The sequence below is a fragment of the Agrobacterium sp. CG674 genome, from assembly GCF_053521645.1.
The window spans coordinates 57,013-111,127 of record NZ_JBNWDZ010000009.1 but is presented as its reverse complement, the minus strand read 5'-3'; the positions used below and the strand labels follow the sequence as shown (position 1 = coordinate 111,127).

Genomic DNA, 54,115 nt, shown 5'->3' with positions numbered 1-54,115 from the left:
GTTTATTGGACACTGTTATGGGTTGCGCTGCGCTCATAATGACTACGGATCTGCAGCATATCCGGCCTCTGGTTCTGTCAGTGTCGTTTATCATATCGAGGAACTTCCATAGTTTTCCAGAGTTCCAATTTTTGTTTTGAACGGAATTGGAGATGAACATGAAGTCACCTGTCGCACTTGTTACAGGAGCAGGCTCTGGTATTGGACGCGCGGCGGCTCTCGCCCTTGCCAGGGATGGCTTCAAGGTTGGCGTATTGGGGCATACTTGGCAAGATATTGCCTCCGTGGCTGATGGGATCGTTGCCGATGGGCACGAGGCAATCCCACTGCTTGCAGACATTTCTGACGAAGATCAGATGGCTAAGGGGGTTGAGCAATTGGTCAAGCAATTCGGTCGGCTCGATGTTGTTGTTGCCAACGCTGGTATCAACGGCGCATGGGCGCCAATCGATGATCTTAGTCTCAGCGAATGGAATGAGACGATTGCAATCAATCTGACCGGCACCTTCCTGACAATTCGTGCCGCAGTGCCGGAACTGAAGAGAGCGGGTGGCGGCTCAATCATCGTTGTGTCCTCCATCAATGGGACAAGAACGTTTACGACACCGGGTGCGACCGCCTATACGGCCACGAAAGCTGGGCAGGTCGCAATGGTCCAACAACTTGCTCTTGAGCTTGCTCGCCACCACATCCGTATCAACGCCGTGTGCCCGGGCGAGGTCGAGACCAATATCGAAGCCAATACGAGCCTGCGGAAAGAGGACGAGACGGCTATCCCCGTCATTTGGCCACAGGGTCAGGTGCCTATCACTGGCGGTCGCCCTAGGCGGAGCGAGGATATTGCGGAGGTCATCAGCTTTCTGGCATCCGACAAGTCTCGCCACATCACAGGATCCCCGACATGGGTGGACGGTGGTCAGGGACTACTCCGTTAGGCCATAATTCAGTCAAAAGCCTCACCAAACCTGTCAAGATCGTGAACGAGCCTCCATTATAGTCGGTGCTCACGCTCGCCCTTAGATCAATGGTGAAGCTCGGCCTCGTGGGCAGCACATAGAAACTTCTCGCGGGCTTCTTCAGGCGTCGTCCTTCCGGCAATGGCGGCGCGGCATGTACTGCGTGCACGGACATAGGCGGGTCCCCGCAAATCAGGCCACTCATCCAGTAGAATAATCAATGCCGCGAACGGGCTTTCGACGGTCTGGTATCCGCTGACTGGCGTATTGATCCTGATGGGCTCTTCCCACTGCGTGATCGGCATTTGGTCTCTCCTCGCAAAGTTCGCATCGAACCATGCGACACCACAGATGTTCCTGTTGCATCGAAAAATTTTCGCGTTGCAAATCAGATGGGTCGCCCACCCACCTGCCGTGACCAGGTCTCAAGCGACAACAGAAATGTACGGTTTCTGACAAACGGGGAACAGTTGGGGGGTGCCAGAGTTGGCACCGTGTCCCGAACAAAGGGCAGAAGCGCGATGAAGACGCCGGGTCCTCAAGTCATAGCTCACGGAGAAGAACATGATTACCGATACCGACAGACAGTTAAGAGCTTACAAATTATGGGAAAGTGAAGGCCGCCCAGAAGGTCGTCATGTTGAACATTGGCAAGCGGCGGGCATGGCGACTGAAGATGCAGCCGGCGAACAATCCGACACAGAAGCAAGCCAAGAACCCGCCGAAGGTTCGCGCCAGGTTGTCGACAAGGAATTGGCCGAGCAGGAACGTCAAACGAAGTGACTACCCAGCCCCTCATCGGGCCTTTTTTCCATAATTTCAAACTTCTAAAACGAGGATAATGCAATGAAAACGATGAACCTCATCACCTTACTGCTGATCATTGTCGGAGGGATCAACTGGTTGCTCGTTGGTCTGGCGGACTTTGATCTTGTCGCTACTGTGTTCGGCGGAAGGGACAGCGCGCTAGCCACGATCGTGTACATCCTCGTTGGTATTTCTGCTTTGTACCAGTTGGTGCCGTTTTCCAAGGCGCTCTCTCGTGGCGAAGTCAACGCGGAAAGCTCACGCAGGTGAGAAAAGCGACGGGAGCCGTGGCTCCCGTTCCTTCGCCTTAAAGCGTAAAGACTGCCGTTCAGAAAAACCGGATTTTAGCGCCGATCAGGCGCTCATATTCGTTTTCCGGCACTCCATAACTTCCCCCCGCGATCTCTTCCAATTTGTTTCTGTCAAGAATGCGCACATTGCCGCGCGTCGATCTGATAGCGCCAATGCCTTCCAGCATATGCAGCTGATCGGTAATCCCCGACCGCCGCACCCCAAGCATGATCGACAGAAATTGATGGGTTAGGCCCAGATCGTCACCCAGACGGTCCTGGCACATCAGCAGCCAGCGGGATAACCGTTCGTAGATGCTGAGCCGGGCATTGGCGAGCGCCGTATATGAAACCTGAATCGTAAACGAATGCAGATATCTCAAAATAAGAGCACGATCTTCCGGTGATGTATCCATCACAGATCTGACTACGTCGGCGGGCATCAGGTAGCCATGTCCCTCGCCTTGCATAAACGTTCTCGTCGGGGACCTGTCGGCATTAAGGACCGTATGTAATCCCGTTGCTCCCTCAAAACCGATATGCCCGACTTCGACCATTTCGTCGTCAGTTGTGATCGCTACGACGGAAGCAAGTCCCTTCTCCAAGAAGCATATCTTGTCAGTTGATTGATCCTGCTCCACAAGCGCAAAGTTCAGAGGCAGTTCAATATGTCGCATATGAGGAGCAAGCAGCGCAAAGGCTGCGGGACTTGCGGCACGAAGTAAAAGATTTCGCACTTTGTCCTGAAGAGGCGGAGTCATATCTCCTCCGAATGAAGAGCGGGGATAGTTGTTTAAGCACATGATCAACGGCTTATGCTGCAACCTTGATCTGATTTCCATATCCTGTTTGAATCTGTACGATATCCGACAATTAGACCATGTTTTGAGCTGGCGGCTGCAGACAGGTCTGCTCTCTGAAACTCAATTGCTGGGGGCACAAGCCGTAAGGATGCAAAAGCATTTGGTATGGGACCTATTGCTTCGCTGCGTGGTTGGGGAGGCCTAGGGCAAAACTCGATTTGAGTGGCCTGACAGGAGATATGATATGTCGAAGACCATCAAAGACAAAGAGAGCGATGCAACGCGCACGGACAGCGAAAATGCTGATGCGGCAAGGGAGAAGCTGAAGGAAGAAGCAAGAAAAGGTCTGCGCCGGGTGAACCGCGATCTCGAGGAGGATGAAAAATGAACCGCAGCGCAGGCAAGAGCAGATGGATGTTTGTCGCCATACTCGTGGTATTGATCGTTACCTCAGTAGCATTTTCCTTGATCTATCTAACACCTGAAACCCGCCAGCAAGGGCAACCCTCGCCCCATGCGTTGCAACAGGACGAGTGACCGCCCCCGATCTATTGATCCAGAAGGTAACGGGCCGTTGCTGCCGCCGCCGGCATGTATGTTGGGCAGTCCGTGCTGCTAAGCTGTGTAGCTGAACCTTCGCGAGGCCTGTCGCCCTACTGCCGGAGACAGAGGCGACGAGAGCGCCTGATATTTCGGTAAAAATCCAAAAAAGCAGCGTAATTTAAATCCGGTTGGCGAGGGGGCACGTATACACAAGACAAACTTGCGGAGTCGACTATTTTGGATAAGCATCTTCAGATATTCAAGGGTAAGAGGATCCTTGTCGTAGAGGATGACACGTTGCTTGATGAGCAGAGCCGCCGGGCGCTTGAAAAGCTCGGCGCAACGATCGCAGGCCGGACAGCCAGTGCTGAGAAGGCACTCCTTCTCCTTGAGGAACACAAGGTCGATGCTGCTATCCTTGATGTCTTTCTGGACGACGCGCTCGTGTTCCCTGTCGTGAAAATGCTGGAGGAGATGGAGATACCCTACGTCTTTGCGACGTCCTATGTTGCCTCCATAGTCCCAGACAAATTCAGCGGATATATCCTTTCCGCAGAAGCAGAAGAGCTTGCCAAAGTCTCCCGGGGACTGTTCAGCGGGCAACGGCATAATTGAACCGAGCGCCCTTTACTTTGTGTTAGCCCGCCCGACTTTATTCTCGTCTATGATCCGCGCGCCTCTCTGCTTGGTAAAATATCTGGAAATCCACTGGATGGATACAAGCAGTCGTTTTTCGAAGTTGATGAGGAGGTAAACATGGACGATGGCCCAAAGAAACCAGGCGGCACGGCCTTTCAGTGTCCACGAGCCGAAGTCGAACACTGCGGAGTTTCTGCCCACTACAGCGGTATTGCCCCTGTTTTTGAAAACAAATGGCTCTAATTGCGCTCCGCTCTCGATATGACGCCGGAGATTTTTACCGAGATGCTCACCTTGCTGTTTAGCAACCTGGGCAAGTGCCGGTAGGGGTTTTCCGTCTCCACCAACAACCAGTGCCGTATCTCCAATAGCAAAGTGATGGGGAAATCCGCTGACTTCAAGGCTTGATGACACCGGCAGACGCCCAATTCTATCTCCTGACAACCCGAACCATGAAGCCGCTGGCGACGCCTTGATGCCCGCCCCCCAAACGATAGTGCCACATTTGATGCGTGTTTCATTTATAACGACGTCATGAGCGCTGATATCTGTCACCCTCGACCCCAGAAGAACGTCGACACCAACGTTTCGCAAATGATTTTCCGCATATTGCGCCAGCTTTTCCGGGAAGGTCGCAAGCAGTCTTGGCCCGGCTTCCACGAGCATCACGTGCATTTCATCAGGGGACAGATTGCGAAAATCCCGTGCAATCATGAAACGACCCAGCTCCGAGATCGCCCCGGCCATTTCTACGCCGGTAGGTCCGCCACCGATCACAACCGTTGTCAAACACGCACGCTTTTCCTCTGGCGATGTTGCGAGTTCAGCCTTCTCAAACGCCATGAGAAGTCTTTGACGTATCTGTCGCGAGTCTCGCAGAGACTTGAGCCCTGGCGCGAATTCCTTCCAGTCATCATGTCCGAAATAATTATATTCGGACCCCGTCGCCAAGATGAGATAATCGTAAGCGTGGATGTGACCATCATCGGTCACAAGCGTTTGACCCTGGGGATCAACGCTTACCACCTCCCCCAATACGACAGATATGTTTTTATGACGCGAAAGAGTTTTACGGATCGGCTCAGCAATATCGGCAGGAGACAAAGCTGCAGTTGCCACCTGATATAGAAGCGGTTGAAAGAGGTGATGATTTCGCCGGTCGATGACAACGATATCGACCGGCGAGGGGCCGAGAGCGCCAGCACATGACAAGCCACCAAAGCCTGCCCCTACGATAATGACTTTGGGCCGATGGCGTTGCCCATTCTTAGGTGATGACTGAACTTTGCTCTCTGGTGTGCTCATGGACCCTTCCTTTTGGCGGCCCAACCACAGGTGCCCGCTTAGGTTCCGAAAAACTCCCTGGAGATTTCGGAACAATGAATGGAAACGAAGGTTCGGCGGCCTCCAACAAAGGAGAGATCGATGTTCTATACAGATGGAAAACTGCAATTCCCGGTACGGGTGGAGACGCCAGACCCCATGTTCGCCAGAGCGCTCCAGCAAGCGATCGGAGGTGTGGAAGGCGAGATCCGCGTCGCGATGCAATACTTCTTTCAGGCTTGCGGCGCCCGAGGCAACCCAAAGTTCCGCGACCTTCTTATGAACACCGCAGCAGAAGAACTGGGGCATATCGAAATGCTGGCGACGGCGGTTGCTCTCAATCTTGAGGGTGCGCCCGTTGAGATCAAGGATGAGATTGCGGCCGACCCAGTTGCAAGTGCGGTGTTGGGTGGTTTGAACATGAAGAACCTGCTGTCGGCAGGACTGTCGGCCATGCCCGTCGATTCCGATGGCGTACCTTTCGATATGTCGCACATCTACGCCAGTGGAAATATCGCTGCGGACATGACCGCCAATGTGGCCGCTGAGTCGACTGGCCGTGTCCTCGCGACCCGGCTTTTCAATCTGACAACCGATCCTGGAATGAAGGAAATGCTGTCATACCTGATCGCGCGTGACACGATGCACCAGAACCAGTGGCTGGCAGCGCTGGAGGAGCTGGGAGGTGAGAAGGGCGTGTTCCCGATACCCAACAGCTTCCCACAGGAGCAGGAAAATCGGGATTTCAGTTACGCCTATCTTGGCTTCCAGCAGGACGGAAGTGCTCCTGCCCCCGGACGGTGGTCCTCTGGTTCATCAATCGACGGGAAAGGCGAATTCATCTCCGCGAATATGATGCCGCTTGGACAAACGCCGGATCTTGGAGCCGCCAAGCCCAATAGCGGCGCGCAGAAAGAGCAGCTTTAATGCTGATTGAGCCCTTGGGTGGCGGGCCTGCAGGTCCGCCTCCCTTATTTGTCCTTATGTACGCTTTCGTACAGCAACATTCCCCAAGAGCACGCATTGTTTAGACAAGCCTAAAATTTCCTGGAGGGGAAAATATGCAGGACGGAAACGACTTCCACAAAAGCCTGACGGATCTGGAGGAGCCGCTACGCCGCTTTGCGAGGCGCTTCGTGAGTGATGACAACGATGTGAATGATCTCGTTCAGGAGACCTTTCTCAAGGCTTTGAAGTATTCCCACCAGTTCAATCCTGGAACATCACTAAAATCCTGGCTTTTCACAATTCTGAGGAACACCTTTTGTACGGCTTACCGCAAGCGAATTCGGGAGCCGGTGATCGCTGAAAGTTTACCCCACCTGGCGATGACCTCAGAAGCCCCACAACTCGCCCATGTCCGCTATGGCGAGCTGCGGCGCGCCTTGGAAACTCTACCGGAAGAGACAAGGACTGCGCTCATCCTGACTGCCTCAGGAACGAGTTACGAGGAAGTGGCGGTAATATGCGGGTGCAAAACCGGTACGGTCAAAAGCCGTATCAATAGGGCGCGCCACGATTTGGCGGTTGCTATGGGAGATAAGGACGCCGCCAGTAGCCGCAACTAGAACTCTCCTGTTTCAACAATGGAATTTGAGAGCAAGCCGTTCCCATAAAGTCGCAAATTTGACGAATGTAAGAAGTTGTGTGTAAAAAATAACCTTTCCCCTGGTTGTTCATGGACCAGTTAAGCGATTGAAATAGATCCATTAAAGTGACTTTTTGCTCGAAACCGTACGTAGAATAGAATTACGTGCTGAGCACGTTAAGGTTGGCAATGTCATTCATGACGCAGCCGCAAGGAGCAAATCGGTCTCCATGCCCGCAGGGAGTGCCACAGCATGTCAGTTTCACATGATGAAGACAGGTACAATGAAACACACATTGGGCTCTTTCTCTTGGATCTCGCCGGACACTTCACTCAACATAAGCACATGAAGCGAAGGATCGCAGATCGTGCCATCGCGTGCTTGATCGACAATCCACCTCTGGAGACAGACGCACTTGAGCGTGAGTTGTTCTCCCTTGTCTTACGGATTGCGCGGGATGAACTCGAACTGCGCTCGAAAAATAGAAAGCTTACGCATGAGAGCCTGCGATCAGACCAGCCTGCCCTGTAGGCACTGCTTAACGGTCGATCGCCGGATGTCGCCTGCACTTTGTGCCCGTGCACCTTCCGGAACCGGATCTCCACTCGTGCGGAACCGTACGGTAAGGAACCCCGCCAGATAGGGGTTGTTAGTGCTGAAGGAGGTGCTTCATGCCAAATTTAATCATTGAAACCAAATTCACTGTAACGTGGAACAGACCAGTTTACGTCAGGATCGGAAACGGTGCCGTAGAGGCCGTTCGCGGCCCGGAGGACGGTCTACATTATCTGTACCATCGTTGGCCTTATACGCAAGACGACCTCGGCGAACTTGCTCAGTGTGATTGTCTCAAGGCCATTCAGAAGGAGTTGCCATGCGACAAGGCGCGCGACGCCTTTGTTAACGCGGCAGTGCGTGCGGGAATGCTGGCGTGAGTATCACGCGCGATCCCTAGCAACGGAAGCGTCAGGCAAGGCGAAGGTCAATAAATCCGGGGTGGCGGCTCAGCTGCGTAGTAGCGCTGGCCACGGGAGCAAAGATAGACTTCTCGCTCCGGATTTTCCTCAATCACAAAGCCGGAGCTACGCAACATGGCCTCCATCGCCGAACTATTGGGTACGAACCAGTTCGTCGGATCGCTGGCAAAGCGTTCCTCAACGAAAAACAGCTTGGGGTAGTCTGGCCGGTCGAATATGGCCCACTCGGAGAAGTCATAATTCTCTTCCAAAACGGGCTTTCTGCCGTCGCCACGTTGCAGGCACTGGAACAAGAGCTTGTCTCTGACGACGTGTTCGTAGAGCAGGTCAAGCGCCAGCAAGGGGTGCCGCAAATGGTATAAAACACCCATGAAGATTACCAGGTCGAATGTCTCATTCAGTTTGGCGACATCGTAGACCGTCATCTGCCTGAACTCGACATCGAGCCCCGATCGCTTGGCAGCGAACTCGGCTTGGCGAAGATAATGCGGATCCGAATCGATCCCGACGACCCTGGCGGCATTGCGGCGTTTCATTTCAAGGCTGTAGAAGCCTGCATTGCAGCCCACGTCCAGCACGGTCTTCCCATCCAGATCCTCCGGAATGATATTCTTGAACCCTTGCCATTTGAAGCTCGGGTAATCGCCCAGAAAGTGGTCCGGTGCGGTTTGAACGCCGTTTATATCGAGGTTGTGAAACCATGGTTCAAGATCGTTGATCTCTTGTCTCAATGCGTCTTTGCTGATCATGACATCTGCATCCATGCTTATGCGCGAACAGGTTCGCAATGAACGCTTGCAACGTTATCCCTCGCGGGCCGTGCAGCTCTGTCGCCTGGTTGTTCGGAAGTGATGGCGGTAAACCAGGCTGCGGTTTGCCGCAGCCCCTCGGATAGTGGAATACGCGGCTGCCAGCCCAGCAACTCCTTCGCACGGGATATGTCAGGGCGTCGTCTCTGTGGATCATCCTCCGGCAGCGGCTGATGGATTATCTTGTTCGCGGAAGGAACCATCGCGATGACCATGGATGCCAACTCGTTGATCGTAAATTCTCCCGGATTGCCCAGATTGACCGGGGCACCTGGGTTCGGGTCTACATTCATGAGAGCCATCAGCCCGGCGACGAGGTCGCTGACGAAGCAGAACGAGCGCGTTTGCTCACCGGTGCCGTAGATCGTCAAAGCATCTCCCTTCAACGCCTGAACGAGCAGGTTTGAGATGATGCGGCCATCATTGGGCTGCATGCGCGGACCATAGGTATTGAATATACGTGCGACCCGCGCGTCCACTTTTCCCGTGCGCAGCACATCAAAGCACAGCGCCTCGGCAGCCCGCTTTCCTTCGTCGTAGCAGGCGCGGGGTCCTATACAGTTCACATTGCCACGGTATTCCTCTCGTTGAGGATGTTCGGCTGGATCGCCGTAAACTTCGCTGGTCGAGGCTTGAAGAAAACTTGCATCGTGTTGCTCTGCAAGCTTGAGCAAATTGCCTGTACCCGCAACGCACGTCATCATCGTATGGACGGGATCGGCCTGATAGTGTGGCGGTGATGCTGGGCAGGCAAGATTGTAAATCTGTTCGACCGGCTCATCCAGCCGATACAAGTCGCAAATATCTTTTTCGATCAGCCGAAAATTCGGGTGGTTCGCCAGTGGTCGGACATTGTCTTTCGAGCCCGTGATGTAACTATCGACGCAGATGACCCTTTCGCCATGAGCAAGAAGCGCATCACACAGATGCGAGCCCACAAAGCCTGCCCCGCCTGCGACAAGAACGGTCTTACCTTTGCCATTGGACGTTTTCTGCAGCATCTCAGTTCTCCTCATGGTGAAACTTGGTGGCGAACCCGCGCTCGGATAATGTTTCCGGCTCAGGTCCGCGATTGCCCTCACAAATTCGCGGGCCCGCGCTACCCCGATGTGGCTTTCCATGACGATCGCACGTGCGCGCTCAGCCATCTTGCTTCGATGCACATCATCCATTCCGGTCAGGGCATCGATGATATCTTGAGTGGCCTGCGCGATGGTGATCGAGCTGTCGTTGGCAAACAGCTCCTCAAGCCCGCGCCATTCATCGCTGATAATGGGGGTTCCGCAGGCCGCAGCTTCAAACAGCCGCACACTCGGCGACCAGCCCGCAGCGATCATGTCAGCACGGGTTACATTCAGGGTGAAGCGTTGGCGGCTGTAAAAGGACGAATGGTCGCGCGGTGCAAGGTGCTCTATCCGTTCGACATTGGCTGGCCAATCGATACTCTCGGGATATTGCGGTCCCGCGACCACAAAGCGCAGATGCGGCAACCGGCGTGCAGGTTCGATCAGCAGCCTTTCCAGAGTGGGCTGACGGTCCGGGCTGTAGGTTCCGAGATAACCGAGATCCCAGACATGCGACTCACCGGTGGGGCTATATCGGCGCTCGTCGACAGAACAATAGAGAGCGATCGCACGGCCCACCCCGTAACGCCTCTCCAGACGATCAAGAACCTCACCTCCTGAAAAAGAGAAGTAGGCGTCGAAGATCGGCATTTGACGCTTCGCGAGGTAGTCCTCTTCTCCGCTGTCGAGCTTGGCGAGTGTGACCGGGGTGTCGATGTCGTAAAAGCAGAAGTTGGAGATGCCGATTTCGGTCAGGCGGTCGATCACTTCGACACCATCGGGCACATATGACCCCACGATAGTGGCGTCAGCCTGCTCAAGGCGAGGCCGATATGTCTCGATCAGGCCGTCAACATCGGAGTAATAGGCAAGTTCGCAAAAATCGGGATCGGCGAGATCGCGGTTGCTGGCGTACCATGGCACATCCCTCTCCAGAAAAAGGACGCGGTGGCCTTCTGCGTCGAGCCCCCGGATCAGGGAACGGAACGTCGTTGCGTGACCGTTTCCCCAAGAGGAAGACAATGAAAGACCTATAAAGACGATGTTCATTCGTTGGGTCACTGGGCTGCCTCCGTTTACTGCGGAATGCGGGTGCGAAACACGGCGTCAACATCCGCAGCCCTGCTCGTGTAAGTGTGCTCGGCTATAACGCGGCGGAGAGCATTTCTTCCCGTCAACATGGCGGTCTCGGCAGTCAGCCCGGCCATGATCTCAATGACATCCTGTCCATCGCGGGCCACGAGAACTTCCTCACCCGGCTTCAGGAAGAGGTCTATTCCCTCCCAATAGTCGGTAATCAGGCATGCCCCCGCCCCAGCGGCCTCGAACACCCGAGTGGCAGGCGAGAAGCCGGTTTCAGCCATGCTTGAGCGGGAGATGTTGAGAACGGCTTTCGGTGTCACGTTAAAAGCATTGTGATCACGCGTGGAAATGTGGCCGAGATAGGAGACGTTCCCAGACATGGGCTTGTCATTCCATCCAGACCCACCGAGAAGAAAGCTCGCGGTAGGTAGCTTTGCTGCCGGCTCCAGAAAGAAACGCTCCATCCGCGCTTCCCGGTCCGGAAGCCGATTGCCCAGAAAACCCAGATCCGCCTCGAAACGAGCGTCTCGTTGGACGGGATGATGGGTCTCGGGATCCAGCGCGTTATAGATCGGTATGCAATCCCGCGCGCCGAGGGCACGATAGGCCTTCACCACCGGGTCCCCACCGCCATAAGTCAGCACAAGGTCAAGCATACCAAGGGCTTTCCGGAATGGATGATCAGGCGCCGCATGCAATTCAGCCAGTGTCGCAGGCGCATCGACGTCCCAGAAAATCTTGAGTGCATCGGGCCGGGCGGCAGAGAGTATCTCATTGAGCAGAAGGTCGTCCTCAAAGCCGACGCCGCTTGCCTTGATGACGATATCCGCCTTGCCTGCCTCTGCGGCGACCGACCTGGCGGCACTGACGGTGCCGTCATAGACAACAACCTTGCACCAGTCCGGTGGCTCCATGTCACGGTTCTTTTGACGGTCGTACACATCAGGTTCATAAAAGGTGATGGCATAGCCTCTCTGCGCAAGCGCACGGATGAGGCCGCGATAATAGGTGGCCGCTCCGTTCCAATAGGCAGAGACAAGGCTTGATCCATAAAACGCGATCTTCATGCTACAGCCTCCTGCGTTGCGATTTGGCGTGTCACCCGGTCGGTGCCGCAGCTTGAAAGAATGGAAAACAGCTCATTAACGCGGTGTCGGCACGTGTGCCGGGCGGCGATGGTTTCAAGGCCTGAACGGGAAAGCGACGAGGCTAATTCCGGGTCGGACAGGATGTCGTGAAGCAGCGCCTTCATTTCATCGCCATCACGGGCAGTGAGATAGTCCTCACCGCGACGAAACAAATGTTCGGCATCGTCCCAGGGTGCGCAAATCAGAGGAATGCCGCATGCCATTGCCTCGAACGGACGGATCGTGGGTATGCCCGACAGATGCTCAACATAGGGACGACGCGGAATATGAACCGTTGCCCTGTAGCGGGCAAAGGCGGCCGGCACCATGGCATTGGCAATCCAGCCGCCGAATGAGATTCCGGCTTTGCTCAGTGCATCAAGGGCATGGTCAGGATATCGAACCCCGTGCACCCACGTTTTCAGCTCCAGTTCCTTGGAAGGCTCCACAAGGAATTCGATGATTTCTGCCGATCTTTCGTCGTCGCCCCAGTTACCCACCCAGATCAGGTCGCCGATTTTTTCGACATCCGGCATGGGTTTGAACAGGCTGTCATCTGCCGCTTCGTGCCATGTAAACACCGTGCGGCCCCAACCGGCTGCAAAGTAGCGTTGCCGTAAGGTTTCTCCAAAGGCGAGAATCCCGTCGTATTCCTGCAGCATCATCGCAGCGATATCTGCGTGCGCGGAGACTGCGCGGTGGTGGGTATCATGAAAAAGCAAGGTGAAGGCGCCACCCCGGCCACGAATACGGCCTATTTCGGCGATGATAGCAGGGTCGGTCCATTCGTGAACCACCACCACATCCGCGTCAGAAACGGCTGCTTCGTGATCAAATCCAGTGTCATAGCTAACGCTTCGGAGCTCTGGAAATGTTGTGGCGAAATCAGCCAACGGCGCATCACCCTGATCTTGCAGAAGGTTGAGGCGGCTCCAGGAATCCACAGGCTCCAGCGCAACCGCATCATGACCGCGCCGGATCAGGTCCCGCATGATGCCGCGCAGGAAATGCGCGTTGCCATGGTTCCAGTCGGACATCAGGGAGTGGGTGTAAAAGATGAATTTCATGATAGCTCCATGTGACGAAAGGAGGAGCTGCGGCGCAGCAGCCTGTTGTAAAGATCGGCGATGGCCACCGCCTGTCGTTCGATCTCGAAATTTTGGGATCGTTGCGCTGCCTTCTCAGCCAGCCGCCGTCGCAAAGGTTCATCGTCCCACAGACGGTTGATTGCAGAGGCAAAGGCGGTCGCGTTATGTGGATCCGCAAACAAGGCCGCATCGTGCCAGAGTTCGCGGTAGGTCGGTATGTCCGCCAGAACCATTGCATTGCCGGCGCGTGCCGCTTCCAAAACCGCCAGTCCGAAGGGTTCATAAACAGATGGCGATACGAAGATGGAGGAATGCCGCATCAGTGCCGCAACCTCATCATGCTTCAGCTCTCCCCGGTGGTCGGCGTGGCGGATCGGCAGATACTGCCCCTGTGGCCCTCTGTTTGCGCCCGCCATAATGATCGTGCCGTGAACAGATTTTGCGGCTTCGTCGAGGATATGGCCATTCTTCCCCTCGTCCCACCACCGTCCCGCCGCAACGATCAAGGCATCTTTTTCGGCAGCACCCGGCTCTGCTCGGGTGGCGTTATAAACCACCGTCAGATTGCGGATTGCGCCATAGGCATGTTTTAACATCGTCGCATGGCTGCGGCTTGGGGCAAATACGGCGTCGGCACGGTCAAAGCCTTGACGGTTCAATCGTCTGTGCCATTGCCAGTCTAGCGGCACATCCTGTCCCCGCACCCCTGCAAACCACGTGACCACACATGAATGCGACATTGCGACGACTGGAAGGTCAGTGGCGAGCATGGCCGCCTGCGACGGCAGATTCAGGTGCAGGAGATGGACATCTTCGGATCTAGCGACTTCTTCAAGAGCAGGGCCAACCTGCGCCAGCGCCTCTTCTTCCTGCACCATCCAGTCGAGCGGAGCGTCGAGCCAGCACAGCGTTCCCAATGTCTCAGCCTCCGCTCGCTGCGCGTCAGAAGGTTGCGGTCCCAGACCGACAAACACCACATCGACATCAAGCAGTCGAAGACCTGCGGCAAGGTCCATCGCATACCGCCAGACACCGCCAACGGCATCCACTGTCATCAACACGCGCGTTGTTTCGCTCTGGCCGGGCCTCATCATGCCAAAGCCTCACGCTTGTCAGCATTGGACGGCAAGCGCCCGCCGAAGCGATTTTCAACCAGCCATTCCGTCAGATGCCTGAGGCCGTCACGCCATGAAACGGTCGGTTTCCATGACAGCGCTGAATCCAGCTTGTGTGTGTCGGCAACAAAATAATACTGGTCACCCGCGCGCCAGTCTGCGAACTCGACCTGCAATTGCTGTCCTGCCAGATCTTCGATGGCGTTGAGAACGCTGAGAATACTGACTGCATTGCCCGGCCCACCGCCCAGATTGAAGGCCTGACCTTTCACCTGGTCAATCGATCGAAGCAGGGCGCGATATGCTGTGACAGCATCATCAACGTGCAGGATATCGCGGACCTGCTTGCCATCGCCATAAATGGATATCTTCCGACCTGAGAGGGCCTGGATCAGGAAATGTGCCACCCAGCCCTGATCTTCCGTGCCGAACTGACGGGGACCGTAAATGCAGCTCATGCGCAGCACGGCTGTCGGAATATCGAACGATTTCGCGTAATCAAGCACATATTGATCCGCTACGCCCTTCGAGCATCCGTACGGTGTGCAGAAATCAAGCGGACGTTCCTCCCCAATGCCTCGCGAGCGGATTGTTTCGTCTGCCGGGACGTAGCGATCATCCGTTTGAAGCATCTCTATATCTTCGAGTGCGCCATACACCTTGTTCGTGCTGGCAAAGATCACAGGTGCCCGCTTGCATGCCTTGCGGACGGCTTCCAGCACATTGATTGTTCCGCGAGCATTGGCTTCGAAATCATCCAATGGATGTGCCAGACTTGTTGTAACGGCGGTCTGTGCTGCAAGATGGTAGACGGCTTTTGCATCCGTAAACGCGGCCTCTATGCTGCGCATATCGCGCACATCTGCAAGAACTGGGTGAACACGTTCGCCATAGCGTGCCGTTAGCCATGCAAGATTTTGATCAACCCCCGGACGCCCCAGATTGTCGAGAATGATGACATCGTCACCATCTTCCAACAGGCTGGCCGCCAGATTGGATCCTATGAAACCACTTCCTCCGGTGACCACGGTAGGGGCCGCCCCGGTGGCGAGATTTGGAGTGGCAAGCCGCGTGACCTCCTCCAGCCTTGCCACGCCGCCTTCCAGCAAAAGGCGCGCCAATAATTTGGGCTGGTGATCATGTGTCACAGCGCCGAGATGATAATGGCGCGGATCAAACCACAGCCCCTCCTGAACGGGAACATCGGGTGAGACATCCTGCCAGGAATACCAATACATGCGGTCTGCAGGAACGTGCAGCGCCTTCATGAAGCGGCGCGCCTGCTCCATCTCGTCACTGCGCCATGTGGAATAACCGGTTTCGGTAATCCATATTTGAGCCTGCGGATTGAAGCGGTTCAGGATTTTGCGCATCTCCCCCAGATGCATATCCCATCCGCCCCACGCACCTTCTTCACTGTCCCAGGTTCCAGGAAAGCCGTGGAAACCGACCGCGTCCACAACGCCTAAAACACCGCGCTCACCCATCAGATTGAGCCAATAGGGGTCGAAAGGGCAGGGCCCTCCCAGAACGGGCTTGAAACCGCGCTCTTTTGCCCAGAAGGCGGCACCGCCGACCATCTCGCAAAACAGCTGGAAATCGCTGTCTTCGCGCCAATCCCAGTCGAGCAGATTGTTAGGTTCATTCCATAGCTCGATATGGCGGAAATATTTGCCGTATCGTGTCAGAACGTGGTCGACGAAGTCAGCATAGGATTTGAGGTCGTGAGGTGCGCCCGATGCGCGGCCTGTACGCGACATGGAAGGCGGTGTGTAGTGCACGCAGGGAAGAAGGTCGATGCCTCCACCCAACCGGGGAATGAGCCAGTCGAACCAGGCCTCGCCGCCAGGCGCCAGATATTCTGCCCATGAAAGATGAGTTCGGAGATAGCTGGCACCGCTGGCGAGGATTTGAGGAAGAAGTCGTTCCGTGCGCTCATATTCGCCGGGGCGGAACCACTCGACAAACCCGTATGTATCCTTGGGAGACGGGCCTTTTGGATCAGAGGACGTCATGAGACCAGCCCTCTTTGTTCCAGGTGCCGCTTCATCTCGGCACTGCGATCCACCGCTCCCGTGCTACGGACCCACTCGGCAAACGGCCCGAGTGAGTTTTCCAGCCAATGCTTCGGTTCAAAGCCAAGGACAGCGCGCGCCCTCGAAATGTCCGCAAAGCAGTTGCGGATATCTCCAGAGCGGGATTTGTTCATGATGTCGGGCGTAATCTCCGGAACACCCATGGCATCGGCGAGAAGGGCAGCGACCTGTTCGATCGTATAGGCTTGCCCGCTGCCAATGTTGATGACTTGACCCCGCGCCTCAGGTGTTTGCAATGCGAGGCGAAACGCACGGGCAACGTCTCTGACGTGAACAAAGTCCCGCTTTTGTTGTCCGTCTTCAAAAATCATCGGTGGTTGTCGGTTGGCGAGCCGCGATGCGAAGTTTGCCAGAACGCCCGTATAGGGATTGGAAAGCGCCTGCCCGGCACCAAACACATTGAAAAGACGCAGCGCGACCGCGTCCACTCCATAGGCTTCTCCGAAAATCAGGACCTGCTTTTCCTGCGCATATTTCGTGAGGGCATAAATGGAAGCGAGATCGACTGGTTTCCCTTCATCGGTTGCCACAGGAACCAGAGATCGACCTTCGGGGGAAAGCGGGTTCCACTCAGCCTTCCTGATGTTTTCCGCACTGCGACGCGCCACATCAAGCGATTGTCCCTCGGTCGTGGTATATCGCCCTTCACCATAGACGCTCATGGAAGATGCGACGACGATCTTCTTGATGGGTTTGCCGATCATCGCTTCGAGAAGGACGGCCGTTCCCAGATCATTGCCCCCAACATAGCGGGCGATTTCATACATCGACTGGCCGACCCCGACCTCGGCTGCCAGATGAATGACACCCTCAACGCCCTCCAGCGCTGCCTCGACCACGGCCTTGTCTCTGACATCGCCACGAACGACCTCTGCGCCTTGCGGCATCACGGCCTGTGCGTCCGCGTGAACCTGATCTATAAGCGCATCGAGGATGCGCACCTCGTATTTGTTGTTCAGAAGTTCTTCGGCGACGTGACGACCAATAAAACCGCACCCACCGGTGACCAAAATCCTTGTCATGGATACCCCATAAATTGCTTTTCAGGCGTTTTGACGAGCGCCGAACAACAGCGGGTTGGAAAAGTTCCTTCTTCTTTGATATCTTTGACAACATCATTGACTTCATCAATGACAGCGGTGATCCAGATGCAAAATCCGCCTCATCGACAGAGATAGCTCATTGAAAAATATTGATAAATTGAGCCTTTGCTATTTTGGTCTGCCTTGTCTTCATTGATGATTTCTGTGAAAATTGTTCGGAACTCTGCCGATTTTTGTAAGTTCGGTCGGCCCGAATGCCAATGGCGTTTGGAAAGCGCCAATTGTGAGAGCAGCAACATGCCTGCCGTTCAACGCCAGCGTTTCAACAGTCTTCACAGGAAATTTTGGATCAGCACATGGATATGGAAAACTCAAACTCATTGCAACGCACGCAGCTGACGGCGGCCATCATTCCAGCCGCTGGGCAGGTGACGATTTCAAATTCTGTCTTGCGCCAGCCTTCACCGGGAGAGGTACGAATCCAACTGGAAGGCTGCGGCGTTTGCGCTTCAAACCTCACGCCCTGGGCTGGCCCGGAGTGGATGGAGTTTCCCACCGAACCAGGCGACCTCGGCCACGAGGGGTGGGGCAGGATCGACGCTGTCGGAGAAGGTATCGATGATTTTAAAGTGGGAGACAGGGTCGCCGCACTGTCTTACAATGCCTATGCCAGTCACGATTTTGCAACGACCGACCGAGTCGTAAGGCTCCCGTCGGCTCTGGATGGAAAGCCCTTTCCGGGCGAGCCGCTCGGTTGCGCCATGAATATTTTCAAACGTGCAGAGATCCGAGAAGGCCAGACGGTGGCCATTATCGGCATTGGTTTCCTTGGTGCCCTCCTGACGCAGCTTGCGGTCAGCGTTGGGGCCAGGGTCATCGCGATTTCCCGCCGTTCCGAACCGCTGGAGATGGCAAAGCGTCTTGGCGCATCGCATGTGATCACCATGGATGACCATTGGCGGATCATCGAAGAGGTAAAAGCGCTAACAGGCGAGAGACGGTGTGATTGTGTCATTGAAGCGGTGGGCAAGCAATGGCCGCTCGATCTGGCCGCCGAACTGACCATGGAGCGCGGCCGTCTGGTAGTCGCAGGCTATCATCAGGATGGACCCAGACAGGTCAACATGCAGATGTGGAACTGGCGGGGATTAGACGTCATCAATGCCCATGAGCGTGACCCCGCTGTTTACATCCAAGGCATTCGGGACGCGGTGGAGGCGGTGTGCGATGGCCGACTTGATCCGTCGTCTCTCTATACACACACCTATCCTCTCCATCATCTGGACCAAGCTCTCAACGACGCACGGGATCGTCCAGGGAATTTCGTCAAGGCATTGGTGGTCAACCCATGAACAGCATAATCAAACTGGAAGATGTCCGCCGTGCCACGAAGCCAGCCCGACTGGGATTTCTGGGCGTCGGCTGGATCGGGAAAAGCCGCATGGAGACCATGCTGGCGACAGGGCTGGTAACTGCGCAAGCTATTGCCGATCCCTGCGCGCAAACGCTGGAAGCAGCATTGACCGCTGCACCGGCAGCCGAGGGCGTTCGGACGTTGGATGAACTTCTAGACCGCGACCTCGACGGTATCGTGATCGCAACGCCCAGCGCACAGCATGCTGATCAAGCCATTCGCGCCCTGAATGCTGGTGTAGCGGTGTTTTGCCAAAAGCCGCTGGGGCGCGATGCGGCCGAAGTGCGCGCTGTCGTCGATGCCGCCCGAACAGCCAATGTTCTTCTCGGCGTAGATCTGTCTTACCGACACACCAAGGGAATGCAGCGCATTAGGGAGTTGCTCGACGCACGGGCGCTCGGCGATGTCATGGCTGTGGATCTGACATTTCACAATGCCTATGGTCCCGACAAACCCTGGTTCTATGACAGGGAACAGTCCGGTGGCGGATGCCTGATTGATCTGGGCGTACATCTTATCGATCTTGCGCTCTGGGCTCTGGATTTTCCCCGGATTGTCAGTGTTTCCAGCCACTTGATGGCACAAGGCAAGCCATTATTGGACCTGTCCGGTCCGGTTGAAGATTTCGCAGTCGCTACCCTCCAACTGGAAGATGGCACGGTGGTTCGCATAGCCTGTTCCTGGCGGCTCAATGCTGGAACTGATTGCGTCATCGACGCCACCTTCTATGGCACAGACGGAGGTGCTGCCATGCGCAACATCAACGGCTCCTTCTATGACTTCGCGACGGAGAAGTTCTCCGGGACATCGAAAGAGCCTTTGGTCATGCCGCCGGATGACTGGGGTGCGCAAGCGGCGATCGCCTGGGCAAAGCAGCTTAGTCTCGGGAACCTTTTTGATCCGGCCAGCGAGAACCTGGTCACGGTTTCAAAGACGATCGATCAAATCTACCGCAGTTCGAAGGTTTGAAACCGGCCAGGAGGTGCAGATGTCGAGGCAGCGACTGACCCCCGGAAAAAAGAATCGCACTTTACCGAGCGACATGCTGGGCAAAAGTCATCTTCCTCGCTGGATCATAAATGCTCTCGAAAAAAGCGGCGTGAAAAAGGTGAGCGCTGTCGCTACTCTTTCCGACATACAGCTTCTGGCGATGCCCGGCATTGGGCTCCGGTCGGTCGCATTGATCCGTGCAGAACAACGCAGGATCAATGCCGAACGCCGGAAGTGTCTACAGGATGAGCAAACCCAAGCCTAGCATTTCCTTACGCCTCACCCTTGCGCTCTATGTGATCGAGTATGGCCTCCGGCCGCACCTCTTTCTTGAGTTCTGAGACCCCGTCCTCTTCGCCATCAGAGACGTTAAGTTTTGCCGCAATGGCTTCAACCATGTATATCAGGCGGGTTGTTTCTCGCTCATTGAGTAGGTTTACCTGCAAGTCGAGGTCAGCGCGGAGGTTGTCCTGCGCCGCCATCCTGTTCTGGTTGATGAGTACGAATGTCGACAGAAAAATTGCCTCGACCGATGCTTCCATGGCGAGGATGACGAGAGATGGATCCCATGCGGGCAGCACCGGTATCCAGCCTGTGTTTACGACAATCCAGATGCCATAGAAGACAATGTGAATGTAGACGAACGGCATGGAGCCGACGAACCGGCTGATGGATGAGGCAGCGCGTTCCTGTATGCCAGCCTGTTTTTCACTTGCGCGTCGACGCTCTATGAGAGCGTCGATATTGGTCCTCAGCACAGGGCCTAGTTCATCGTCCTCGGGCGCTGTCACTGCTCTTAGCTCGCCATCGTTCATTCACGCTCAACGAACTTGTTGAAGCGACTCGTCTCGCCATCTTTCGTCTTGTCCTGATAAAGAAATGCAAGCCTGCCCTCTTCGAAGATCGTGAAGAACTCTTCCCAACCGATCTCCTCGAACTCCTCTTCCTTGTCACCAAAGTCGATCCGCAGAATGCCACCTTTACCGTTGGTACGAATGACGGAGGGACACCCATCGCGTGCCTCAACCCACTTTTTAATCGTATCGTGATTGGTCGTTGTTTCAGAGCTCATCGGAACCTCCTTTTGGGCTCAACCGCCCCACTCAGATTGGTGCAGGCAGCCAGTGCAATAGCAACCAGACAGATTGAACCAACAGCGGCTATTCGCCTGCTCATGATTTCAGACCTTTGCCTTCTCTCCGGCTTCGGACAGGGAGATGAAGCGGCTGGTGACCATGGAAAGATGCTCTTCAAGCCAGGCAGCCATTGCCTGCTCCTCACGAAGATTTTCATTGAGTGCCGAGACGGCACTCGTAAATCCGCCATTCTCACCCATCAGCAAAAGCGACCTGTAGGCTGCAATCTCGAAATTTTCGAAGGCGAAGTTGGCAAAAGAATTCTTGAGGATCTCGTCGCCTGCCATCGTATGACCCATGGCCGCCATAGACCCCGATATTGAAAGCCCGACATCTTTCAATGTCGAGTGTGTTTCCGACAGTCCGTGCAATATTTCTTCCAGACGCGAAATCTGACCTTCGGTTTCCCTGATATGAGCCTCGATCCTGTCAGCGACCTCCGGGTAATGTTCGATGCGGGTAAGTTGCGGATTCAAGATCGACAAGGCCTGCTTTTCCATCGCGTGGGCATTGCGAATGCCTGTGACGAAGATGCTGCGTGCGTAATCGGTTTCCATTTTATGACTCCAGTTTAAGGTGCCATCGAACATTCCCGAGGGGAATTGGTTCCTGAAAAACATGGCCCCTGTTCGGTCCTAGACCCTCCTCTGCCTTTTGCATTCGGCGGCGATGGAACAATGTGGCCAAGCAAAGGTTTGGCGCGGACGCTTCTTGTGCTCGCAAACTGGCTGTTTTCCTGGGGAATCGGCATGATTGCAATCCTCGCATTGCTGAAGATTTTCCTTGTCCACGCATGATACGCCGGCATGACGCATGGATTGTTGAGTGCAGTCCGCATGGACTTCCAGTCCACAGTCAAAACTGGCGCATGGAATTCGTCCTTTGCTCAGGAACCCGAGGCTGCGATGCCAGTTAGTGCGCCCATCACCAACAGGAGTAATATGTCATGAAGAAAATCATACTTCTCGCATCCATCGTCTTGGCAGCTGCCGGATCGACAGCAATCGCACAATCGACCGCTGAAAAGACGGGCGTTAATTCCGTGATGGGGATGGCGCCCAAGACAGAGGATTTTGTACTGGAAGCTGCAAGCAGCGACATGTTCGAGATCGAGTCCAGCAAACTTGCGTTGGAGCGTGCCGATGAAAAGACAAAGGATTTTGCTCAACAGATGCTGACGGACCACCAGAAAACCTCCGAAGAGTTGAAGGCCATGGTGACGTCCGGGAAAGTAAAAGCCAATATTCCCACCGCCATGTCTTCTGCTCACCAAGAAATGCTTGATGAACTGAAGAAGCTCCAGGGTGAAGAATTCACCAAGCAATACCATTCGGATCAGGAAGACGTGCATGAGGATGCTGTTGACCTGTTCACACGCTACGGTGAGGAGGGTGAAAACAGCGACCTCAAGAGCTGGGCCGCCAAGACCCGGCCAGCTTTGGAACATCATCTTAAGATGGCCACCGATATGAACCAGTAGGTTATCGGCCTGTCCCCGGCATGGCGGGGGACATCGCCCTCATGGCCACGTTGATAGAAATCCTCGTGGCGTGTCATTGGTCATCGGCTTCCCGCCATGCAGGCTCACATTATCGGCTGCCTGGTTCCGAATTGGCATCGGCAGGACCGGCAGGCGCGTTTTCCTCTGTCTGCCCTCTGTCCGGCGGATTTGAGGGAGCCGTCTCTGGGACAGTTCTGACGAAATAGACAATTGCAAACATGGCAACCACGACGATAGCGGCACAGATAAATGGCCAAATTGTTCGGTTGTTCTTCATCTGAATGACTTTCCGTTAATCGCCTTCATAAAGTTTCTCGAACTTTCGTTTCCGTTCCTGCTTCTCCTAGAGTGTTGGCTCACGTTGTCGAAGCAGGACGAAAATGAAGACGGCGCCCAGTAAAAGTGGACCGCCCGCAACGACGGCAAGCCATAGTGGGTCTGCCATAGTGTTTCTCCTTTCCAGGGGGTTATGGCGCTGTTCTGCTCCCGAACTTCATCGCCAGCCCACGGTTCCGAAGTTATCTGGTGAATACAGTTTGACAGACCAGCGTCGGTCGGGAACTCAACGGCATTCGCGAAGTTTGTGGAGATCGAAAATCTGGAGACGTGGCATGCGATTTGTTCCGACAAAGTTTCATGGATTTGTGGATTATCTGGTGGGGCTGGTCATGATGGGCCTGCCGTATGTTCTGGGACTGAATGGCACTCCGCAAATGGCTCTCGTCATTCTGGGCGTTGTTGTCATCTTCTACAGTCTCATCACCGACTATGAGCTTGGGATGCTCCGGTTCCTGCGAGTCCGCTTCCATTTGTTTCTCGATGGGCTCCTTGGCATAGCCCTGCTGGTATTTTTTTCGCTGTTTGATCTCCCATTTTCGTTGATATGGCCCGTTTATGTGATCGGCGCGACCGCACTTTTCTTTGCTGCTACCACCCAGGTTCAGGCAAAGTAACAGCCACCTCGGCCAGTGAACCTTGACCTGTTCGTAATTCTGCCGTCGGAAGAGGCGAATGCAGGGGCTTGGATCGAGCGATCAGTGATCTTGCCGCCGGCTATTCGTCCGACGTGATCGCGTCTTTCATCGAAAACGTGGAGAGGACCTGCCCAGCTTCATCGCATATCTGAATGCGGCGCGAGGAGATGTCCCGGCCTTGCCTGACGGCATTACTCATGAGGTGAAGCGCATCGCGGAGCGCCTCGATTTTCGCGATGGAAAGGTTAGGGAGTTCGGTGCCTTCCTCATCTAATATCACTCCTGATGTCGTCAATTGATGAAAGAAGAATAATGGCATCAGTTATAACTCCACCGGCCCCGTCACATCGCGCGTATTTCATAACAATGATTAAAGGGCGTGCGTTCGATATCGTTCAACGAGAATTGGACCTAACATGACTTGTGTGCAGAAGCGTACATAACGAGCGACTGATTTCTTATCACGCTGACGGGCATGCAGCTTTGATGAAAACACTAGAACTGCAGGCAATGATTCCCAGCCTTCTTAATGACCTAGTTAGATGAGATAATTATTCATCATCCGCTTTCAACCAAGGCGCGGATGGCTAGGAGCCCCATTCTGCTCTTGCCTTACTGGGAGCGAAGCCGATGGCTCGATATTTTTTCAATTTTCATGACGGTGTTTCTTTCCTCGACACCGTCGGATCTGAACATTCAGACGTAGACAGCGCCAGAAACGAAGCTGTCGAAACGGTCGCCGAGCGGCTTAAAGGCGCACTTCTCAACAAGTCTGATTCGTCTTCCTGGCTTATGAACGTCACGGATGAAAATGGCCTTACCGTTATCATCCTGTCGTTTTCAGCGACCGTCCAGATAGTCGATCCCTTTGCTCTGGCTGATGCCCGCAGGTCTGCTCAATAGAAATGTCAAAACCGCACAGAAGCCGTCCGCCTCTTGGCGTGCCAATGCTGTTTGACGCATAAGCTTAAGATTGTTGACGTCACACCCCGTCAGCATGAGAACGGGCTCAATCCCGCCGGAGGCTGGACAATGTCCGACATTTCTCAGTCAACTGTACAAAACCTTCTTCTTCGTTCTCTGCCTGAAGAGGCATTCGCGTTGTTGAAACCTGACATGAAGCGGGTTGGTCTACCGTTGCGCTCAGAGTTGGTCTCACCCGATCTGCCGATTGAAGATGTCAATTTCCTTGAGAGCGGATTAGCCTCGGTTGTTGCTACGAATTCCGACGATGAGTCAGTTGAGGTAGGCCATGTGGGATTTGAGGGAATGTCAGGTACGCATCTTGTCCTGGGTGTCGAGAGCACTCCCAACAAAACCTTCATGCAGGTCGAAGGCAGCGCAATCGCCATACCGGCAGCCACACTCCTCTCTGTCATAGAGCAGTTACCGGAAGCGAAAAAAATCATCCTGAGATATGTTCACTGCCGCGACATGCAACTTTCACATTCTGCCCTCGCAAACGCTCGCTATAATATGTCCGAGCGCTTGGCGCGGTGGATATTGATGTGTCACGACAGGCTGCGGACCAATGATCTGCCGCTTACCCATGAATTCCTCTCACTGATGCTAGGCGTCCGGCGCTCCGGAGTGACCAACGAAATTCACATCCTCGAAGGTGTGCATGCCATCAAGGCGACCCGGGGAAACATCAAGATACTCGACAGGCAGAAGCTCGAAGAAATGGCGAGCGGCTCTTACGGCATTCCGGAACGCGAATATGAGCGCTACATCGGCTGGTCAATTCGCTGGGCATAAGCCTCTGTTGATCGACGATCTATGCACCGCCTTCATCGGCCCCCCGGATCGTGGCCGAAATTGCAAAACAGGCGCTCACGAACGCATCGTCGTTGCAGTCCGTCGCCTGATCGCTTTTCCAGCAAGTGGCCGGTTTGGCAAAATTGCCGGACATACAGGCTCGTAATCAGCGTGACGCCTTACGTCGCAGCGTACACAATCACAGAAGCTACGGTTCGAGTACTGCGTGTCTTGCACGGGGCTCAGGAGTGACCTGAAGCTTTTTTAGTTAATTAGCCTAGCCTAATAGCTTTCGGATCGGGGTGTTGGTGGTTCGCTTCCTTTCAAGGCGTTCTACTTTTTTCAACTTGACCCGCCGAAAACACTCGGTGCTTCAGTTCAACCTTCACTTGATCGGCGTGTTGATGGCTGCAAACGAATTCGCATTGTCGCGAGGGGTCGATCTCTGGCGCCGAAGAAATTGATGAGGTAACCCCGGTAAAAGCGCTTGAATGTGACCGATATCGGTTCTCCCGGCTCCACATTGCCCACATAAGACACGTGTCTGGAGGCTAAAAGCTCCGGTCGCCTTTCCCCGGCCTGGAAGAGGGCGCGGTCTGCGATTGCGCTATAGGATGGAAAGTAAAGAAGGGCGGCGGCGTTGAAGTCCGTCGCAGGGCAGGGAAGGATTTTTTCTTCGGTGAAGGCGTCTAGCCCGGTTCGATTCTTCTGAAGGATCGAACGGGCAGCGGCGGACCCTCTGTCAACACTGCGTTGGACCGACAATGGTGCATCTGGCGGAACCGCCATGACTTTCGGGCTGCGCCGAACAATCGTGTGGTTGGTTCCATCGGCAGAACGGCCCACAAATGTGGATGACAGTATCAACTCACCGATGATGTCTCCCTCGAACCTAATCCTTTGTCGGGATGCGAGCCGCTGCTGCGATGTGCGGAACAGTTCTCCTGATAATTCAAGACGTCCCCCGAGAGAGGGCATGTCGGGATTGCTGAAGCGCAGGCTCGTGGAACAGAAGGCTGCATAAAGCGGCTCCCCCTTTGCGCATTTGAAATACGCCTCCTGCTGGCCCATTGCTTTTGCAATCAGCCGCCAATGCAGATCGCCCGCCCGTCGTAACAGCCATTGCTCGGAAAGGCCGCGATAACCCATTTCGGCCATGCCGAGGACATGGCTCTCTGTTTCGTCCTGTTGCGACTGCGTCGGGCACGGCCTGAGACTCATGCTGCAAACCTTGCCTTTTGGCGGGCGACAATTTCCTTGGCGAGGAACTGGCTATCTTCATCGATCCCGAGAAATCGGCCTGAACCCCATGTGTTAAGCCAACCCAGACCAATGAAGTAGAGGCCCGCTGCGTTGGTCACGCCGCGCTGGAACTTTGGCCTGCCTCGTTCGTCGAAGCAATCCACCTTGAGCCAGGAGTAGTTGGGACGGAAGCCGATGGCCCAGATGATCGATGATATCCCGGCTGCCGCAATATCGACCTCCTCGATTTCTCGTTCCGGTCTCCATACCTTCTCGAAGGGTGGCTCTTCGGGTGCATCAATGCCTTGGGCACTGATCCAGGCGTCGATCTGCTTGCAAATTCCCAGATAGCTCCGGTCTGCGTCATCGAGATTTTTCTCAAGGTCCGGAAGGAAATTCATGGTACACCCCGCGCCGCCCGCGACAGAGCCGTACAACTTGACCCCTTCATTTGCGTATTTCCGCAGGTCGATTTCCTTCCCGCCATCTCTGCCCGACATGTAATGGTTGGTTTGCGTAAGCGCTTTTACCGGGTCCGGGTGCTTATCAATGGTCACATCATAAATGCCGGCATCATAGAGCCAGTCCGTGGCGTCACGACCACGATACTTACGCGGGCTACGCGGAGCAGGACCGACGGCGAGGTGAACCGGGCGACCTTCCAGATGAAAATCGTCCATGATCTGAACACCGGATTGGCCCGTTCCGACGATGAGGGCCGCGCCGTCTGGCAGTTGCGAGGGCCTGCGATACTCGCGCGAGTGAATCTGCACGATGGCGGGATCGATGTCCTTGGCAAAATCAGGCACGATGGGATGATCGTAGCCACCCGTGGCGATGACAACCTGATCGGCCAGCCAATGACCTGCAGTGGTTTCGACACGGTAGCCGCCCTCGGCGCGAGGCTCGACCTTTGTTACATCCACGCCTTCGATCAAAGGCGGATTGAAGCTCTGCGCAAAGCCGTCGAGATAATCAACGATCTCGTCTTTGCGCATAAATCCATTCGGATCCTTGCCACTATAGGACCAGCCCGGCAGGCGGCATTGCCAATTCGGAGTCACCAGACAGAAACTGTCCCAGCGATTGTTCCTCCAGCTCTCAAACCGGCTGTGGCGCTCGATCACCACATGTTCAATACCTTCACGGGTGAGATACCAGCTCACGGACAAGCCAGCCTGACCACCTCCGATGATGATAACCGGAATATTGGACTCTCGACGTTCAGTCATGTCTTGTTCCTTCAGGAAAATGACAGGCAAGCAACGTGGCCATCGGGGGCCTGGCTTGCAGCTGTCTGTTCAATTCTGGCCAACTGATCCATCGCGGAGGAGCAGGCGAAACCGTATTTGGCGGCGACACGGTCCGAGGCCTCATTGAGACCGGCCCGTACGTGCTGCAGGAACTCGGGAACCGGATAGGTCTGCCCTGTCTGCAGGTGGCTCCTTATGGCCGTCGAGGGAGAGTAACATTGCTCTTCCAACCCATCCGGCCAGCGGATCGTAAAGTGAACTTCAGGCATGGGAAACCTCCTTGGGAAGAGAGAGATAAGGCGCAACGCCGTAATCCCAGAACGGTGCAATTGAAGCTCCGCGCTTGAAATTGACCTGCTCACCCGCCGTGGCTTGCCCGATGACCTCAGCGCATATGTCACGTGCAGCGAATGTCGCGCAGACGCGCTCGGCATGGGCAGGATCGACAGACAGCAGGAAGCCAAAGCTGGGGAATGTTCGCAACCATCGGCCCAATTCGGCGCCCTCAGGCAGAGAGATCGCGTCAAGGTCAATGTCGAAGCCGCAGCGTGAGCATTCTGCCAGCATCAATGCCGTGCCTGCTATTCCGCCTTGGCTGATATCCTTGCCTGTTGTGACAAGCCCGACCTCAGCCAATTGCGGCAACAACTCGTAGTCGCCGCGAAGGCGGTCATGAGGTGCATCGAGGGCCGCGCACCAATTATCGAAACGTGGACGATAATGGCCGCGATGATCAATCGCTGCGACAAGGACGTCACCGGGTTGCGCAGTAAAGCTGGAGATCAACCGCGTTGCACGGCCAAGGACGGAAACCGAAAGGCCGAGCTCTGAGGTTTGAAGGTTGGTATGTCCGCCGACAATGGGCACGCCATAGGCTGCTACCGCATCCCTGAGGCCCTTGAGAAGAGGGGCGGCGGTCGCAACATCCGGTGCCCAGATCGTGTCCAAAAGTGCTGTTGCGCGACCGCCCATCGCTGCGATGTCGGACAGGTTGACCATGACGCCGCACCAGCCCGCAAACCACGGATCGTCGCTTACGAATTGCGGTATAAAACCTTCGCCCGCAAACAGATCAAAGCCCCCTTCCGGTCGCACGATAACGGCGGCATCATCGCCGGGAAGGCCAATCGTTGCTGCGGTTATCCCAAGAGCTTTGGTGGACGACGCAATATCAAGCTTGCTGCGTATCGAGGGATGAGTGGCAATCTCTTTTGCAAGCGCTTCCAGCGTCATCCCACCCTCCGCGGTCTGGTGCACCATCCTGTTTCGGGGCTGAGAATTGCGGGGTAATGGGCCAGCGAAGCGCGCATATGCATGTGAGGTACGCCGTGAAGCTGGACAGTCTCGACACAGTCCCAGTGCAGGCGGCGGAAAAGGGGGACGTTCTGTTCCTGGACATGAGCGTTGAATTCGGTGCATCCCATGCCGTTTGCAGAGCAGACCGCAAGCCGGATCAATTCTGCGCCAAGCTTGCCCACGCGCCGGTAATGTTGATCGACGGCCAGACGCGATCCCCACCAGATGCCTGGCGAAGGCTCATGAATGCGGACGGTTCCCACGATTTCGGCTGGCTCTGCCGCCATTGTCGTAATGGCCGCAAGAGGGATGGCGACTTGGTCGATTTCATCGCGGTCGTGCAGTTTGAATATGCCCTGCTCATCAACGAACACGGCGTGGCGAAGCTGCGCAACGCCTTGAAGTTCCCAGTTTTCGGTTGCAGCACGAATAATGAATTCCGGGCTGATAAAAGATGAGTGGCTTATTCCGCTCATGCTGGAACCCTCAGCTTTTCATAGGTTGAAAGCGCTGAACATGCACCGCATTTGCCGCAGCCAGCCTTGATGTCCGTTGCTCGCAGCCCACCATCTACGATGATCTGCGACAATGGGTTCAGGATGCTGGCCATGAACTCGGAGCTGGGCGCTGGATGGCTTTCCAGCGGCGTGCCGGAAATCGGAACGAATGGAACAACGAAGGGATAGACGCCCATTCGCACTAGCCGGTCAGAGATTTTAAGGATTGCTTCGCTCGTATCGCCAAGACCTGCCAGAATATAAGTCGAAACCTGACCACGTCCGAAGACCTTGACGGCCGCTTCGAAGCTGGTGAAGTATTTCTCGAGCGGCACGGAGGCTTTGCCCGGCATGATCCTGTTGCGAACATCAGGCGTGACGGCCTCCAGATGCATGCCCAGCGCATCGGCTCCGGCATCTTTCATGCGTTGGTGCCACACATCGTCTTCTGGCGGTTCGCACTGGACCTGAATGGGCAGGTTGACGACGGCTTTTACAGCACGGGCACTATCCGCAAGGATCGATGCACCGCGATCCTGCCCTGGCGGCGTACCTGTCGTCATGACCATGTGTTTCACGCCATCCAGCTCTACCGCAGCTTTTGCAACTTCAGCCAGTTGCTGGGGTGTCTTGTGGGCAATGGTTCTTCCAGCCGCGAGGCTTTGCCCGATGGAACAGAATTGACACGTCTTTTTCCGGCTCTCATAGCGGATGCAGGTTTGCAACACCGTGGTGGCAAGAACGTCGCGGGAATGAAGCACCGCAATCTTGTTATAGGGAATGCCGTCTTCGGTTGTCAGATCGTAGAATTTTGGCCGGTTCGGGAAGCGGATCTTGGCGACCACCTCACCGTGTTTGGTGACCCGCGAGCGCCCTTCCAGATCAGGCGCTTCCACGAGATAGGGGCTGTTGAAGGCCGGCGCTGTGTGAACAGGGATCATGACCGTCGTGTCACCGAAGCTCACAGCCTTGTGGTCGGAAGGGCCAGCTCCACCGCGACGGCTCTCATGTCCAGCGCGCGGATCGACAAGACGCATGCCCTTTGTCTGCAGGTCGTTGATCAGCTCGGGAATAGCTGTGCTAGCATTATCACGCATCTTCACGCTCCTGCTTTACGTGGGTGTCATTGGCATCGCGCGGGGCAAGCTCAGGTTGGAACATTTCAAGCGGTTGCGCCGGCCGCGCATCGTGGACGAGGTGGAGAAGCTCCGGTCTCGCATAGTGTCCAACGCTGTCCATCATACGCTTGCGTTTTGTAATCAGCTTCATGTCGAGGTCAGCAATCAGTATGCCCTCCCCATCGACAAGGGGCGGCACGACATGGCGCCCCTCCGGGGTGATGATGCAGGTCATGCAGCCGTCTCGCAGACCTTTTTGCAGTTTTGGATCCGGATTGATTGAGGCGATCTGATCCTCGCTCAGCCATGCCGTTGCATTCACGACAAAACATCCGGCTTCCAGCGCATGGTGGCGCATCGTGACCTCGATCTGCTCACCGAAAATCGGGCCGACCAGTGAGCCGGGGAAGTGAGCCGCGTGAATTTCCTCATGCTGAGCCATCAGCGCATATCGGGCGAGGGGGTTATAATGTTCCCAGCAGGCCAATGCGCCCACACGGCCAACGGCGGTATCCACAACCTTCAGGCCAGAGCCATCGCCTTGACCCCAGATCATGCGTTCATGGTAGGTTGGCGTGATCTTGCGGCGCTTGAGTTTCAGGCTTCCGTCTGCATCAAAGATCAGCTGGGTGTTGTAGAGAGAGCCATGATCGCGTTCATTGACGCCGAGGACAACAACAATGCCCCTTTTGCGTGCCGCATCCGCAACCGCCATCGTCTCCATGGAAGGAACAGTGACCGCCTCTTCGTACAAACGAAGGTGTTCGGCACCCTGTAACATCGGCGGCATCACGAAACTGAAATAGGGATACCAGGGGACGAAAGTCTCGGGAAAGACGATGAATTGCGCGCCCTTGTCAGCGGCCTCGCCGATGGCGTTGAGCACTCGCTCCATCGTACCTGCACGCGATGTGAGGTCGGGCGATATTTGCACGGCGGCGGCGCGAACGATTCTGGACACGGCTGGCTCCTTTACGATCATCAGGCTGGCGCGCGACGCGAAACAGTCGCGCCGCGCAAGCGTCGATTACACAGTCCAAGTATCAATGATCAGCGCGTTGGCCTTCTTGTGGATCAACACGCAGTCAAGCACGTCCTGCGGGAGGATGGGGATGATCCCGGGGATCAGCGATGGCTCGCCGTGACCGTAGAGCGCCTGAAGGGCAAAGCGACATGCGTAGATCTTGCCGCCTTCCTTCATGAAGCGTTCGAGGTTCTTGTTGAAATTCAGGTGGCCGGGAAATGCTTCGTCGCCAAGTTTGGGAAAACCACGCTGGATGCCGAGCGTAACGCCCGGGCCGTAAAGTAGAATAGAGGTCTCATAACCCTTACGCTGAAGGCGGATCGCGTTGAGGATATTGACGAGGCCGATAGAGCCTTCGAAAGCGACTGTGTGGAAGGTAACAAGAGCTTTTTCGCCCGGATCTGCCTTCACATCTTCAAAAACCTTGGACTCGTAATCCACGAAGAAATCGCCGTCCTTATGGGCTTCCTGCGTTACCTGAGGCATCTATCTCGCTCCTTGTTTGCGGTTTGGATGTTGAAGCGTACGACGAAAATTGTATGAATCAATACCAAGTGTAATATCCATACAATAAAAGCTGAAACGGCTCATTGATTCTGCCGTAGTGCAAAGATTTGATGCTGTTTGCTTAGAAAATAGGCGCAAATTGGCGAAATATTGCGCGGTTTTTAAACTTGAAATATGGCAAACATCTCGCTTGAAACCGCATTAAATGATCCATACAATTGCAAACAATACAGAACCGATGTGAGAATCCAAGCCTATGCCGAGTTGGCCTCCAATATTAAAGCCGGATGGAAAGCCGCGATATCTGCAGATTGTGGATGCCATTGAGGCCGCCATAAAACGCGGTGAATTTTCGCCGGGCGAGAGGCTTCCACCCCAACGCAAGCTGGCGGAGCGGCTGGGCATCGATTTTACAACCGTCACCCGCGCTTACGCCGAGGCGAATGCGAGACGGTTGGTGGAAAGCCATGTCGGGCGTGGCACATTCGCTTGCGCTCCGGCTCATTCCCGCCATGAGGCGAACCCGCATCGTTCCCGGGATGAAGATCTGTCGATGAACATGCCGCCTGAACCGCAGGATGGTGAGCTCATTGCGCGGATGCAGGACGGCCTTCGCACGGTATCGGCCAATCTGATTTCGCTGCTTCGATATCAATCAACGATTGGCGGCAATCAGGATAAGGCGGCAGCATCCTCCTGGCTTTCCAAAAGAGGAATGGTCCCAAGCCTTGAACGCATCGCCATTACGCCCGGTGCACATGCGACGATGACGGCCATATTGTCGACAATGACGCGTCAGGGTGACGTCATACTTTGCGAGGCGATCACCTATCCCGGTCTGCGGGCCATTGCGGCGCGCATGGGACTTCAGCTGGTTGGCATACCCATGGACAGTGCGGGAATTCTTCCCGACAAACTGGATGCCGCCATCCATCTCCATGAACCCAAGGCACTCTACCTCAATCCCACCGTCCAGAACCCCACGACAATAACGATACCGCAGGCGCGTCGCATGGAGATCGCCGAAGTGCTGATCCGGCATCGGCTGACCCTGATCGAAGACGATGCTTACGGCTTCATTCCGGCGTCGGCTCCAGCTCCCTTCGCGACCATGGCACCCAATCTCACCTGGCACATCGGCGGGCTGGCCAAATGCCTCGGTGCCGGTCTGCGTCTTGCCTACACGGTCGCGCCGAGCGCCAAGGCTGCCTATTCGCTCGCGCAAGCGCTGCGAGCCAGTGCGGTCATGCCCTCTCCAATTTGTATGGCCCTTGCAACGCGATGGATCGAGGACGGTACGGCGGACGCCATCCGCCGCTTTGTTCGCACGGAAAGTGCGGTACGTCAGAAAATCGCCTCCGAGACATTGAGAGGGTACGAGTTTCTGGGAGAGCCTGAGGCCTTCAACATCTGGCTGAAATTGCCGATGGGTGCCAGTCGAGCCGAGTTGATGGGCCGTATGGCAGGTCGCCATGTGGGATTGATGCCATCGGATGCCTTCACCGTCCTGGGTGCTCCCGACGAACATGTCAGAGTTTGCCTCGGGGGAACGGTGAGCCGCGAGGAACTCCAGGCAGGCCTCTCATTCATGGCAAACACACTCTCGGATATTGGCTGGATGGGTTAGCGTTGGAGAGTTGAGACGTATGACGGGATTGTGTTTCGGCAAGCATCTGACCGCGCTATAGGCACCCAGGCATGACCTCAGCTGGAAAAAAATAATACACATCACCAACTCAGTTCGTAGAATGTGGGGTTACGGCAGCCCGTCAGCTATTTTGACCAGGTGAGCGACCGACGTAGCCTTCATCTTTTGCAGCATATGGCCTCGATGGAGCTTCACGGTGGGCTCGGCGATCTGCAACTCTGCCGCGATCTGCTTGTTAAGCTTTCCCGCCATGACCAATGCCATTATTTGGCGCTCCCGTTCGGTTAGCGACTTGTAACTGGTTTGGACGGTGGCCCTTATAGTTCTTTCCAGCCTGCGAAGTGCATCATGGGCAATGGCCCGGTTTACGGCTTCGAGCAAATCCTGTTCACGAACAGGTTTGGTCAGTACATCGATGGCACCAGCCTTCATTGCTCGCACGGCCATGGGTACATCGACATGAGCGCTAATTAAGACGACGGATCTGGGCTAGTCGCTTTGCGCCAACGCTTCCTGAAACTCAAGTCCGCTCTGGCCGGGAAGGCGGATGTCGAGGACGATGCATCCAGCCTTTTCGGGATCGTCTGCGTTGATAAACTCCTTCACGGAGGCATGTGTCTCGGCGCTGAGTCCTACAGACTCAAACAGTCCCTTCAGAGCTTCGCGGACACTGTGATCATCGTCGATGACGATAACCGTGGGGCGCCTGTTCTTTTTGTCATCTATCAACGGCTGTCTCCTCGAAGCTGGACAGCGTGAAGGTAAATGACGCCACCCCGGGGTAGTTGTTAGTAGCCCAGATGCGGCCACCATGCGCTTCAACGATAGATCGGCAGATAGAAAGGCCCATTCCTATCCCGTCCGTGTTGATTTTCACTGAGAATTGACCCGGCGGGGGTGCGGCGAGCATCAACTGCGCCAATCTTCTCAATATCAGCACAAATGTCAGAATTTGCCTCAGTATCGACAGCGGCGCGGGAGGAATGACTGGTGGCGTTCGAACCATGGCTGGTGGCTCTAACATGCTTCAGTATCAGCTTTATCAGGATGCATCGCGAACCATACCTTGGGGCACAGCCAATCATAACTTGCTCGGAGCGCCTCGGCCACTTGACTTCCTGTTGCTACCATTGACAACGCTGGCGACGACTAGGACCGTTTACGCTCGCGTCCTTCCTAACCAGCAGACGGTTCCCGGGGGAGCTTACTCTTCCGCCTTTTCTAGCGCCCATGCCCGGGTCACCTGGGCACCTTACACTTTGATCGCCCCGTCCTGCGTATCGATCACTCAAAATCCAAGCAGTGCCGCGTTCAATATACTGAGCTTCGTGGATCGGACATGCAGTGTCTCAGCTCAGACCCTGAGCTTTGGGAGCCACGGCTTGCTTAAAAGCCAGATCGACTCTGCCAGCCAAATCGCCGTTAACTGCACAGCAGGTCTTCCTTTTTCCATCAGTCTCAATGGGGGCTTGGCCAACGCTGCCCCAGTTGCACGCAAGATGACCAATGGTAGCCATTCGATTACCTATGGTTTGTTCAGAGATGCCGCCAGATCTCAACTCTGGGGCGCCGTCTCGAACCTCCTGGCGGGGGGAACGGGTAACGGGCTCATCCAAAACCTGACGGTCTACGGTCGCGTGCCACCACAGACTACCCCCCCGGCTGGAACCTACACAGATACCGTTGGCGTCACGGTGACGTATTGAGATTTTGGCTTATGGCGGGGGTGTCAGTTACCGGGTAAACGGTTCATATCACATCAAGGCGTGCAGATAGAACCGCCGTCGTGGCGTGGTCAGTTTGCCGTTAGGTTATCGTGCCTAGGCAGGAGATTACTCACTCGAGTTGGGCCACCACCTTCTGGGCTCGTCTCAGGGAATTTGCCGCTTTCCCCAGAAAAGTTGATTTCGTCTATCATATTTGTTGATTGTAATAAATTCAGTTCTTATACGTCGAGTTGGCGAACATCCCGCTCGGCGACCTTCCTCGCTGCTCCCCTTCATCTGTGACCTTCCGGATCACTACCGAAATCTGCCGCTCGCCGAAGAGGATAGGGCAATGAAATTTTCTTTCGACCATTTCCCGAAAAATCGCAATCTTCTAACCTCCACAATACTCGCTGGTGCGATGGCCACAGGTTTCACGCCTTGCATCGCATTTGCGCAGGATGCCGCTGGCGGTACGACACAACTTGAGACAATCATTGTACAAGGCTCCGGAAAGACGATCAGTGAGGACAATGATACCATCGTTCCAACACGCGCCGTCTCTGCCTTGAAAACCGACACGCCGTTGGTGGAGACACCGCGGTCGATTTCTGTTGTCACGCGAACGGAAATGGAACAGCGCGGCGCGACTGACATGGTTCAAGCGACGCGGTACAGTTCTGGGGTGAGTACGGGTGGTTTCGGCTACGACCCGCGATTTGACCAGATTACTATCCGAGGGATCGAAACAACTGAGAGCGGTGATTTCCGCGACGGTCTGCGCCAGCCCGTGATGAACTACGGTGCTTTCACAACCGAAATTTACACGCTCGACCGTGTTGAAGTTCTGAAAGGTCCTGTCTCAGTCATGTACGGAGCTGCGAGCGCTGCCGGCATCGTCAACAAGATTTCCAAGCTTCCTCTAAAGGATGCGCATCACGAGATTGAGGTTCAGTACGGCACCATTGCGCGCAAGCAGGCGGCATTCGATTTTGGTGGACCAATCGGCGAAAGCGACGAACTGTTCTACCGCGTCGTCGGTCTCGTTCGTCAAGGGAAGAGCAACTACGACATCCAGGATGACCGCTACTTGCTGCAGCCATCATTCACATGGGAACCAACCGAGGCGACTAAATTCACAATCTACGGCCTGGCTCAGGATACCGAAACAGAATCGAGCGCGTGGACTTTCGAGAACGACGGGAAAATTTATCGCGTCAGCGACCCGGACTACGACTACCAGAAGGTTCGGCAGTATCAGCTAGGCTATCAGTTGGAGCATGAATTTGATAATGGCCTTACGTTTAGGCAAAACGCGCGAGCGAGCGATCTTGATCTCAGGGCGCGATATGCAGACCGTCGAACCATGTTCAGCGCTCCCGCCGATCCTTGGCCCACTGCAGCTGTAACTGACAAAGTGCGCGCCTATCAGATTGATAACCAGTTGCAGGCCAAATTCGATACCGGCGCCATTTCCCATACGCTCCTCGCGGGATTAGATTACACCAGTGTGAATTCGGATTTCGCCGACGGATATGGTTCGACCCTCCCTGCTGATATCGGCAACGCACCGTCTCCGGCACTAACGGGCTTTACCAGTAACGATCTCCGCCAGACGGGACTTTACACGCAAGAGCAGGCGGAAATCGGAAATTGGCGTTTCGTCGGCGGCCTGCGCTACGACTGGCTGCATCAGGAAACACGGGACAAGGTGGCTGCGACCGGTTCCCAGAAGGATGACGGCGCTCTGTCCGGACAGGTTGGGCTCCTCTATCTCTTCGACAATGGCCTTGCTCCTTACGTGAGCTATGGAACCTCCTTTGTGCCCTCGACGCAGCGTTCCGCGAACGGTGGCGTGCTTGATCCAACGGAAGGCCGCCAGATTGAAGCCGGGATAAAATACCAGCCCGACGGTGAAAATTATTCTCTCAGCACTTCGGTCTACAAGCTGGTCGAAACAGGCAAGCCACAATATGCGGGCTTTTCCGCTCCGCTCTTTCTCTATGAAAATTCGGGTGAAAATACCTTCACCGGCTTTGAGGTCGAAGGTCGCACTACGTTTGACAACGGTATCAGTCTGGTCGCTGCCTACACCTACACCCATGGAGAAATCACGGGAAATCTCGACACCTCCATCATAGGTAACACGCCGACAACTACGCCCCGGCATATGGCTTCGTTGTGGGCCAATTACACCGTAGCGGAAGATCTGATTATCGGTGGTTTCAGCATCGGTGGTGGAATACGTGCAACAAGCGAATCCTTTACCGATGACATCAATACGGCCAAGAATGCCGGCGCAGTCTATTTTGATGCTTCACTCTCTTACGATTTCGGTGTGAAGTCACCCGACCTGAAAGGTCTTTCGCTTGCTGTGAGCGCGACAAACCTCGCCGGCCGTCAAGAGCAGGTTTGCAATGGGGGGTACTGCTACTTCGGCCAGGGCCGTACGGTTTTAGGGTCGCTGAAATATAAGTGGTGACGGGGTCAACCACAGCCTCAATCAATCGATTCGGTCGTCCTAAAGATAACACTCAGGCCGGAGCGAAATGCTGAGACATCTGTCGAATGGTGCCCCTGAAAAACCCAGAGCGAGATGAGCATGACTGAAGAGCGATATGCGTTGCCCGGAGCCCTTTACTTCGACGTGCAACCATCTGCGGGCGGCGAACCGTACCGTATATTCTTGTATATGCCCGCAGGAGAACCGCCTGCCGAGGGATGGCCGCTTCTCGTCATGACAGATGGCAATGCGACCTTTCCCTTTGCGGTTGCCAGTCTGGTGACGCAAGCGCCTTATCCCACGGGAACAAATGTCGGTTGGGGCGTTATCGCGGCAATCGGATATCCGTCCGACCAACCCTATGATGCATTGCGCAGGGCGTGGGACCTGGGTCCGCCGCCGCTCAAATCCTATCCGCCGTATTTCGAAGGTGGTCCACCGGTCCGTATTGGTGGGACGGGGGAACTACTCGACTTCATCGAAAAACAACTGTTGCCTCTGCTTGCCGATCGGGTGCCAATCAATGGGGAGCGTCGGTCGCTTTTTGGGCATTCCTTTGGCGGTCTTTTCACACTCTACGCTCTTTTTGAACGTCCAGATCTCTTTGCCAACTGGATTGCCGCGAGCCCGACCATCTATTGGGAAGGTAGTGAAATTCATAACAACGAGGCTAACCGCAAGAGGATAGGACGGTCGTCTTTCCTGCATCTTTCGGCCGGTGAGCATGAGGGCGATGACCTTGCGCCCTTCCAGTACCGAAACGCAGATGCAGCATCGCGCCTGGAGAGGCGGAAAGCTGAGCGGACTGTGGCATTGGCCAAGGAGATGGCAGAACGATTGAATGCCGTTGACGGCATTCGCACGCAGTTCGAAGTTTTTGCAGGGCAGACCCACATGTCCGTCGTCGGACCGGCCGTCAATCGTGCCGTCGGCATTGCCTTTGACTTGGTAACTACGAATGCGTGACAAGCACCTTCGTTTTCGCCGTTCCATATTACGATAGAGGAGTTGACGTGGTCTCAGTCCAGCTAGCTCAGAACGCGCCTGACACAATGCGAGCGTTTGCAGTCGACAACGTCGGTCTTATGATCGACGAGCGCGCAATCCTATCGGATGTCAGCCTCGATTTTCCGGCAGGAGAGGTCGTGGCTTTAGTCGGGCACAATGGATCGGGCAAATCCAGCCTCTTGAAAATTCTGGCGCGGCAGATCACGCCGACCTCGGGTTACGTCGCCTATGGTGGTCGTAACATAACGCAATATCACAGTCGCGACTTTGCGAGGTCTGTCGCCTACTTGCCGCAAGACCTCGGGACAGGATCAGAAATGACGATCCGAGAACTCGTTGGTTGCGGCCGCTATCCGTGGCACGGAGCTCTTGGCCGGTTCTCTGCTCTCGACAAGGAAAAGGTGGAGGCGGCCATTGCTGCAACGCATATCGAGGCTTTTGCAGAACGTGTAGTCGGAACACTCTCCGGTGGCGAGCGACAGCGGGCCTGGATTGCGATGCTGATCGCGCAGGATGCCGGATGTTTGTTGCTTGACGAGCCAACTGCTGCGCTGGATATCGCCCATCAGGTCGAAGTGCTCTCTCTCGTGCGGCAGTTGGCTCGCGAATACGGTCGGAGCGTCATTGTCGTTCTTCACGACATTAACATGGCCGCACGTTTCTGCGATCGAATTCACGCCCTGAAAGGCGGGAGGGTAGTGGCAAGCGGGACGCCTGGGGAAATTCTGGTGCCGACGACGCTTCATGCCATTTACGGTATCGACATGGACGTGATTTCCGTTCCGCACCTGTCGTATCCGCTCGCTTATGCGTGCTGAGGTTATGGCCAGAATGAAGATTTCACGGCGTTCATTTCTCCATTACGCGGCGGCTATGACCATATCAACGCCGACGTCTCTGCTGGCCGAGGTGGTCGGAAAAAGGGTAGTCAGTCTCGATTACGGAGCGACGTCGACGCTGTTATCGCTTGGGGTGACGCCGGTTGGAATATCAGAGCTCGCGGACTGGGGCAGGTGGGTTGTCGATCCTGTCGTACCAAAGTCGGTTATCGACATCGGAAGTTCCTATGAAGTCGATTTTGAACGCCTCATACAGTTGAAACCGGACATCATTGTCACAACACCTTACCTTGACGAGCTACTGCCGAAGCTTCAACCGATTGCAAAAATCTTTCGGATGGAAATCTTTACGCCAGATGCGGGCCAAATTTTGCCGGCGGCTATGACGGCGACCAGAAAACTGGCAGCCGAACTCGAACGTGATATCGAGGGCGAGCAGTTTCTGGAACGGTCCGACGCATTCTTCAACGAATGCCACAGGCGGCTGGCTGGCATAGCCGTTCCACCGGTCGTGCTGGTAAGCTTTATGGATGCGCGACATGTCCGTGTCTATTCGGCTCCAGGTCTGTTTCACAATGCACTTGAGCGCATTGGCGTACGCAACGCTTGGACACGGCAGTCAAACTATTGGGGCTTTGAGACGATCGGCATAGAGGAGCTTTCCGTGATAACCCAAACGGACGCAAAGCTGATCGCATTCGATCCCATTCCGCCAGACGTCTTGCCGAAACTCGCGGAGAGCCCCTTGTGGCAAGCGCTGCCATTTTCGAGACCGGGTCAGTTTTCGGTCGTCCCGCCAGCGCTGATGTTCGGCATGGTCAACGAGGCCGTTCGGTTCGCAGGTCTGGTAACCGATCTACTGGAACAAGACGCATGAACGGAATTTGGCGTGATAATCTCGGGCCGGCCATTGTGTCTGTCGTGCTTCTCTGCGGCGGGTGCTTGGCATCATGGCTTCTGGTGGAGCCGGCACTTTCGGAAACAACATTACACAACTACGACATTCAGCGCATGGTGCTCTACTATTCGACCTTGCCTCGTCTCGGCACGGCGGTGCTTGCCGGAGGTGCGCTTGCGTTGTCCGGGGCCCTTTTCCAGCAGGTTTTGCGAAATCCGCTGGCTGATCCAACGACGCTGGGCGTATCGGCTGGTGCCAATCTTGCACTGGTTCTGGTGTCGCTCTTCATGCCTGGCCTTCTCGGTGCCGGCCGCGACGTCGTCGCTTTGCTGGGAAGTTCTGTCGCTGCTGCAATCGTCGTGGGTTTTGGCGCGCGCCGGGGCTTTTCTCCTTATTCTCTCGTTCTCGCGGGCCTTGTGCTGAGCCTCTGGTGCGGCGGACTTGCGGCGATCTTAACATATCTCAATCAGCGATATCTCGCGAGCCTCTTCATCTGGGGTGCCGGTTCATTATCGCAGCAGAGCTGGGTGATCCCCTTGTCGCTCAGCTGGAAAATTGCCGTCATTGCTTTCATCTGCGCACTCGTGATGCGGCCGCTGTCGCTGCTTGATCTGGGAGAAAGCAGTTCGGCAGCACTTGGGGTGAGGCTGGTCCGCCTTCGCATTGTTGTTGTCGCCTGTGCGGTGACGCTTGCTGCTTTTGTCACAAGCGCTGTTGGCGTCATTGGCTTCATCGGGCTGGTCGCTCCCACACTTGCAAGGCTTACCGGCGCACGTCGGCCCATGCAGTTGATCATATGGTCACCCATCATCGGTGCTGGCCTACTTCTGCTTGCCGATTCCGTCCTGCAACTCACTGCAGGAGGGCTCGGCGACTTTCTACCGACTGGCGCAGTCACGGCAATATTTGGTTCGCCGTTGCTTCTGGCACTGCTACCGCGGTTGAAAATTCGCCATAGACTTCAGCCGGTTGTATCTGGCCCGCGACCCAGAAAATGGAATACAAAAGCTTTGGCAGTCGTCGCTTTTACCGGCATCTTGGTTCTTCTGATTGTCAGCCTTTTTGTTGGCCGAGGGCAGGCTGGCGGCTGGACATTCCTTTCCGGGGAATACGTCGATGATATTCTTGCGATCCGCGCGCCAAAAGTGTTCGCGGCGCTTGCGTCCGGCGCGATGCTTGGCGTGGCCGGATCGATCCTCCAGAGGTTGACCGGGAATGAAATGGCAAGTCCGGAAGTTTTAGGAATCAGCGCGGGCGCGACCTTTGGGGTGGCCATCGCGCTGTTTGCCATTGCCCCTGGTTTTTCCGGCCAGTTCGTATTTGCCGTTGGCGGTGCCGTCTCCGTTCTTACCGTTATTCTGTTAACTTCGAGACAGTCCAATTTCGCTCCGGAACGCATTCTGCTGGCAGGCATTGCGCTCAGCGCGATGGTTGATGCGGTCGTCGGTATACTAAGTTCGACAGGAGACCCGAGAGCGGTCCTGCTAATGCGCTGGATGAGCGGCTCAACATATTTGGTCTCAGGCACGACCGCTGCGGCGGAAGTGGCTATTGGAGCAGTATTGATCGCAGCCGCTTTGGGTGCGCGCCGCTGGTTAAACATCCTCCCGCTTGGGCCAGCGACGTCAACTGCCGTTGGTATGCCTTTGGCAAAATCAAGATTGGCGCTATTTGGGCTCGCCGGACTTATGACCGCGGCCGCGACGCTGACCGTCGGTCCATTGTCCTTCGTGGGTCTCATGGGTCCCCATCTTGCCAGGGAGGCGGGTGTCACGCGAGCCCTGCCGCAGATGATAGGTGCCGCCGTCATCGGCGGCGGGCTGATGGTCGCAGCGGATTTTATCGGTCGCACGATCGCCGCTCCTTACCAAATCCCTGCAGGCCTCGTCTCCGCTCTCGTCGGAGCTCCCTTCTTAATGTTTTTGTTGAGCAGGAGGTAATTTATGGCGAATTGCGATCTCACGGGTGGTCGCGGGTTCGTGGTTTTTCAAAAGCCGGTCATCCTACATGGTGGAAAGGCACTAGCTAAACGAGCGCGTGGACTCTAAGCCTTTGACATCCCTCAGGGTCTAGATGAGATCGACGCGAAGCAACAGCGCGGTCGTAGGTTCTACTCCGCTCAAGAGCTGTAATTGCGACCTCATCATTAGTTTGACAAACTTTGCCATCATCCAGTATGTTGAGGCATAAGGAGACTCGAATGGCGACGATGAATGTATCTCTGCCAGACCCCATGAAAGATTGGGTTGAAGCACAGGCCAAGACAGGTCGATACTCGAATGCGAGCGATTATGTCCGGGACCTGATCCGCAGAGACCAAGCCCGTACGGATAAGATTGCCGAGATGCAGCGATTTGTCGACGACGGGATCGGAAGCGGAGTTGGGAGCCGTTCAACGGAAGAGTTGTTTGCTTTAGCCACCTCTCGAGCCGCCATCAGCCGCGGACGCGCTTAATGCCATTCAGCCTATCGGTCCAAGCGGAAGAGGATATTATTTCCATTGCAGAAGAAGGCATCCGCATCTTCGGAGCACTAGTCGCCAAACGATATCACGATGAGCTTTTTGCCTTGCTCGAGCTAATCGCCACCAACCCAAGAATGGCACGCGAGCGCCATGAGATTTCTCCTCCTGTCAGGATCCATCCTTTCAAGGCTCACCTTGTCGTGTATCGCATCATTGAAGACGGGAGCGTATTCGTCATCCGCATACGGCACGGCCATGAAGATTGGGCGGGAGATTCTTTCTAACCAACCACTTCGCCGAATTTATAACATACTGGTCGTAAGTGCGAATCTCATCAAGCAACTTTTTGACCACATATGCCTTCAGGATTGTGGCTCATCACGCCGGTCCAAGCATGATGTAGGTTTCGCTCTTAGCCACTCCGTTGGTGGCGCGCACCGTCGAGATCAATTCATTCAGCTGTAACATCGTTGACACTTCAATCTCTGCGATCATGTCCCAGATGCCATTGGTGTTGGACAGCGCCTTGACACCAGGGAGACGTTTTATAGCGGAAATCGTCGCCTTCGGAGAGCCTTCCACTTCGATCACAATGAACGCCCGGATAAAGTCCTTCCCTACATCGTCCCGCAGTCGGACCGTGAAACCCTTGATGTCACCGTTGCCGATCAGCCGATCCAGGCGTTTTTGGGCCGTGGCGCGAGCAACGCCAAGCAATTGTGCCAGTTCAGGAACGGAAGCGCGACCATTAACGCGCAACTCCGAAATCAGTCGCTTGTCCAGCTCATCCATGGTGAAATTCCTTTTTCGTCAAAATATTGATTATATCGTCAAATGTATAGAAAAAACGACAGTTCCTGTTCTTTTTTGTTCAGGCGACAATCGCTAGAACCAATTCAGTCGGGGCTTCATGACAACCAAAAATGCGGGATCAAGCTTAAAGCAAACGGGTCTGACGCTTCCGATCGATCAATGCCGCTTACACATGTAACCGCTGATTAAACAGTAATCCGGTGAGTCGGATTATGATGGGAGATGGATTTATGAGACTGTCGCGCGTTTTTTCCTCAATGCTCGTTATTGCTGGCTTGTGCGCCACCGTGACTGCAGCGCATGCGGATGACCTTCAGAAGATCGAGAAGGCCGGAAAGCTTTCGGTCGCTCTTTCCGGTGCGTTTCCACCCTTTAGCTTTGTTGATGAAACCAACAAGGTTGTTGGTTTCGATGTTGATATTGGAACCGAGATGGCGCGTCGCCTCAAGGTTGAGCCAAACATCGTAACCACGGCTTGGGACGGTATTATCGCCGGCCTGGTGACCGGGCGTTATGATACCGTCATCGGCTCCATGGGCATCACAGACGAGCGTAAGAAAGCTATCGACTTTGTAGGTCCTTACTATCGCTCGGGGCTTGGTTTGTTTGTTGCCAAAGGCGCCTCTGTCAAGAGCATTGGTGACCTCGAAGGTAAAACCATTGGCGTGACTTTGGGCGAGACGTCGGAAAAATGGGTTCGCGACCAGAACAAGTTTACGGTTCGCACCTATAAGGGCTTGCCAGAAATGCTTCTCGACCTCGGCGCTGGTCGCGTCGATGCAATTGTTGCAGATGACGTTCCGGTTCTTGTTGCGATCAACAAGAGCAGCGCGGCCATCGAGCAGGTCAAGGATTCCACATTGCCGCGCTTTGATATCGGCATCGCAATTCGCAAGAACAATCCAGAACTCGCTGCAGCAATGCAGAAGGCGCTGGAAGACATGATGGCAGACGGCACATACGAAGCCATTTCGAAAAAGTGGATTGGTTCGGACATCCGTTAAATGGTGCTGCTCCGGGGCGACAACAGTTCCCGGAGCATTGCATTCCAGCGGATACATCACAATCACCGCGTCAGGCGTTATCTTCTCCAGCGCAAGCCTGTGACGGGATTTCGCGCAACCAGTGAGATGGTTCTTTCGCCATTTTTGCGTGAAAGCCCAATCCGGAAAGGCCGAAATGGATATCGAACTCATCAAGCGGATTTTCCCGTTCATGGTCGAGGCGTCCTTGATGACCCTGAGCCTGACCGCTGCGTCGCTGGCCATAGGGCTTGTCATCGCAACAGCCATCACCACTGCACTCTTCTCCAAGACGGGACCTTTGCGGTGGTTCGGTGCGGCCTATGTCAGCATCATGCGGGGCACGCCCTTGCTTGTGCAGCTTTTCCTGGTCTATTTCGGTGGCCCGCAATTTGGCCTGGACCTCACACCATTTATTGCCGGGGTGTTGACCATGGGCCTCAATATCGGTGCTTACATGTCGGTCGGCATGAAAGGTGCCATTCTGGCCGTTGAGAGCGGGCAGACAGAGGCTGCTCGCTCAATCGGGTTTGGTCGCTTCGCAACCATGCGGCTCTTTGTTTTGCCACAGGCGGCGCCGTTGATGATCCGTTCTCTCGGTGTCAACACCGTTATTCTATCGAAAAGCACAGCTCTGGTGTCAACAATCGGCGTGGTGGAGCTAACCTATTCCGCACAGCGCCTGGTAACCTCTACCTATAAACCTTTCGAAGTCTTCGCCCTGGCTGGCCTGTCCTATCTGGTCATCGTCGCCGCCATTTCGCTGATGGTGCGAACAATTGAACGGATGTGCGACACAAGCAAGAGGGCAAGCGCATGAGCCTCGATTTAAGCGTCGTCCCGTCCTACTGGGAAATCCTCTTCACTGGACTACTCTGGACTATCCTCATTACCGTGCTTGCCGGTGCGATCAGCATTGTACTCGGTATGCTGATAGCCACGACAACACTCTACGGCCCAAAGCTTGTCAGCCTGCCGATCCGCGGCGTCATGTTCCTTTTCATGGGCACGCCACTGCTTTTGCAACTTTATCTGCTCTATTACGGCCTATCGCAAGTCGGCATCCTGTTGCCAGCCTTCTGGACAGGGGTCATCGGTCTGGGCCTGCATTATGCGGCCTACAATGCCGATATTTTCGGAGCATCGCTGAGAGGTGTCGATTCCGGCCAGACAGAAGCAGCTAGAACGCTTGGTTTTGGCAAGGGTGCGACCTTACGGTACTTCATCGTGCCTCAGGCGGTGCTTGCAGCGCTTCCGCAGGTTGGAAACAACAGTATCATTCTTTTGAAGGATACGGCGGTCCTTTCGGTCCTCGGTATCGCAGAACTTGTGCTGAACGCGCAGCGCGCCATCAGCGAAACCTATCGTCCATTTGAATTCTATCTCACTGCGGCGGTTCTCTATTACATCGTCAATATCGCGATGGAGCTTGTTTTGAAGCAGGCAGCCAGAAAAGCGGAAGCAATCCGATGACAGCACAAAACCCCATGATCCAACTCCGACAAATCCGCAAATCCTACGGCGACCACGAGGTACTGAAGGGCATCGACATGAGTGTCGCGCGCGGAAAGATCATCTCAATCATAGGGCCAAGTGGTTCGGGCAAGAGTACGCTGCTGCGTTCTATCAATATGCTGGAAGCAATTTCCAGTGGCGAAATCTGGCTGGATGGAGAGCAGGTGAACCGGCCGCTGAAAGGCCGCGCCTTCGAAAACCACATCAACCATATCCGACAGGAAATGGGCATGGTGTTCCAGCAGTTCAATCTGTTTCCACACTTGACGGTCCTGCAGAACATCATGATCGGGCCGATGAGACTCAAGGGTCTGGCCAAAGCCGAGGCATTGGACAGAGCGAATACACTGCTTGCGAAGGTGGGGCTTGCCGATAAGGGAAATGCTTATCCGTCCCGCTTATCCGGTGGACAGAAACAACGCGTTGCCATCGCACGCGCTCTCGCCATGCAACCCAAAGTCATGTTGTTCGATGAAGCAACGTCCGCCCTCGATCCGGAGCTCGTGGAGGAAGTGAACCAGGTCATGAAACAACTTGCCGCTGAACAGATGACCATGCTGATTGTGACGCATGAAATGCGATTTGCTGCCGAGGTCTGTGATCACGTCATGTTCATGGACGGTGGTGTGGTGGTCGAGGAGGGTGCGCCAGGCGATGTCCTGTCAAATCCTGTGGAAGATCGGACCCGTGCGTTCCTGCGCAAGCATCTCTCCTATTAAGCAAAGACCCCTGTCATGAGCCTACATAAAAATTCACCGCTGGATCCTGCATATGTACGAGATCTGGCCCTGCGCCTTGTCTCTTGGCCCAGTGAAACTGGAACAGCGGGAGAGGCAGAATTCGCCGACCGCCTGCATGCGTTGCTCCTGGAAATTCCTTACTTTCGCGACCACCCGGAGGACCTTCGCCTGATCGAAAGCCATGGCGATCCATTGACGCGAAATGTGGTCGCACTGGTGCGCGGCACGGGCCGCAAAACAATCGCTTTGGCTGGCCATTTCGATACGGTTTCGACCGACAATTATCACGAACTCAAGCCGCTTGCCTGCGACAGCCTCAAGCTGAAAGACACGTTGATTGCCGACCTCTCGGCCAGGGCACGCTCCGAACAGGAAGAGCGGGCTTTGCAGGATCTGCTGAGCGGTGATTTTCTGCCCGGACGCGGTATGCTGGACATGAAAAGCGGTGACGCGGCAGGCATCGCCTGTCTTGAGCATTTTGCAAACTGTCCTGATCGCAAGGGCAATCTGCTGCTGATCATCACGCCTGATGAAGAGCGTGAAAGCCGCGGCATGCGTTCGCTGCGCGATGCTCTGCCAGACATTGCCCAAGCCTTCGATATCGAGATATCCGCCGCTGTTAACATGGATGTCACGTCCGACCAGGGTGATGGCAGCGAAGGCCGCGCCGTTTACGCAGGCACAATCGGCAAGCTTTTGCCGTTTGCGCTTGTCATCGGTTGCAGCTCCCATGCAAGCTACCCGTTTGAGGGCGTCAGCGCGCAGGCCATGGCTGCTGGTATTCTGTCGCGTTTCGAGGGCAACGCTGCACTCGCTGACAAGGATGACAGCGATGTTTCGCCGCCGCCAATCTGCCTTGAAGCCAAAGACCTGCGTGACGGATACGAGGTCACAACGCCTGAACGTTTCTGGATCGCCTTCAATTGGCTGTACCACGCTATGTCGGCGGAAGACCTGTTCGAGCGTTTCCGCAATGAGGTTTTGACCGGCGCCGTTGAGGCTGTCGATCGCTTCGCTGCTCAGGCTCTGGAATATGGCAGGCTAGTGGGAAAGAGTGCCGGCCCTGCGCCTGCGACCCCACGTCTCGTTACGTTTGCGGAACTGCGTGCGCTCGCGTCGCAGGTGGCGGGAGAAGGCTTCGAAGCACACTATGCTGAGAAGGAATCCAGTCTTTCTGCCATCGACAACCCTCTGTCATTAACCCGCCAGCTTACCGAATGGCTAATCGGTGTGGCGCGCCTCTCGGGGCCAGCCATCGTCGTTGGCTTTTCCGGGCTGCACTATCCACCCAGCCGTCTGCGCATGGAGTACGTCAACGACAGCGCGCTGCACACGGCGATTGAAAAGGCACGGGTTTCTCTTGGCAACGAGCTAGACCGGAGCCTGACCTGGAAACCGCATTTTCAGGGCATTTCCGATATGAGTTTCCTCGGTCAAGCGGCGACTGGCAGCGATGTGGTTTCTCAGAACACGCCGATTTCGCGCCTGATCGACCGCCCTCCTGCGAATGCGCTGCGCTTTCCAGCGGTCAACATAGGGCCATGGGGGCGTGAGTTTCATCAAAAGCTTGAGCGGGTCCATGCCCCCTATGCTTTTGAGGTTCTGCCCAATCTCATCGCAAACATTGTGGACCAATTCCTCAACGACGCCAGCAACGATATTTGACGCAGCTTGGAGGAGACAACACTGCGTGTCTCAATCCGCTGCCAAAAGCCAACGGGATAACATCCATGACCACCCCTGCAAATCTGAACACAGTTCCTTTCGTCAGTGTCGATCATATGATGAAGCTTGTCCTGACGGTTGGAACCGACACGTTTCTGACCGAGCTTGCCGCCGTGATCGAGGAGGACTTCCTCCGCTGGGAGCAGTTCGACAAGACGCCGCGCATTGCCTCGCATTCCGATGAAGGTGTTATCGAATTGATGCCGACGAGTGACGGAACGCTCTACGGCTTCAAATATGTCAACGGCCATCCCAAGAATACGAAGGAGGGACGCCAGACTGTCACGGCGTTCGGCGTGCTATCGGATGTCGGAAACGGATATCCAATGCTGCTTTCCGAAATGACGATTTTGACAGCTTTGCGCACCGCCGCTATGTCCGCCGTCGCCGCCAAGCATTTGGCGCGCAAAGGCTCGAAAACAATGGCGATTATCGGCAATGGGGCGCAGAGCGAATTCCAGGCGCTGGCCTTCAAAGCGATCGTTGGCGTGAACGTGTTGCGCCTTTACGATCTTGATCCTTCTGCAACAGACCGCTGCGCCAGCAATCTTGCGGGGCAAGGCTTTACGATTATCAAATGCGCCACGTCACAGGAAGCGGTCGAAGGGGCTGACATCATCACGACCGTCACGGCCGACAAGCAATGCGCCACCATCCTTTCCGACAACATGGTCGGCCCAGGCGTCCACATTAACGCCGTTGGTGGCGATTGCCCAGGCAAGACAGAACTGCACAAGGACATCTTGCTGCGCTCCGACATCTTTGTCGAATATCCGCCGCAAACACGCATTGAAGGTGAGATTCAACAACTAGATGCCGACTACCCTGTGAAGGAACTTTGGGAAGTGATGGCAGGAAAAAACGAGGGACGTCAGTCCGACCGCGCCATTACGCTCTTCGATAGTGTAGGTTTCGCCATAGAGGACTTTTCCGCTCTACGATACGTTCGTAGCAAACTTCAGGAGACGGGGCTCTACGTCGAACTCGACCTTCTGGCTGATCCGGATGAACCAAAAGACCTTTACGGCATGCTTTTGCGCTGCAAGCAAAACTTTTAAAGTGCCCGATTTTGTGTGATTTTGATCCGTTTCCAGTGGTGGCGCACGCTGGCCGGAATTTGTCGGCACTGTTTCGGTAATCAGCTCAGACATGGTCGAACGACCAGACCTAACGCCTTGGGTTGCTCATGTTTGGGTAGATCCGTAATATCGCAGACATCGAATGGGGTCGGCGCTTGTCAATGCAGCCGAACAGCTTGTGACCGCAAGAGGAGAGGATGTGCTGTACCTATGCTGCGTGCCAGAGCGACGCACCTTCTATGCGGCCTAGGATGGACGGAAATTGAGGCGAATGTCGTCCGGGAAAAAGCGTGCATTTTTGAAAAGTCGATGACGCAGAACGCGCTGGTTCCGTAGTGGACGCTACACACTTTGCCACTGCCGTACCGCATGTCATGTCCGTTTTGAGGTGGTCTTCGCGTTTATTTCAGGGCTGAGTTGGGTCGAGAGCCGTCATCTAGCGGGCCAGTGCGCTACAGCACCGCAGCCTTGGTGAGGTTGACCCGGAATGTATCCGGCCAGCGCTGGTAGCGTCTCGTCGTCTCGGCCGACACGTCTCCGACGCACGTCGCAGAATTCCGAGCTTTCGCTGAACATGACGTGAGAAAGAACGTGTTTGGGCATTCTCACTCCGTTTCTCTCTGGCACCAGTGCTGAGGGCGAGCGGGAATAAGGGCCTGCTTTTAACATAGCATTTATGTTGAGATACGGCTTGCGGACCGAGGGGAATCCATTTCGAAAACCGATAGATGATATTTAAAAGGATCAATTTGCAAAGATTGATCCGTTTTAGTTTCTTTTATGTTGACCGAGCTCAGAATGTTTGAGATGGCTTGTTCCCTTCAGGAAAACGTTTGGGTAGGTAAGATGGCACGGTCTGAGTCAGATGCCCTGTTGGAAATCGGGCAGTTGCTGAAGTCTACGCGAAAAGTCCAGCGACTGACGCAGGAGCAGGTTGCCGACATGGCGGGTATATCGCGTCCTCGCTATCGTGAGATAGAAGCCGGAAGTAGTGCCGCGCGCACAACGACCCTGATCAACATTGCCCGCGCGCTTAGCCTTGAGTTGATGCTCATACCACAAGCCATGGTACCGGCCGTCGATGCGCTAATGCGGCCGCATGACGATCTTGATGATCTTCCAGCATTCATGGCTCATCCAGACGGGAATGAGAATGTCTGAGGCATCCTCCGATCCCCGATCGATTTCGTCCCTCAACGTGCTGCTGAACGATATGAGGGTCGGCACAATCGTTCGGACGCCTGGCGACTTCAACGCCTTCAGCTTCGAGGGCAGCTATCGCGCGACCGGCGGCTTCCCGGTGCTCAGCCTGTCTTTTCGCGCAGCCACTGGCGGCTTGCGCAAGGACCCGAAACCCGTTGCCAGAGCGTTGCCGACGTTCTTTGCCAATCTGCTCCCAGAAGACAAACTGCGTGAGGCGATGGAAAAACACCACGCGGGGGGTGTTCGTGCGGGCAACGATTTCGACCTGCTCGTCGCACTCGGCTCGGACCTGCCGGGGGCTGTCCGCGTCGTGCCAAGTGACGGAACCGTTGCGTGTCTCGACAACCTGTCTGCTCCCAAGCCGAAAGCACGGTTTTCGCTCGCCGGCGTCCAGATGAAGCTTTCCGTGATCAAGAATACTGGAAAGGGGGGTGGATTAACGCTGCCGCTCGGTGACGACCAGGGATCATACATAGCCAAGTTTCCATCGACCTCGTTTCCTGGCGTGTCGGAAAACGAATATGCCAATCTCGCATTGGCCGAAGCGATCGGAATGGAGGTCCCGGAACGCGAACTGGTCGAGCAATCGGAGTTCGAAGGTATTCCAAAGGAGTTCGAGACGCTGTCGGACGGAAAAGTCCTGCTCGTCAAACGTTTCGATCGCGGCGCAAACGGCGAGCGGATCCATATCGAGGATTTCGCGCAGGTGTTCGGCGTCAATCCTTCGCGGAAGTACGAAGGTGCCGCCTATCATGATATCGCCGCAGCCTTAAACGTGGCCGTTTCGTCTGCGGCCGCACTCGAATTCGTCCGCAGGCTGGCTCTCGCTGCGATCACCGGCAACGGCGACATGCACCTCAAGAACTGGTCGCTCATCTATCGCGAAGCTGGCGACACGCCGCAACTCGCGCCTGTCTACGACCTACTCTCGACAGTGCCTTACATCCCCGCAGATGCTATGGCGCTGTCGCTTGCCGGCGAGCGCCCCTTCAAGGCGATGACGGTACAGCGTTGGAAAGCCTTCTCCAATCGCGCCCGCCTGCCGGAAGCAGCCGTCCTCAGGGCAGTGGCCGACACGGTCGAGCGTGTCAACGAACTTTGGTGGTCACTGCCGGAACGCCAAGTCGTGCCGCAGAAAGTTCTCGAACGTGTCGATACGCATGTCAGGCTGATGACACCGATCCTTAGCACCTGTGCGGATTGAAGCTGTCCGGCCGAACGGTGACAACTCTATCCTAGCCCGTGCGCCAGTTCTCCTGGCGCACCTTCACCCGTTGCCAGAGGGTGCCTTCGACGATTCTGAGCGAAGACACCTCCTGCACGACATGGTGCCCGGCTGCATTCTCCCGTGAGACCTGACGTTCTTTCGAGGCAGTAGCGTGCCTCGACTCCTACGGAACAGATCAGCGGATCCATTCATTCCAGCGCTGTATCAGCATGCTCATGTTCGCATTGATCCATTGTGCATCAGGTACGATAATGCGCTGCTCGACATCTGACGATGATGGGAGACTGTCGCGGGCTGTCTGAGACATCATAGAAATTGCTATTTGGCTTGGAGGAGTGCACGAAAGGGTCTCGCAAGCCTTCGCCTGAACCGATGGGTTTTTTAGCCAGTACGTGATCAGCCTCAAAGCATTTTCGCGGTTTTCCGCACCTCGAATGAGCGCGATGCGGTCGCCCACGAGGAAAGCTCCGTCGTAACTCCAGCCAATGTCAAACCCTTCAGCCTGCAGCGCTTTAGCCCGTGTCAGCCATATCTGTCCGAGGCGATACTCATCGTTGCGAAAGCCCTGCACGCTTTGGTCACCGGTCTTCCACCACAGTTGGACAGCGGGTCGAATTTCATCCAGCTTGCGGAATGCGCGATCAACGTCGATTGGGAAAAGCTCTTCCTTCGCAACGCCATCAGCAAGCAATGCCGCGGCGAGCACCCGCCAAGGGTCATCGAAGTTCGGGAATGCTCGCCCACCTGGAAATTTTTCAACGTTCCACATATCCGCCCATGTTCTGGGGTCACTGCCATTTCCGCCTGGCTTGTAGGCCAACAGGGTAGCGGTCGACTGCAATCGCGCCCCGCCGCGTGTGCACGCGTCGGCCACGAGATGAGTTTCAACATCGAACTGCCGGCAATATTCTGAGAGATCCTCAGTTATTTTATGATGAGCGTCGGATCCTGCCTGAATTTCCCCGTCCAGATAGAGGTCCCATGTCACGTTGTTGGTTTGTACCATGGCCGTGACCTTGGCTCGTTTTTCCGCGTCTGTGGCAGATACCGTAACAACTTCTATCCCAGTTTCCTTGGTGAAGGGGATGAACCAGGCGTCCCGCAGGGCCTTTTCATAGGTGCCACCCGTCGTGGCGATGACGACGCGCTCGTTTGCATGTGCATTGGTGAGGTTAAGAGATGTTGTGAAAGCGAGTGCCAACATCATCCCAAGACCTGATTTCAGGCAAGCCTTCGGCGTTTGATCCAGTTTGATCATTTCAATTCCCTTTATTTGTAAAGTTGAGTCAGCGTCTGCGTTGTGATGTCAACAGTTGTGCTCCGGTCATCAGTGCAAGCGAGATAGCAACGAGCACTGTCGATGCTGCAGCGATGACAGGTGTCAGATTGAAATCGATATCCTCAAACATCTTGCGTCCGATCGACTTGCCCCCAATGTCAGATATGAAGAACGAAACTGTCGCGTCGTCGAAAGAAGCTAGAAAGGCAAATACGGAAGCCGACGCTACGCTCGGCCCGATGCTGGGCAGCATGACAAGAAAGAAGGCTTGAACTCTATTGGCACCGCAGTTCAGTGCCGCCAGTTCCAATGACGAGTCGAACTTCTGAACTGCCGCTCCGACCACAATCATGACATAGGGTATGGCCAGAACCGTATGGGCG

General features: G+C 55.3%; 58 protein-coding genes and 4 pseudogenes (1 of these 62 cut by a window edge). 34 read left to right on the top strand and 28 right to left on the bottom strand.

Annotated features, from left to right (window positions below; genetic code table 11):
• Positions 1–152 precede the first annotated feature (152 nt).
• Positions 153–935 carry an SDR family oxidoreductase gene (locus tag ACQZ51_RS20465; RefSeq protein ID WP_448780048.1) on the top strand — a complete coding sequence of 261 codons (783 nt, stop codon included), beginning with the start codon at positions 153–155 and terminating at the stop codon, positions 933–935.
• Positions 936–1,021: 86 nt separating this feature from the next.
• Here ACQZ51_RS20465 and ACQZ51_RS20460 read toward each other — a convergent pair whose 3' ends face one another.
• Entirely contained in the window at positions 1,022–1,261 is a 240-nt protein-coding gene (locus tag ACQZ51_RS20460; protein WP_448780047.1) for a DUF982 domain-containing protein, read from the bottom strand.
• A gap of 259 nt (positions 1,262–1,520) precedes the next feature.
• Between ACQZ51_RS20460 and ACQZ51_RS20455 the strand changes: the two genes are divergently transcribed.
• Both ACQZ51_RS20455 and ACQZ51_RS20450 read left to right on the top strand, forming a co-directional pair.
• Entirely contained in the window at positions 1,521–1,739 is a 219-nt protein-coding gene (locus tag ACQZ51_RS20455) for a DUF2934 domain-containing protein (protein WP_448780046.1), read from the top strand.
• Between the two features lie 63 nt (positions 1,740–1,802).
• Positions 1,803–2,033, top strand: coding sequence for a DUF378 domain-containing protein (locus ACQZ51_RS20450; protein WP_448780044.1), 231 nt, complete (start codon positions 1,803–1,805; stop codon positions 2,031–2,033).
• 58 nt (positions 2,034–2,091) lie between these two features.
• Here ACQZ51_RS20450 and ACQZ51_RS20445 read toward each other — a convergent pair whose 3' ends face one another.
• On the bottom strand, positions 2,092–2,814 hold the full coding sequence (locus ACQZ51_RS20445) for a Crp/Fnr family transcriptional regulator (protein WP_448780042.1): 723 nt from the start codon (positions 2,812–2,814) through the stop codon (positions 2,092–2,094).
• A 286-nt stretch (positions 2,815–3,100) separates the two neighbouring features.
• Between ACQZ51_RS20445 and ACQZ51_RS20440 the strand changes: the two genes are divergently transcribed.
• From ACQZ51_RS20440 to ACQZ51_RS20430, 3 genes are all read left to right on the top strand, one after another.
• On the top strand, positions 3,101–3,244 hold the full coding sequence (locus ACQZ51_RS20440) for a hypothetical protein (RefSeq protein ID WP_448780041.1): 144 nt from the start codon (positions 3,101–3,103) through the stop codon (positions 3,242–3,244).
• Positions 3,241–3,393, top strand: a complete 153-nt coding sequence (locus ACQZ51_RS20435) for a hypothetical protein (RefSeq protein ID WP_448780039.1) — start codon at positions 3,241–3,243, stop codon at positions 3,391–3,393. The genes ACQZ51_RS20440 and ACQZ51_RS20435 overlap by 4 nt, the downstream gene beginning before the upstream one ends.
• Positions 3,394–3,636: 243 nt before the next feature.
• Entirely contained in the window at positions 3,637–4,014 is a 378-nt protein-coding gene (locus ACQZ51_RS20430; protein WP_448780037.1) for a response regulator, read from the top strand.
• A gap of 12 nt (positions 4,015–4,026) precedes the next feature.
• On the opposite strand, the gene ACQZ51_RS20425 is transcribed toward ACQZ51_RS20430, so the two are convergent.
• On the bottom strand, positions 4,027–5,343 hold the full coding sequence (locus ACQZ51_RS20425; RefSeq protein WP_448780035.1) for an NAD(P)/FAD-dependent oxidoreductase: 1,317 nt from the start codon (positions 5,341–5,343) through the stop codon (positions 4,027–4,029).
• A gap of 120 nt (positions 5,344–5,463) precedes the next feature.
• Between ACQZ51_RS20425 and ACQZ51_RS20420 the strand changes: the two genes are divergently transcribed.
• From ACQZ51_RS20420 to ACQZ51_RS20410, 3 genes are all read left to right on the top strand, one after another.
• The gene (locus ACQZ51_RS20420; protein WP_448780033.1) at positions 5,464–6,288 is read left to right on the top strand and encodes a manganese catalase family protein; all 825 of its coding nucleotides are present in this window, start codon (positions 5,464–5,466) and stop codon (positions 6,286–6,288) included.
• A gap of 134 nt (positions 6,289–6,422) precedes the next feature.
• A complete protein-coding gene (locus tag ACQZ51_RS20415; protein ID WP_448780031.1) occupies positions 6,423–6,929 on the top strand; it encodes a sigma-70 family RNA polymerase sigma factor in 507 nt (168 codons plus the stop codon).
• A 692-nt stretch (positions 6,930–7,621) separates the two neighbouring features.
• Positions 7,622–7,885: a DUF982 domain-containing protein gene (locus tag ACQZ51_RS20410; protein WP_448780029.1), complete on the top strand. Its 264-nt coding sequence runs from the start codon at positions 7,622–7,624 to the stop codon at positions 7,883–7,885.
• Positions 7,886–7,932: 47 nt separating this feature from the next.
• Here the strand turns inward: ACQZ51_RS20410 and ACQZ51_RS20405 are convergent, their stop codons facing one another.
• From ACQZ51_RS20405 to ACQZ51_RS20370, 8 genes and pseudogenes are all read right to left on the bottom strand, one after another.
• Positions 7,933–8,676 carry a TIGR04290 family methyltransferase gene (locus tag ACQZ51_RS20405; protein WP_448780028.1) on the bottom strand — a complete coding sequence of 248 codons (744 nt, stop codon included), beginning with the start codon at positions 8,674–8,676 and terminating at the stop codon, positions 7,933–7,935.
• A gap of 17 nt (positions 8,677–8,693) precedes the next feature.
• Positions 8,694–9,737 (bottom strand): UDP-glucuronic acid decarboxylase family protein, encoded by a 1,044-nt coding sequence (locus tag ACQZ51_RS20400; protein ID WP_448780125.1) that lies wholly within the window; start codon positions 9,735–9,737, stop codon positions 8,694–8,696.
• 84 nt (positions 9,738–9,821) lie between these two features.
• Positions 9,822–10,862, bottom strand: a pseudogene (locus ACQZ51_RS20395) (CgeB family protein); the annotation flags it as partial.
• Positions 10,863–10,876: 14 nt separating this feature from the next.
• Positions 10,877–11,950 (bottom strand): CgeB family protein, encoded by a 1,074-nt coding sequence (locus ACQZ51_RS20390; RefSeq protein WP_448780026.1) that lies wholly within the window; start codon positions 11,948–11,950, stop codon positions 10,877–10,879.
• Positions 11,947–13,077 carry a CgeB family protein gene (locus ACQZ51_RS20385; RefSeq protein ID WP_448780024.1) on the bottom strand — a complete coding sequence of 377 codons (1,131 nt, stop codon included), beginning with the start codon at positions 13,075–13,077 and terminating at the stop codon, positions 11,947–11,949. The genes ACQZ51_RS20390 and ACQZ51_RS20385 overlap by 4 nt, the downstream gene beginning before the upstream one ends.
• A complete protein-coding gene (locus tag ACQZ51_RS20380; protein WP_448780022.1) occupies positions 13,074–14,192 on the bottom strand; it encodes a glycosyltransferase family 4 protein in 1,119 nt (372 codons plus the stop codon). The genes ACQZ51_RS20385 and ACQZ51_RS20380 overlap by 4 nt, the downstream gene beginning before the upstream one ends.
• Positions 14,189–16,228, bottom strand: a complete 2,040-nt coding sequence (locus tag ACQZ51_RS20375) for an NAD-dependent epimerase/dehydratase family protein (protein ID WP_448780020.1) — start codon at positions 16,226–16,228, stop codon at positions 14,189–14,191. Before ACQZ51_RS20375 ends, ACQZ51_RS20380 begins: the two co-directional genes overlap by 4 nt.
• Positions 16,225–17,331 (bottom strand): NAD-dependent epimerase/dehydratase family protein, encoded by a 1,107-nt coding sequence (locus tag ACQZ51_RS20370; protein ID WP_448780018.1) that lies wholly within the window; start codon positions 17,329–17,331, stop codon positions 16,225–16,227. The genes ACQZ51_RS20375 and ACQZ51_RS20370 overlap by 4 nt, the downstream gene beginning before the upstream one ends.
• Positions 17,332–17,708: 377 nt before the next feature.
• Here ACQZ51_RS20370 and ACQZ51_RS20365 point away from each other — a divergent pair, with 377 nt between their 5' ends.
• The 3 genes from ACQZ51_RS20365 to ACQZ51_RS20355 are packed head-to-tail and all read left to right on the top strand — an operon-like array spanning position 17,709 to position 20,021.
• Positions 17,709–18,704 carry an MDR/zinc-dependent alcohol dehydrogenase-like family protein gene (locus tag ACQZ51_RS20365; RefSeq protein ID WP_448780016.1) on the top strand — a complete coding sequence of 332 codons (996 nt, stop codon included), beginning with the start codon at positions 17,709–17,711 and terminating at the stop codon, positions 18,702–18,704.
• Complete coding sequence (locus ACQZ51_RS20360) at positions 18,701–19,735, top strand: Gfo/Idh/MocA family protein (protein WP_448780014.1); 1,035 nt, start codon at positions 18,701–18,703, stop codon at positions 19,733–19,735. Before ACQZ51_RS20365 ends, ACQZ51_RS20360 begins: the two co-directional genes overlap by 4 nt.
• Positions 19,736–19,754: 19 nt before the next feature.
• Entirely contained in the window at positions 19,755–20,021 is a 267-nt protein-coding gene (locus ACQZ51_RS20355; protein ID WP_448780012.1) for a hypothetical protein, read from the top strand.
• Positions 20,022–20,028: 7 nt separating this feature from the next.
• On the opposite strand, the gene ACQZ51_RS20350 is transcribed toward ACQZ51_RS20355, so the two are convergent.
• The 3 genes from ACQZ51_RS20350 to ACQZ51_RS20340 all read right to left on the bottom strand — a co-directional run bounded on the left by ACQZ51_RS20350 (position 20,029) and on the right by ACQZ51_RS20340 (position 21,449).
• Positions 20,029–20,571 carry a DUF1003 domain-containing protein gene (locus ACQZ51_RS20350; protein WP_448780010.1) on the bottom strand — a complete coding sequence of 181 codons (543 nt, stop codon included), beginning with the start codon at positions 20,569–20,571 and terminating at the stop codon, positions 20,029–20,031.
• Positions 20,568–20,828 (bottom strand): hypothetical protein, encoded by a 261-nt coding sequence (locus ACQZ51_RS20345; RefSeq protein WP_448780009.1) that lies wholly within the window; start codon positions 20,826–20,828, stop codon positions 20,568–20,570. Before ACQZ51_RS20345 ends, ACQZ51_RS20350 begins: the two co-directional genes overlap by 4 nt.
• Positions 20,829–20,936: 108 nt before the next feature.
• Positions 20,937–21,449: a ferritin-like domain-containing protein gene (locus ACQZ51_RS20340; protein WP_448780007.1), complete on the bottom strand. Its 513-nt coding sequence runs from the start codon at positions 21,447–21,449 to the stop codon at positions 20,937–20,939.
• 389 nt (positions 21,450–21,838) lie between these two features.
• On the opposite strand from ACQZ51_RS20340, the gene ACQZ51_RS20335 reads away from it, so the two are divergent.
• Together ACQZ51_RS20335 and ACQZ51_RS20330 are read left to right on the top strand one after the other, a co-directional pair.
• Entirely contained in the window at positions 21,839–22,372 is a 534-nt protein-coding gene (locus ACQZ51_RS20335; RefSeq protein WP_448780005.1) for a DUF4142 domain-containing protein, read from the top strand.
• Positions 22,373–23,004: 632 nt separating this feature from the next.
• Positions 23,005–23,346 carry an SPW repeat domain-containing protein gene (locus tag ACQZ51_RS20330; protein WP_448780003.1) on the top strand — a complete coding sequence of 114 codons (342 nt, stop codon included), beginning with the start codon at positions 23,005–23,007 and terminating at the stop codon, positions 23,344–23,346.
• Between the two features lie 100 nt (positions 23,347–23,446).
• Here the strand turns inward: ACQZ51_RS20330 and ACQZ51_RS20325 are convergent, their stop codons facing one another.
• Positions 23,447–23,686, bottom strand: coding sequence for a DUF6894 family protein (locus tag ACQZ51_RS20325; protein ID WP_448780002.1), 240 nt, complete (start codon positions 23,684–23,686; stop codon positions 23,447–23,449).
• A gap of 311 nt (positions 23,687–23,997) precedes the next feature.
• Here ACQZ51_RS20325 and ACQZ51_RS20320 point away from each other — a divergent pair, with 311 nt between their 5' ends.
• The 3 genes and pseudogenes from ACQZ51_RS20320 (at position 23,998) to ACQZ51_RS20310 (ending at position 25,377) form a co-directional block, all read left to right on the top strand.
• The gene (locus ACQZ51_RS20320) at positions 23,998–24,270 is read left to right on the top strand and encodes a DUF6894 family protein (protein WP_448780000.1); all 273 of its coding nucleotides are present in this window, start codon (positions 23,998–24,000) and stop codon (positions 24,268–24,270) included.
• Positions 24,271–24,399: 129 nt separating this feature from the next.
• A complete protein-coding gene (locus tag ACQZ51_RS20315; protein WP_448779999.1) occupies positions 24,400–25,125 on the top strand; it encodes a Crp/Fnr family transcriptional regulator in 726 nt (241 codons plus the stop codon).
• Positions 25,088–25,377: pseudogene (locus ACQZ51_RS20310) on the top strand (type II toxin-antitoxin system RelE/ParE family toxin). Before ACQZ51_RS20315 ends, ACQZ51_RS20310 begins: the two are co-directional and overlap by 38 nt.
• A 126-nt stretch (positions 25,378–25,503) precedes the next feature.
• On the opposite strand, the gene ACQZ51_RS20305 reads toward ACQZ51_RS20310, so the two are convergent.
• Genes ACQZ51_RS20305 through ACQZ51_RS20270 form a run of 8 tightly spaced genes read right to left on the bottom strand, consistent with a single transcriptional unit; the run spans position 25,504 to position 32,041 of the window.
• Entirely contained in the window at positions 25,504–26,346 is an 843-nt protein-coding gene (locus ACQZ51_RS20305) for a Pnap_2097 family protein (RefSeq protein WP_448779997.1), read from the bottom strand.
• A complete protein-coding gene (locus ACQZ51_RS20300) occupies positions 26,343–27,599 on the bottom strand; it encodes an MSMEG_0569 family flavin-dependent oxidoreductase (RefSeq protein ID WP_448779995.1) in 1,257 nt (418 codons plus the stop codon). Before ACQZ51_RS20300 ends, ACQZ51_RS20305 begins: the two co-directional genes overlap by 4 nt.
• A gap of 11 nt (positions 27,600–27,610) precedes the next feature.
• Positions 27,611–27,889, bottom strand: a complete 279-nt coding sequence (locus ACQZ51_RS20295) for an MSMEG_0570 family nitrogen starvation response protein (protein WP_448779993.1) — start codon at positions 27,887–27,889, stop codon at positions 27,611–27,613.
• Positions 27,882–28,853: a sll0787 family AIR synthase-like protein gene (locus ACQZ51_RS20290; protein WP_448779991.1), complete on the bottom strand. Its 972-nt coding sequence runs from the start codon at positions 28,851–28,853 to the stop codon at positions 27,882–27,884. Before ACQZ51_RS20290 ends, ACQZ51_RS20295 begins: the two co-directional genes overlap by 8 nt.
• Positions 28,850–29,392: an MSMEG_0567/Sll0786 family nitrogen starvation N-acetyltransferase gene (locus ACQZ51_RS20285; protein WP_448779989.1), complete on the bottom strand. Its 543-nt coding sequence runs from the start codon at positions 29,390–29,392 to the stop codon at positions 28,850–28,852. Before ACQZ51_RS20285 ends, ACQZ51_RS20290 begins: the two co-directional genes overlap by 4 nt.
• Complete coding sequence (locus ACQZ51_RS20280) at positions 29,389–30,510, bottom strand: MSMEG_0568 family radical SAM protein (protein ID WP_448779987.1); 1,122 nt, start codon at positions 30,508–30,510, stop codon at positions 29,389–29,391. The genes ACQZ51_RS20285 and ACQZ51_RS20280 overlap by 4 nt, the downstream gene beginning before the upstream one ends.
• A complete protein-coding gene (locus ACQZ51_RS20275) occupies positions 30,503–31,513 on the bottom strand; it encodes a Nit6803 family nitrilase (protein WP_448779985.1) in 1,011 nt (336 codons plus the stop codon). Before ACQZ51_RS20275 ends, ACQZ51_RS20280 begins: the two co-directional genes overlap by 8 nt.
• A gap of 45 nt (positions 31,514–31,558) precedes the next feature.
• Complete coding sequence (locus ACQZ51_RS20270; RefSeq protein WP_042616674.1) at positions 31,559–32,041, bottom strand: MSMEG_0572/Sll0783 family nitrogen starvation response protein; 483 nt, start codon at positions 32,039–32,041, stop codon at positions 31,559–31,561.
• Between the two features lie 277 nt (positions 32,042–32,318).
• On the opposite strand from ACQZ51_RS20270, the gene ACQZ51_RS20265 reads away from it, so the two are divergent.
• On the top strand, positions 32,319–33,689 hold the full coding sequence (locus ACQZ51_RS20265; RefSeq protein WP_448779983.1) for an aminotransferase-like domain-containing protein: 1,371 nt from the start codon (positions 32,319–32,321) through the stop codon (positions 33,687–33,689).
• Positions 33,690–33,818: 129 nt separating this feature from the next.
• Here the strand turns inward: ACQZ51_RS20265 and ACQZ51_RS20260 are convergent.
• A pseudogene (locus ACQZ51_RS20260) lies at positions 33,819–34,439 on the bottom strand (response regulator transcription factor).
• Positions 34,429–34,575: pseudogene (locus tag ACQZ51_RS20255) on the bottom strand (ATP-binding protein); the annotation flags it as partial. The pseudogenes ACQZ51_RS20255 and ACQZ51_RS20260, both read right to left, overlap by 11 nt.
• A 43-nt stretch (positions 34,576–34,618) precedes the next feature.
• On the opposite strand from ACQZ51_RS20255, the gene ACQZ51_RS20250 reads away from it, so the two are divergent.
• The 8 genes from ACQZ51_RS20250 (at position 34,619) to ACQZ51_RS20215 (ending at position 43,412) form a co-directional block, all read left to right on the top strand.
• Complete coding sequence (locus ACQZ51_RS20250) at positions 34,619–35,416, top strand: Csu type fimbrial protein (RefSeq protein ID WP_448780124.1); 798 nt, start codon at positions 34,619–34,621, stop codon at positions 35,414–35,416.
• Between the two features lie 352 nt (positions 35,417–35,768).
• Complete coding sequence (locus tag ACQZ51_RS20245) at positions 35,769–37,898, top strand: TonB-dependent siderophore receptor (protein ID WP_448779981.1); 2,130 nt, start codon at positions 35,769–35,771, stop codon at positions 37,896–37,898.
• 120 nt (positions 37,899–38,018) lie between these two features.
• Positions 38,019–38,885 (top strand): alpha/beta hydrolase, encoded by an 867-nt coding sequence (locus ACQZ51_RS20240; protein ID WP_448779979.1) that lies wholly within the window; start codon positions 38,019–38,021, stop codon positions 38,883–38,885.
• Between the two features lie 86 nt (positions 38,886–38,971).
• The gene (locus ACQZ51_RS20235) at positions 38,972–39,745 is read left to right on the top strand and encodes an ABC transporter ATP-binding protein (RefSeq protein ID WP_448780122.1); all 774 of its coding nucleotides are present in this window, start codon (positions 38,972–38,974) and stop codon (positions 39,743–39,745) included.
• Positions 39,746–39,758: 13 nt separating this feature from the next.
• On the top strand, positions 39,759–40,643 hold the full coding sequence (locus tag ACQZ51_RS20230; RefSeq protein ID WP_448779977.1) for an iron-siderophore ABC transporter substrate-binding protein: 885 nt from the start codon (positions 39,759–39,761) through the stop codon (positions 40,641–40,643).
• Positions 40,640–42,604 (top strand): Fe(3+)-hydroxamate ABC transporter permease FhuB, encoded by a 1,965-nt coding sequence (fhuB, locus tag ACQZ51_RS20225; protein WP_448779975.1) that lies wholly within the window; start codon positions 40,640–40,642, stop codon positions 42,602–42,604. The genes ACQZ51_RS20230 and fhuB overlap by 4 nt, the downstream gene beginning before the upstream one ends.
• A 260-nt stretch (positions 42,605–42,864) precedes the next feature.
• Positions 42,865–43,119, top strand: coding sequence for a type II toxin-antitoxin system ParD family antitoxin (locus ACQZ51_RS20220; RefSeq protein WP_448779973.1), 255 nt, complete (start codon positions 42,865–42,867; stop codon positions 43,117–43,119).
• Positions 43,119–43,412, top strand: coding sequence for a type II toxin-antitoxin system RelE/ParE family toxin (locus ACQZ51_RS20215; RefSeq protein ID WP_038496495.1), 294 nt, complete (start codon positions 43,119–43,121; stop codon positions 43,410–43,412). Before ACQZ51_RS20220 ends, ACQZ51_RS20215 begins: the two co-directional genes overlap by 1 nt.
• A 94-nt stretch (positions 43,413–43,506) precedes the next feature.
• Here the strand turns inward: ACQZ51_RS20215 and ACQZ51_RS20210 are convergent, their stop codons facing one another.
• Positions 43,507–43,920: an Lrp/AsnC family transcriptional regulator gene (locus ACQZ51_RS20210; protein WP_448779971.1), complete on the bottom strand. Its 414-nt coding sequence runs from the start codon at positions 43,918–43,920 to the stop codon at positions 43,507–43,509.
• Positions 43,921–44,171: 251 nt separating this feature from the next.
• Between ACQZ51_RS20210 and ACQZ51_RS20205 the strand changes: the two genes are divergently transcribed.
• From ACQZ51_RS20205 to ACQZ51_RS20170, 8 genes are all read left to right on the top strand, one after another.
• On the top strand, positions 44,172–44,945 hold the full coding sequence (locus tag ACQZ51_RS20205) for a transporter substrate-binding domain-containing protein (protein ID WP_448779969.1): 774 nt from the start codon (positions 44,172–44,174) through the stop codon (positions 44,943–44,945).
• 175 nt (positions 44,946–45,120) lie between these two features.
• Positions 45,121–45,783: an amino acid ABC transporter permease gene (locus ACQZ51_RS20200; protein WP_448779967.1), complete on the top strand. Its 663-nt coding sequence runs from the start codon at positions 45,121–45,123 to the stop codon at positions 45,781–45,783.
• On the top strand, positions 45,780–46,436 hold the full coding sequence (locus tag ACQZ51_RS20195; protein ID WP_448779965.1) for an amino acid ABC transporter permease: 657 nt from the start codon (positions 45,780–45,782) through the stop codon (positions 46,434–46,436). The genes ACQZ51_RS20200 and ACQZ51_RS20195 overlap by 4 nt, the downstream gene beginning before the upstream one ends.
• Entirely contained in the window at positions 46,433–47,197 is a 765-nt protein-coding gene (locus ACQZ51_RS20190; RefSeq protein WP_448779963.1) for an amino acid ABC transporter ATP-binding protein, read from the top strand. Before ACQZ51_RS20195 ends, ACQZ51_RS20190 begins: the two co-directional genes overlap by 4 nt.
• Before the next feature lie 15 nt (positions 47,198–47,212).
• A complete protein-coding gene (locus ACQZ51_RS20185; protein WP_448779961.1) occupies positions 47,213–48,883 on the top strand; it encodes a M20/M25/M40 family metallo-hydrolase in 1,671 nt (556 codons plus the stop codon).
• 65 nt (positions 48,884–48,948) lie between these two features.
• Positions 48,949–50,001: an ornithine cyclodeaminase gene (locus ACQZ51_RS20180; protein ID WP_448779959.1), complete on the top strand. Its 1,053-nt coding sequence runs from the start codon at positions 48,949–48,951 to the stop codon at positions 49,999–50,001.
• Between the two features lie 867 nt (positions 50,002–50,868).
• Positions 50,869–51,183 carry a helix-turn-helix domain-containing protein gene (locus tag ACQZ51_RS20175; protein WP_448779958.1) on the top strand — a complete coding sequence of 105 codons (315 nt, stop codon included), beginning with the start codon at positions 50,869–50,871 and terminating at the stop codon, positions 51,181–51,183.
• Positions 51,176–52,429 carry a type II toxin-antitoxin system HipA family toxin gene (locus tag ACQZ51_RS20170; RefSeq protein WP_448779956.1) on the top strand — a complete coding sequence of 418 codons (1,254 nt, stop codon included), beginning with the start codon at positions 51,176–51,178 and terminating at the stop codon, positions 52,427–52,429. Before ACQZ51_RS20175 ends, ACQZ51_RS20170 begins: the two co-directional genes overlap by 8 nt.
• Before the next feature lie 199 nt (positions 52,430–52,628).
• Here the strand turns inward: ACQZ51_RS20170 and ACQZ51_RS20165 are convergent, their stop codons facing one another.
• Positions 52,629–53,660, bottom strand: a complete 1,032-nt coding sequence (locus ACQZ51_RS20165) for an ABC transporter substrate-binding protein (protein WP_448780120.1) — start codon at positions 53,658–53,660, stop codon at positions 52,629–52,631.
• Between the two features lie 79 nt (positions 53,661–53,739).
• Positions 53,740–54,115 carry the end of an ABC transporter permease gene (locus ACQZ51_RS20160; protein ID WP_448779955.1) on the bottom strand. It continues 479 nt past the right edge of the window, so only the last 376 of its 855 coding nucleotides appear in the window; the start codon falls outside the window, past its right edge — the gene reads right to left on this strand; the stop codon is at positions 53,740–53,742.

Excerpts from the sequence above, each read along its gene's own strand:
- ACQZ51_RS20400 (WP_448780125.1), bottom strand. The coding sequence starts at position 9,737 with ATGCTGCAGAAAACGTCCAATGGCAAAGGTAAGACCGTTCTTGTCGCA.
- ACQZ51_RS20200 (WP_448779967.1), top strand. The coding sequence starts at position 45,121 with ATGGATATCGAACTCATCAAGCGGATTTTCCCGTTCATGGTCGAGGCG.
- ACQZ51_RS20350 (WP_448780010.1), bottom strand. The coding sequence starts at position 20,571 with ATGAACGATGGCGAGCTAAGAGCAGTGACAGCGCCCGAGGACGATGAA.
- ACQZ51_RS20210 (WP_448779971.1), bottom strand. The coding sequence starts at position 43,920 with ATGGATGAGCTGGACAAGCGACTGATTTCGGAGTTGCGCGTTAATGGT.
- ACQZ51_RS20330 (WP_448780003.1), top strand. The coding sequence starts at position 23,005 with ATGCGATTTGTTCCGACAAAGTTTCATGGATTTGTGGATTATCTGGTG.
- ACQZ51_RS20420 (WP_448780033.1), top strand. The coding sequence starts at position 5,464 with ATGTTCTATACAGATGGAAAACTGCAATTCCCGGTACGGGTGGAGACG.
- ACQZ51_RS20385 (WP_448780024.1), bottom strand. The coding sequence starts at position 13,077 with ATGAAATTCATCTTTTACACCCACTCCCTGATGTCCGACTGGAACCAT.
- ACQZ51_RS20360 (WP_448780014.1), top strand. The coding sequence starts at position 18,701 with ATGAACAGCATAATCAAACTGGAAGATGTCCGCCGTGCCACGAAGCCA.
- ACQZ51_RS20370 (WP_448780018.1), bottom strand. The coding sequence starts at position 17,331 with ATGACAAGGATTTTGGTCACCGGTGGGTGCGGTTTTATTGGTCGTCAC.
- ACQZ51_RS20465 (WP_448780048.1), top strand. The coding sequence starts at position 153 with ATGAACATGAAGTCACCTGTCGCACTTGTTACAGGAGCAGGCTCTGGT.
- ACQZ51_RS20195 (WP_448779965.1), top strand. The coding sequence starts at position 45,780 with ATGAGCCTCGATTTAAGCGTCGTCCCGTCCTACTGGGAAATCCTCTTC.
- ACQZ51_RS20165 (WP_448780120.1), bottom strand. The coding sequence starts at position 53,660 with ATGATGTTGGCACTCGCTTTCACAACATCTCTTAACCTCACCAATGCA.
- ACQZ51_RS20320 (WP_448780000.1), top strand. The coding sequence starts at position 23,998 with ATGGCTCGATATTTTTTCAATTTTCATGACGGTGTTTCTTTCCTCGAC.
- ACQZ51_RS20230 (WP_448779977.1), top strand. The coding sequence starts at position 39,759 with ATGAAGATTTCACGGCGTTCATTTCTCCATTACGCGGCGGCTATGACC.
- ACQZ51_RS20340 (WP_448780007.1), bottom strand. The coding sequence starts at position 21,449 with ATGGAAACCGATTACGCACGCAGCATCTTCGTCACAGGCATTCGCAAT.
- ACQZ51_RS20305 (WP_448779997.1), bottom strand. The coding sequence starts at position 26,346 with ATGAGTCTCAGGCCGTGCCCGACGCAGTCGCAACAGGACGAAACAGAG.
- ACQZ51_RS20245 (WP_448779981.1), top strand. The coding sequence starts at position 35,769 with ATGAAATTTTCTTTCGACCATTTCCCGAAAAATCGCAATCTTCTAACC.
- ACQZ51_RS20450 (WP_448780044.1), top strand. The coding sequence starts at position 1,803 with ATGAAAACGATGAACCTCATCACCTTACTGCTGATCATTGTCGGAGGG.
- ACQZ51_RS20280 (WP_448779987.1), bottom strand. The coding sequence starts at position 30,510 with ATGCGTGATAATGCTAGCACAGCTATTCCCGAGCTGATCAACGACCTG.
- ACQZ51_RS20460 (WP_448780047.1), bottom strand. The coding sequence starts at position 1,261 with ATGCCGATCACGCAGTGGGAAGAGCCCATCAGGATCAATACGCCAGTC.
- ACQZ51_RS20220 (WP_448779973.1), top strand. The coding sequence starts at position 42,865 with ATGGCGACGATGAATGTATCTCTGCCAGACCCCATGAAAGATTGGGTT.
- ACQZ51_RS20265 (WP_448779983.1), top strand. The coding sequence starts at position 32,319 with ATGCCGAGTTGGCCTCCAATATTAAAGCCGGATGGAAAGCCGCGATAT.
- ACQZ51_RS20205 (WP_448779969.1), top strand. The coding sequence starts at position 44,172 with ATGAGACTGTCGCGCGTTTTTTCCTCAATGCTCGTTATTGCTGGCTTG.
- ACQZ51_RS20405 (WP_448780028.1), bottom strand. The coding sequence starts at position 8,676 with ATGATCAGCAAAGACGCATTGAGACAAGAGATCAACGATCTTGAACCA.
- ACQZ51_RS20435 (WP_448780039.1), top strand. The coding sequence starts at position 3,241 with ATGAACCGCAGCGCAGGCAAGAGCAGATGGATGTTTGTCGCCATACTC.
- ACQZ51_RS20270 (WP_042616674.1), bottom strand. The coding sequence starts at position 32,041 with ATGCCTCAGGTAACGCAGGAAGCCCATAAGGACGGCGATTTCTTCGTG.
- ACQZ51_RS20365 (WP_448780016.1), top strand. The coding sequence starts at position 17,709 with ATGGATATGGAAAACTCAAACTCATTGCAACGCACGCAGCTGACGGCG.
- ACQZ51_RS20240 (WP_448779979.1), top strand. The coding sequence starts at position 38,019 with ATGACTGAAGAGCGATATGCGTTGCCCGGAGCCCTTTACTTCGACGTG.
- ACQZ51_RS20175 (WP_448779958.1), top strand. The coding sequence starts at position 50,869 with ATGGCACGGTCTGAGTCAGATGCCCTGTTGGAAATCGGGCAGTTGCTG.
- fhuB (WP_448779975.1), top strand. The coding sequence starts at position 40,640 with ATGAACGGAATTTGGCGTGATAATCTCGGGCCGGCCATTGTGTCTGTC.
- ACQZ51_RS20335 (WP_448780005.1), top strand. The coding sequence starts at position 21,839 with ATGAAGAAAATCATACTTCTCGCATCCATCGTCTTGGCAGCTGCCGGA.
- ACQZ51_RS20415 (WP_448780031.1), top strand. The coding sequence starts at position 6,423 with ATGCAGGACGGAAACGACTTCCACAAAAGCCTGACGGATCTGGAGGAG.
- ACQZ51_RS20275 (WP_448779985.1), bottom strand. The coding sequence starts at position 31,513 with ATGATCGTAAAGGAGCCAGCCGTGTCCAGAATCGTTCGCGCCGCCGCC.
- ACQZ51_RS20355 (WP_448780012.1), top strand. The coding sequence starts at position 19,755 with ATGTCGAGGCAGCGACTGACCCCCGGAAAAAAGAATCGCACTTTACCG.
- ACQZ51_RS20325 (WP_448780002.1), bottom strand. The coding sequence starts at position 23,686 with ATGCCATTATTCTTCTTTCATCAATTGACGACATCAGGAGTGATATTA.
- ACQZ51_RS20445 (WP_448780042.1), bottom strand. The coding sequence starts at position 2,814 with ATGACTCCGCCTCTTCAGGACAAAGTGCGAAATCTTTTACTTCGTGCC.
- ACQZ51_RS20380 (WP_448780022.1), bottom strand. The coding sequence starts at position 14,192 with ATGATGAGGCCCGGCCAGAGCGAAACAACGCGCGTGTTGATGACAGTG.
- ACQZ51_RS20410 (WP_448780029.1), top strand. The coding sequence starts at position 7,622 with ATGCCAAATTTAATCATTGAAACCAAATTCACTGTAACGTGGAACAGA.
- ACQZ51_RS20295 (WP_448779993.1), bottom strand. The coding sequence starts at position 27,889 with ATGCCTGAAGTTCACTTTACGATCCGCTGGCCGGATGGGTTGGAAGAG.
- ACQZ51_RS20290 (WP_448779991.1), bottom strand. The coding sequence starts at position 28,853 with ATGACGCTGGAAGCGCTTGCAAAAGAGATTGCCACTCATCCCTCGATA.
- ACQZ51_RS20235 (WP_448780122.1), top strand. The coding sequence starts at position 38,972 with ATGCGAGCGTTTGCAGTCGACAACGTCGGTCTTATGATCGACGAGCGC.
- ACQZ51_RS20375 (WP_448780020.1), bottom strand. The coding sequence starts at position 16,228 with ATGACGTCCTCTGATCCAAAAGGCCCGTCTCCCAAGGATACATACGGG.
- ACQZ51_RS20425 (WP_448780035.1), bottom strand. The coding sequence starts at position 5,343 with ATGAGCACACCAGAGAGCAAAGTTCAGTCATCACCTAAGAATGGGCAA.
- ACQZ51_RS20345 (WP_448780009.1), bottom strand. The coding sequence starts at position 20,828 with ATGAGCTCTGAAACAACGACCAATCACGATACGATTAAAAAGTGGGTT.
- ACQZ51_RS20170 (WP_448779956.1), top strand. The coding sequence starts at position 51,176 with ATGTCTGAGGCATCCTCCGATCCCCGATCGATTTCGTCCCTCAACGTG.
- ACQZ51_RS20215 (WP_038496495.1), top strand. The coding sequence starts at position 43,119 with ATGCCATTCAGCCTATCGGTCCAAGCGGAAGAGGATATTATTTCCATT.
- ACQZ51_RS20300 (WP_448779995.1), bottom strand. The coding sequence starts at position 27,599 with ATGACTGAACGTCGAGAGTCCAATATTCCGGTTATCATCATCGGAGGT.
- ACQZ51_RS20180 (WP_448779959.1), top strand. The coding sequence starts at position 48,949 with ATGACCACCCCTGCAAATCTGAACACAGTTCCTTTCGTCAGTGTCGAT.
- ACQZ51_RS20285 (WP_448779989.1), bottom strand. The coding sequence starts at position 29,392 with ATGAGCGGAATAAGCCACTCATCTTTTATCAGCCCGGAATTCATTATT.
- ACQZ51_RS20390 (WP_448780026.1), bottom strand. The coding sequence starts at position 11,950 with ATGAAGATCGCGTTTTATGGATCAAGCCTTGTCTCTGCCTATTGGAAC.
- ACQZ51_RS20315 (WP_448779999.1), top strand. The coding sequence starts at position 24,400 with ATGTCCGACATTTCTCAGTCAACTGTACAAAACCTTCTTCTTCGTTCT.
- ACQZ51_RS20455 (WP_448780046.1), top strand. The coding sequence starts at position 1,521 with ATGATTACCGATACCGACAGACAGTTAAGAGCTTACAAATTATGGGAA.
- ACQZ51_RS20440 (WP_448780041.1), top strand. The coding sequence starts at position 3,101 with ATGTCGAAGACCATCAAAGACAAAGAGAGCGATGCAACGCGCACGGAC.
- ACQZ51_RS20190 (WP_448779963.1), top strand. The coding sequence starts at position 46,433 with ATGACAGCACAAAACCCCATGATCCAACTCCGACAAATCCGCAAATCC.
- ACQZ51_RS20185 (WP_448779961.1), top strand. The coding sequence starts at position 47,213 with ATGAGCCTACATAAAAATTCACCGCTGGATCCTGCATATGTACGAGAT.